General features: G+C 49.4%; 33 protein-coding genes, 1 other RNA gene and 12 pseudogenes (1 of these 46 only partly in view). 24 read left to right on the top strand and 22 right to left on the bottom strand.

The features are described from left to right. Positions 1–1,650: Tn3 family transposase (locus tag Q3H59_RS21130; protein WP_309837030.1), on the bottom strand; the 1,650-nt coding region annotated here is incomplete at its 3' end. A 163-nt stretch (positions 1,651–1,813) separates the two neighbouring features. Here Q3H59_RS21130 and Q3H59_RS21125 point away from each other — a divergent pair. Further along, complete coding sequence (locus tag Q3H59_RS21125) at positions 1,814–2,365, top strand: recombinase family protein (RefSeq protein ID WP_309837028.1); 552 nt, start codon at positions 1,814–1,816, stop codon at positions 2,363–2,365. Positions 2,366–2,437: 72 nt separating this feature from the next. On the opposite strand, the gene Q3H59_RS21120 is transcribed toward Q3H59_RS21125, so the two are convergent. Together Q3H59_RS21120 and Q3H59_RS21115 are read right to left on the bottom strand one after the other, a co-directional pair. Continuing rightward, the gene (locus Q3H59_RS21120; RefSeq protein WP_309837026.1) at positions 2,438–2,989 is read right to left on the bottom strand and encodes a hypothetical protein; all 552 of its coding nucleotides are present in this window, start codon (positions 2,987–2,989) and stop codon (positions 2,438–2,440) included. Between the two features lie 523 nt (positions 2,990–3,512). After that, positions 3,513–4,469: a hypothetical protein gene (locus tag Q3H59_RS21115; RefSeq protein WP_309837024.1), complete on the bottom strand. Its 957-nt coding sequence runs from the start codon at positions 4,467–4,469 to the stop codon at positions 3,513–3,515. Between the two features lie 286 nt (positions 4,470–4,755). Here Q3H59_RS21115 and Q3H59_RS21110 point away from each other — a divergent pair. Beyond that, positions 4,756–5,038, top strand: a pseudogene (locus Q3H59_RS21110) (IS3 family transposase); the annotation flags it as partial. Positions 5,039–5,146: 108 nt separating this feature from the next. On the opposite strand, the gene Q3H59_RS21105 reads toward Q3H59_RS21110, so the two are convergent. Continuing rightward, positions 5,147–6,364, bottom strand: a complete 1,218-nt coding sequence (locus Q3H59_RS21105) for a hypothetical protein (RefSeq protein ID WP_309837021.1) — start codon at positions 6,362–6,364, stop codon at positions 5,147–5,149. 232 nt (positions 6,365–6,596) lie between these two features. On the opposite strand from Q3H59_RS21105, the pseudogene Q3H59_RS21100 reads away from it, so the two are divergent. Together Q3H59_RS21100 and Q3H59_RS21095 are read left to right on the top strand one after the other, a co-directional pair. Next, positions 6,597–7,070 (top strand): annotated as a pseudogene (locus tag Q3H59_RS21100) (ATP-dependent endonuclease); the annotation flags it as partial. Further along, a pseudogene (locus Q3H59_RS21095) lies at positions 7,016–8,019 on the top strand (DNA helicase UvrD). The pseudogenes Q3H59_RS21100 and Q3H59_RS21095, both read left to right, overlap by 55 nt. 159 nt (positions 8,020–8,178) lie before the next feature. On the opposite strand, the gene Q3H59_RS21090 reads toward Q3H59_RS21095, so the two are convergent. After that, the gene (locus Q3H59_RS21090; RefSeq protein WP_309837019.1) at positions 8,179–8,448 is read right to left on the bottom strand and encodes a hypothetical protein; all 270 of its coding nucleotides are present in this window, start codon (positions 8,446–8,448) and stop codon (positions 8,179–8,181) included. 197 nt (positions 8,449–8,645) lie between these two features. On the opposite strand from Q3H59_RS21090, the gene Q3H59_RS21085 reads away from it, so the two are divergent. Beyond that, entirely contained in the window at positions 8,646–9,368 is a 723-nt protein-coding gene (locus Q3H59_RS21085; protein WP_309837017.1) for a replication initiation protein, read from the top strand. A 983-nt stretch (positions 9,369–10,351) separates the two neighbouring features. Here Q3H59_RS21085 and Q3H59_RS21080 read toward each other — a convergent pair. Together Q3H59_RS21080 and ssrA are read right to left on the bottom strand one after the other, a co-directional pair. Continuing rightward, entirely contained in the window at positions 10,352–11,221 is an 870-nt protein-coding gene (locus Q3H59_RS21080) for a tyrosine-type recombinase/integrase (RefSeq protein ID WP_309837015.1), read from the bottom strand. 402 nt (positions 11,222–11,623) lie between these two features. Continuing rightward, positions 11,624–12,004: a transfer-messenger RNA gene (gene ssrA, locus Q3H59_RS21075) on the bottom strand. Between the two features lie 366 nt (positions 12,005–12,370). Between ssrA and Q3H59_RS21070 the strand changes: the two genes are divergently transcribed. From Q3H59_RS21070 to Q3H59_RS21060, 3 genes and pseudogenes are all read left to right on the top strand, one after another. Further along, positions 12,371–12,946, top strand: coding sequence for a recombinase family protein (locus Q3H59_RS21070; protein WP_309837013.1), 576 nt, complete (start codon positions 12,371–12,373; stop codon positions 12,944–12,946). Positions 12,947–12,950: 4 nt separating this feature from the next. Beyond that, positions 12,951–14,581 (top strand): annotated as a pseudogene (locus Q3H59_RS21065) (IS481 family transposase). Next, complete coding sequence (locus Q3H59_RS21060; RefSeq protein WP_309837011.1) at positions 14,571–15,542, top strand: AAA family ATPase; 972 nt, start codon at positions 14,571–14,573, stop codon at positions 15,540–15,542. The pseudogene Q3H59_RS21065 and the gene Q3H59_RS21060 overlap by 11 nt, the downstream one beginning before the upstream one ends. Positions 15,543–16,407: 865 nt before the next feature. Here the strand turns inward: Q3H59_RS21060 and Q3H59_RS21055 are convergent. Then, entirely contained in the window at positions 16,408–17,292 is an 885-nt protein-coding gene (locus tag Q3H59_RS21055; RefSeq protein WP_309837009.1) for a RepB family plasmid replication initiator protein, read from the bottom strand. Positions 17,293–18,315: 1,023 nt separating this feature from the next. Between Q3H59_RS21055 and Q3H59_RS21050 the strand changes: the two genes are divergently transcribed. The 4 genes and pseudogenes from Q3H59_RS21050 to Q3H59_RS21035 all read left to right on the top strand — a co-directional run. Beyond that, complete coding sequence (locus Q3H59_RS21050) at positions 18,316–18,516, top strand: hypothetical protein (protein ID WP_309837007.1); 201 nt, start codon at positions 18,316–18,318, stop codon at positions 18,514–18,516. Next, a complete protein-coding gene (locus tag Q3H59_RS21045) occupies positions 18,494–18,742 on the top strand; it encodes a hypothetical protein (RefSeq protein ID WP_309837005.1) in 249 nt (82 codons plus the stop codon). The genes Q3H59_RS21050 and Q3H59_RS21045 overlap by 23 nt, the downstream gene beginning before the upstream one ends. A gap of 12 nt (positions 18,743–18,754) precedes the next feature. Continuing rightward, positions 18,755–18,973 (top strand): hypothetical protein, encoded by a 219-nt coding sequence (locus Q3H59_RS21040; protein ID WP_309837003.1) that lies wholly within the window; start codon positions 18,755–18,757, stop codon positions 18,971–18,973. Positions 18,974–19,034: 61 nt separating this feature from the next. Further along, a pseudogene (locus Q3H59_RS21035) lies at positions 19,035–19,460 on the top strand (DDE-type integrase/transposase/recombinase); the annotation flags it as partial. 388 nt (positions 19,461–19,848) lie between these two features. Here the strand turns inward: Q3H59_RS21035 and Q3H59_RS21030 are convergent. The 3 genes and pseudogenes from Q3H59_RS21030 to tnpB form a co-directional block, all read right to left on the bottom strand. After that, positions 19,849–20,088, bottom strand: a pseudogene (locus Q3H59_RS21030) (ATP-binding protein); the annotation flags it as partial. 120 nt (positions 20,089–20,208) lie between these two features. Then, positions 20,209–20,409: a hypothetical protein gene (locus tag Q3H59_RS21025; protein WP_309837002.1), complete on the bottom strand. Its 201-nt coding sequence runs from the start codon at positions 20,407–20,409 to the stop codon at positions 20,209–20,211. A 39-nt stretch (positions 20,410–20,448) separates the two neighbouring features. Then, positions 20,449–20,685, bottom strand: coding sequence for an IS66 family insertion sequence element accessory protein TnpB (gene tnpB / locus Q3H59_RS21020; protein WP_309837041.1), 237 nt, complete (start codon positions 20,683–20,685; stop codon positions 20,449–20,451). A gap of 573 nt (positions 20,686–21,258) precedes the next feature. Here tnpB and Q3H59_RS21015 point away from each other — a divergent pair. Further along, on the top strand, positions 21,259–23,604 hold the full coding sequence (locus tag Q3H59_RS21015) for a carbohydrate-binding protein (protein ID WP_309837000.1): 2,346 nt from the start codon (positions 21,259–21,261) through the stop codon (positions 23,602–23,604). Between the two features lie 597 nt (positions 23,605–24,201). On the opposite strand, the gene Q3H59_RS21010 is transcribed toward Q3H59_RS21015, so the two are convergent. Together Q3H59_RS21010 and Q3H59_RS21005 are read right to left on the bottom strand one after the other, a co-directional pair. Further along, positions 24,202–24,516, bottom strand: a complete 315-nt coding sequence (locus Q3H59_RS21010; RefSeq protein WP_309837039.1) for a helix-turn-helix transcriptional regulator — start codon at positions 24,514–24,516, stop codon at positions 24,202–24,204. An 86-nt stretch (positions 24,517–24,602) separates the two neighbouring features. Beyond that, entirely contained in the window at positions 24,603–24,935 is a 333-nt protein-coding gene (locus Q3H59_RS21005) for a hypothetical protein (protein WP_309836998.1), read from the bottom strand. Between the two features lie 368 nt (positions 24,936–25,303). On the opposite strand from Q3H59_RS21005, the pseudogene Q3H59_RS24775 reads away from it, so the two are divergent. After that, positions 25,304–25,498 (top strand): annotated as a pseudogene (locus Q3H59_RS24775) (transposase); the annotation flags it as partial. Between the two features lie 63 nt (positions 25,499–25,561). Here Q3H59_RS24775 and Q3H59_RS21000 read toward each other — a convergent pair. The 4 genes from Q3H59_RS21000 to Q3H59_RS20990 form a co-directional block, all read right to left on the bottom strand. Then, positions 25,562–26,986: a PepSY-associated TM helix domain-containing protein gene (locus Q3H59_RS21000; RefSeq protein ID WP_309836997.1), complete on the bottom strand. Its 1,425-nt coding sequence runs from the start codon at positions 26,984–26,986 to the stop codon at positions 25,562–25,564. Then, complete coding sequence (locus Q3H59_RS24770; RefSeq protein ID WP_405042290.1) at positions 26,949–27,482, bottom strand: DUF2946 domain-containing protein; 534 nt, start codon at positions 27,480–27,482, stop codon at positions 26,949–26,951. Before Q3H59_RS24770 ends, Q3H59_RS21000 begins: the two co-directional genes overlap by 38 nt. 831 nt (positions 27,483–28,313) lie before the next feature. Beyond that, positions 28,314–28,457 (bottom strand): helix-turn-helix domain-containing protein, encoded by a 144-nt coding sequence (locus tag Q3H59_RS20995; protein WP_309836994.1) that lies wholly within the window; start codon positions 28,455–28,457, stop codon positions 28,314–28,316. Between the two features lie 257 nt (positions 28,458–28,714). After that, a complete protein-coding gene (locus Q3H59_RS20990; protein ID WP_309836992.1) occupies positions 28,715–29,299 on the bottom strand; it encodes a hypothetical protein in 585 nt (194 codons plus the stop codon). A gap of 667 nt (positions 29,300–29,966) precedes the next feature. Here Q3H59_RS20990 and Q3H59_RS20985 point away from each other — a divergent pair. From Q3H59_RS20985 to Q3H59_RS20965, 5 genes and pseudogenes are all read left to right on the top strand, one after another. After that, positions 29,967–31,106 (top strand): hypothetical protein, encoded by a 1,140-nt coding sequence (locus tag Q3H59_RS20985; RefSeq protein ID WP_309836990.1) that lies wholly within the window; start codon positions 29,967–29,969, stop codon positions 31,104–31,106. A gap of 511 nt (positions 31,107–31,617) precedes the next feature. Continuing rightward, positions 31,618–32,677: pseudogene (locus tag Q3H59_RS20980) on the top strand (IS3 family transposase). A gap of 274 nt (positions 32,678–32,951) precedes the next feature. Beyond that, positions 32,952–33,197 (top strand): annotated as a pseudogene (locus Q3H59_RS20975) (helix-turn-helix domain-containing protein); the annotation flags it as partial. A gap of 458 nt (positions 33,198–33,655) precedes the next feature. Beyond that, complete coding sequence (locus Q3H59_RS20970; protein ID WP_309836988.1) at positions 33,656–34,906, top strand: ElyC/SanA/YdcF family protein; 1,251 nt, start codon at positions 33,656–33,658, stop codon at positions 34,904–34,906. 63 nt (positions 34,907–34,969) lie between these two features. Continuing rightward, positions 34,970–35,151, top strand: a pseudogene (locus Q3H59_RS20965) (hypothetical protein); the annotation flags it as partial. A gap of 258 nt (positions 35,152–35,409) precedes the next feature. On the opposite strand, the pseudogene Q3H59_RS20960 reads toward Q3H59_RS20965, so the two are convergent. Both Q3H59_RS20960 and Q3H59_RS20955 read right to left on the bottom strand, forming a co-directional pair. Next, positions 35,410–35,994, bottom strand: a pseudogene (locus Q3H59_RS20960) (DUF4113 domain-containing protein); the annotation flags it as partial. A gap of 31 nt (positions 35,995–36,025) precedes the next feature. Continuing rightward, positions 36,026–36,589, bottom strand: coding sequence for a TetR/AcrR family transcriptional regulator (locus tag Q3H59_RS20955; protein ID WP_309836986.1), 564 nt, complete (start codon positions 36,587–36,589; stop codon positions 36,026–36,028). 127 nt (positions 36,590–36,716) lie between these two features. Here Q3H59_RS20955 and Q3H59_RS20950 point away from each other — a divergent pair, with 127 nt between their 5' ends. Beyond that, the gene (locus tag Q3H59_RS20950; RefSeq protein ID WP_309836984.1) at positions 36,717–38,126 is read left to right on the top strand and encodes an amidase; all 1,410 of its coding nucleotides are present in this window, start codon (positions 36,717–36,719) and stop codon (positions 38,124–38,126) included. A gap of 180 nt (positions 38,127–38,306) precedes the next feature. On the opposite strand, the gene Q3H59_RS20945 is transcribed toward Q3H59_RS20950, so the two are convergent. Further along, a complete protein-coding gene (locus tag Q3H59_RS20945; RefSeq protein ID WP_309836982.1) occupies positions 38,307–38,561 on the bottom strand; it encodes an XRE family transcriptional regulator in 255 nt (84 codons plus the stop codon). Between the two features lie 389 nt (positions 38,562–38,950). Here Q3H59_RS20945 and Q3H59_RS20940 point away from each other — a divergent pair. Then, positions 38,951–39,214: pseudogene (locus Q3H59_RS20940) on the top strand (DUF1281 domain-containing protein); the annotation flags it as partial. Positions 39,215–39,903: 689 nt separating this feature from the next. Then, positions 39,904–40,110, top strand: a complete 207-nt coding sequence (locus Q3H59_RS20935) for a hypothetical protein (protein ID WP_309836980.1) — start codon at positions 39,904–39,906, stop codon at positions 40,108–40,110. Between the two features lie 215 nt (positions 40,111–40,325). Here the strand turns inward: Q3H59_RS20935 and Q3H59_RS20930 are convergent, their stop codons facing one another. Continuing rightward, positions 40,326–41,006, bottom strand: coding sequence for an SOS response-associated peptidase family protein (locus Q3H59_RS20930; protein WP_309836978.1), 681 nt, complete (start codon positions 41,004–41,006; stop codon positions 40,326–40,328). Between the two features lie 190 nt (positions 41,007–41,196). On the opposite strand from Q3H59_RS20930, the gene Q3H59_RS20925 reads away from it, so the two are divergent. Both Q3H59_RS20925 and Q3H59_RS20920 read left to right on the top strand, forming a co-directional pair. Next, entirely contained in the window at positions 41,197–41,442 is a 246-nt protein-coding gene (locus tag Q3H59_RS20925) for a type II toxin-antitoxin system Phd/YefM family antitoxin (protein WP_309836976.1), read from the top strand. Next, complete coding sequence (locus Q3H59_RS20920) at positions 41,423–41,698, top strand: Txe/YoeB family addiction module toxin (protein WP_309836974.1); 276 nt, start codon at positions 41,423–41,425, stop codon at positions 41,696–41,698. The genes Q3H59_RS20925 and Q3H59_RS20920 overlap by 20 nt, the downstream gene beginning before the upstream one ends. Before the next feature lie 446 nt (positions 41,699–42,144). Here the strand turns inward: Q3H59_RS20920 and Q3H59_RS20915 are convergent, their stop codons facing one another. Further along, a protein-coding gene (locus Q3H59_RS20915) for a nucleotidyltransferase domain-containing protein (protein WP_309836973.1) crosses the window boundary here: on the bottom strand, positions 42,145–42,566 show its 3' portion. Its footprint extends 352 nt past the window's final position; only the last 422 of its 774 coding nucleotides appear in the window; its start codon lies off the right edge, out of view — the gene reads right to left on this strand; the stop codon is at positions 42,145–42,147.

The following is a 42,566-nucleotide window of genomic DNA, read 5'->3' as shown; positions in this document are numbered from 1 at the left end:
TGGGCCTGAAATATCCAGCTGAACCGCTTCATTTTCGCTAAGGCGAGCGGCAACCTGCCTGTAACGGGTGTCCAGTTGAAGACCAAGAGATTTTATTGCGTCCTGTGGATTTGTCGGATGCCCCAGAGAACGATAAACTTTTATCCTGTTTGCCTGCCAGTCTGCGCCCTGTAATAATTTTTCGCGGGGATCTCCCCACCGGTTACTGCCGGTAACGTAGACATCCCGCCGTCTCAGGCTGTCCTGCAGTTTACTGAGAAAGCACAGCGTGTATCCCCTTCGGGTTATATGTTTTTCCTTATTAATCACCAGTCGTTTCCATGGCCGGCTGATGATTTCCGTTGGTGCGTCGTCAAAATACTGCCGTCGTGAACTGAACTCGCGGCTGAGGTAATCACAGGCATTCAGAGTGGTGCTCCCTGCGGGAGCTGCTGAAAATTTGACGGTATTCAGTAGATGGGGCAGGAAACGACGAACCCGCCCGTACTGCTCCACCATTTCATCATGAAAGTTATCGTCTGAGGGGCGGGCAATTTCACGGACAAGCGCGATGATATCGGCCAGTTTTTGCCTGGGGATGTGGCTGAATACCTCAGTCCGGATTAATTCGTCCGGCGTTTCTTCTTTCAGCAGATACGAACACGCGCTGGCTAGCGCCAGTGCTGATTTATCCAGATCCTTCAGAGATCGGAGCCGTTTTTTCTGCCCAATCTTTCTGGCGTCACGGATAATGACAGCCAGCATGGCATCCAGAACGTCCAGTGCATCATCCAGCGCCAGCGTTTCCCATGCAAGGACAAAGGCAACCAGTATCGCTGTCCTTTTCTGCGGAGCCATTCTGGCGATATTGAACACCGAAGTCATTCCCGCATAACGAGCAAGATTTTTCAGACGTACAGCCGGGATCGCACTCAGATTATCAGTATGAAGTCCAAAATCGCTCAGCATTTTCCAGCGTTCAATTGCCTCATTAAACGCCGGGCCGCTGATGGTCACCGGGCCTTTTTTCAGTGATTCCAGCAAAGACAGGCGGCCGGAATCAGCGGGGCCCAGCAGCGTCTCCAGTTGTGAAAGCTGCATGGCAGACGGTATCATTGCCAGCCTGTTCCACAGGCGCAGCGTTGCCTTTTCCCTTACCTCTGAAATCAGTCGGGTCAGCGTGGTGGCTCCGGGGAGAATAATTCTGTGCTGCATCAGCCACCCTGTCGCCAGGTCGAAAAGCAGGCCGGGACGTTCGTTGCTTATCCAGCTCCGGGTATATAAAAGACGGGTAAGACGAAAAGTCCAGGGCCAGGCAAATTCGCGATAATCATAATGCTGACGTATCAGTGCGGCGTGCTCACGACGGGTATTTTCTCTTTGGCCGTATTCTGCCAGCACGGTGATATCATGGATGGCGAGCTGTCTGGCAATAAAATGCCGGACATCGGAAGGAATATGATTCATATCGGTGAGAAAGGTGCCCAGAAAACGGACGCATCCAATTTGCAGGGCAATGCCCAGACGGTTGTGATCACCTCTACTTTTTCCGATAAATTCCTTGTCTGCTTCATCAAGGTGAAAATATCGTGCCAGCTGAAGCTCATCCGGTTCACCGGTGAATCGGCCATAGCTTTCAGTCTGTTCAGTGGTCAGAAAATCGACGGGCATACCAGCCTCCCTGCCTGAGGGTTATAAGTTAACAACTCTGCAACCGTCCGAAATATTATAAATTGTCGGACATGCGAAAATCGTCTCATTTGCATGTCCGTTAAATCGATTTTTTGTTATAACAGACACCACTTGTCCGATATTTGATTTAGGATACATTTTTATGCGACTTTTTGGTTACGCCCGGGTCTCAACCAGCCAGCAGTCTCTCGATATTCAAATCAAGGCTCTTAAAGAAGCAGGGGTAAAATCCAATCGCATCTTTACCGATAAGGCATCCGGCAGTTCTGACAGCAGGGAGGGGCTGGACCTGCTGCGCATGAAGGTGGAAGAAGGTGACGTGATTCTGGTGAAGAAGCTTGACCGCCTTGGTCGCGACACCGCCGATATGATCCAGCTGATAAAAGAGTTTGATGCCCAGGGCGTGGCCGTCAGGTTTATTGATGACGGGATCAGTACCGATGGTGAAATGGGGCAAATGGTGGTGACCATCCTGTCGGCTGTTGCGCAGGCCGAACGGCGCAGGATACTGGAGCGCACCAATGAAGGCAGACAGGAAGCAAAGCTGAAAGGCATCCGGTTTGGTCGCAGGAGAACTGTAGACAGGGACTATGTGCTGTCGTTGTATCGTCAGGGAATCGGAGCTACCGGGATTTCCCGGCAACTCCGTATTGCTCGTTCCACGGTTTATAAAATTTTGGAGGATGGGAATTAATGCCTTGTAACCAGATAACAAATCCTGTTTGTTACTGCGATATGAAATACATTGACTGGACACAGCTACTTTTTAAGTAGCCATGTTAAGCCGAATATTCCATGTTGAGTTGAACTGATTGATCATAATGGTATCTAATACAGTATTCTTTATATCAGAGCCAACTCTAAGTCCGATTGCATAGTTAGTAGAATCAAGAGGCGTTTCAGTATCAATGAATTGATTAATATATTCCGTCCCTCTCTTTGTTAAAGAAGGATCAAGATTTAATTCCATTAATTGATTTCTAGGGTTTTTATCGCATATATTAACTGATTTTTCTTTAGCTTTTCCATTTTCAACCATATTATATATAGCAGTAACTGCCATGCCTAAAGAGCTGAATCGGGCATTCAGGCTATAATGTGATTTAGTATCTGCAACAGATGCCAACATGGGATTATTTTTTACATCTCTGTAAAGAGATAGTTCTTTGCTAATAATCCGAAAATCACAACTGGTATTTTTTACATTAATTACAGAGCCAGTTATCTGATTTTTAAGTATTTTTTCTAGATGTGTGTTATTGTTATGATTAATGCAATTATTAGAGAAGCTAGGGGTGGTGTTGATTCTTCCTATCATATCAAGCCCTTTATTTTATCATCATTAATTAAATGATCATACCAGTACAATGCAATAAACATCTTTCAAAAAACGATTATTTTAGTTAATTATTCATAATAAAAGTGGGTGGGCGGGTGAGTGATTATTAAGACTCATTCAATTCCTTAGCGTGAGATTTCGTTCCACTGAGCATCAGACCCCTATTAAGTGTACTTCAAGGTGAGTTGTGAAAGAAGGGGGAAGCTCAGGCTGCATATCATCAGCGTATATACCCGTGGCGACGCGCATGATTCAGCACAGCCCCAGAAAAGAAGATAAGCTTCTTTGTTGTGATAGCCCACAATATCCAGGTAGTGAAAGCCATTAAATGAAAAGCCCGCTTTATCGGGCTTATCATATAAAATTTTCTAAGAACGCTTTATAGCCGCTCTTAGGCAGGTAACCGCTTTAAGCGGTCGGAGAAGTCGCCTGGCTGCAATGAAATGTCTGAGGATGGGAACCAGACATAACCTGTTTAAATATAGAAGAAAATAAAATTATTTTATATGACGACATGTCCCGGAGGACTAATCATCTCCAGAAAAGTCCTTGCCTGTTCCTCATCCCAGGTTCCGGAACCTGTGGAGGCAACTGGTGTAAAGTATTTATCCATGATAATACTTTGATCGTTAAACTTCTCGCCGTTTTCAATTAGTGCATGCACACTTTCTTTATGCCCTTCGACTCTTGCGGCCAATTCTCTCGACAAGTGAAGCGATCCCGCCGTTTGTGAAACCAGTCTGAAGTGCTCCTCAGGATTATCCGTTTGTGAGTTCACTTTATAGATCGTATCTTTGACTTCATTAAAATTACTTAAGCTTTTTTTATTTATTTCCTTCAAAAGATTATTGTCCTTGTGCGTTGCCAGAGTACTAGAATGAACGCCTTCTTCTTTTCCCCACTTCAAAAAAGTCACAGGTCCAGCAGTGAGTATTTGATTTTTATCAACGACTATAGTCTCAGGGAGAGAGCTGACTGGATTGTTGTCTACATCATTCCAAACCCCGCCTTCAGATGCCAGAAGTTCTGTTTTAATTATATCAGCGCCAGAGGCTAAATGAGGCCTTGGACCAAGCCGCGATGCATCAAACTGCACACATCTTTCAGATGCGCGAAAATTCTGGTACCAGCCTTCTTTCTCCATATCTAAAACTTTAACACCAATGAGATTATTATTAAATACAGATAAATCTTTTTTGTTTTCAGACAAAACATGCAATTGAACATCATATTTCGGATTCATTTTCGCTGTTTTATTGAGATTGCCTGCGTGCTTCAGGAATGCGTTTGGAGCACCCTGCCAGAAATGATGAATTACATTGGGGACACGGAGTTTTAATGGGCTATTAGAGACCCCGCGAATTTCATTCGGAAATGAACCATTTCCATTCGGATTGCTATTGACATCCTTTAAATAATGCGCAAATAACAACTTGTGACAAATATGGCCAGTCTTCATAACATTCACACCTCGTTTCAAATTATTTATTTTAGACTGAAGTGGGATGTAAATCCTGATTAGAAAATGATGATAGAAATGATTAATCTTAATGAAAAAATCCATTTCCCATTTATATAAAATAAACCCTTATTTGATAACTAATATCAATAATACATTTCACTAAGGAGTTGGTGCTCTTAATTCTGCCTCTAACGTGAATTTTATACATTACTAAATAATCAAAACACGTAGGTCAACAGCATCCCGATAATGCATTGACACTTAGAAGGGCGTCAAAGAGAGTCATTATCGGTGGCCAGGCTGGCTTGAACGTATCAATGCGCAGGGACTTATAAGGTCCATGTCGCGCAAAGGTTTCTCATCGGATAACGCTGCGTGCGAAGTCTTTTTCGGGCGGTTCGAAAATGAAATGTACTACGGCAGAAACTGGACAGGCACAACGCTGGAAGATTTTATGTGCTTCCTGAACAGGGTATATACGCTGATATAACGAGGAGCGTATTAAAATCTCAACAGGTGCAATCAGTCCGATGAAGTGCCGGCAGTATCTGAGGACCTCAAAATAAGCAGTCCAACAAAATATCCGCATCTCCGAGGCGGACATCTGAATTTAGACGTTAATTGTGAACGCAACACCCTGTAAGGTCGCTACGTTCACACATTTTTATTTTTAATTAATAGGGCAGGGGCTGCACCTTGTCATCCTTCGTGACTTCCTCTAACGTGACATGGTAAATATTCGACGCTACTTTGGATACGGTTGTAACTTTAAAATTCGCCAGCGGGGAATACAGCCTTTCGCCCTTATTATTTTCAAATGACAGGCCACCTGGGATGGATAACACGTTGCTACTATTGCCTTTCACCTTGAATATAACTTTTTCATCATCCGGGCTACAATTTGCAAAATAGCTGGCAACATTTATATCTATGGATGTGGAGAAGAATTGCCCAAGGTTGTAAACGGTTTCTGTTTTGTTCTGTTTATCGGCGTTAAATTGTGAAATTAACTTATTGATCCCACTCGGGGTAATTCCTTGCCCGCGGTAAGTTGTAATATTTTTTTTTGTCGGGGTATACCATGCTTTAGCGCCGGTTTTCACAAGTTCGCTCAGATTGCTACAGTTTGCTTTGATAGTGGATTCAAAAACCTTATTACCACGGGTAAAAATCTTATAACCATGAACCCTGCGGTATTCTTCAACGACTTTATTGCCGCTCGCTTTGCCCCCTGAGGGAGCGCCGCTAAACTGATGGCGAGCCTCAATATTGATCGCATTGCATCCCGCATTGCTTTGATATATAATTGAAAAATTATCTCGATTTTTTTGATTTATTTCATCAGCTTTTTTCGCATCGATTTCAATTTTAGCAAGTTTGTCTATTTTTTCCTCTATGCGATATTTTCTCTCCTCGATATTGTCAATTTTCTTATCATATCCAGCGACCTCTTTTTTTAGCTCATTAACCTTACTCATGGCGCTATCAATTTTTGACTGTAACTTATTTATCGCCATTCCGGCAGATACTGTACTCCCTTCAGCATTGACCTTTTTGACTGCGGCTTCGCGCTCTGCCTGATAACGATTACCGTGAAAAGTATTTTTTAAAAAATTACTGGCCTGACCGTATTTAAAGTGATCATTTTTCAGACGTACAGAGACATTTTCACCATGTTTTGCTGAGACTGACTGAAGACTTTTAAGTAATGACTCATTGCCAGAAATATTCTTTTTATGTGCGGCAATAGATTTGTTTAGTTCGGTTACGCAATTTTTAATGCCTGAGATTTTTTTCGATAGGTTGTTTCTAGACTTGCTTAATTCGATTCGCTTTTGCCGTATGTGATTCATAGGCACTACGGTATTACTTCTAATAGAATTTATAGGCATTTACTTCCCTCATTGTTGAGCACATAAATATTGTTAACAATTAAGTTTGCTAAAACTTAGCATTATTGTAAATTTCATGATTGATGGCTTTCAAGAAACGATTTTAGTCACAAATAACAGGCATCAGTAAGTAGCTGAGAGGATATATTGGATAAGCAGGTCATTCGAACAGCAACTTACAGTTTTTCCCTTTCGGTAGACTTAGTACCGTAAGGTTCCCCATCAACAAAATATAGAGGCCTTTTATCGCCGCTTATATGGAAGAGCGCCGGAGGATGATGGGGTTCACATCATCGCTATCGGCGGAACGAGCTTCCGTCGTTATCTTGAACTTGCTCGTCTTCTGGAAAATCGAGTTGCTGCGCTTCGCGACAATGACGGCAACTATCAGCAAAACTGCGCTGAATGCTATGCTGACGTGCTTTGTTCACGCACCCGTGTATTTGCTGACTGCGACAACATCCGGTCTACATTTGAAATCAGCCTGTATCAGGATAATACCGGCCTGTGTGATTCGCTTTTCCACGGGACCCGACGCACACTCACTGTGCAGGATTACATGCTAGCGATTAAGGCAGAAGCGGCATTCCGGCTGCTACAGCAACACGCCGAAGAACTGGCAGTACCTGATTATATTCAGGAGGCACTGGCATGGATAAGAGAGTGGTATTTGCGGTTGCCGGTTCCGGCAAAACCACGCTGCTGATACGGCGGTTAAGGGAGGACCGGCGGACACTAATCCGTAAATAATGAAGCTCATCTGAGAACGCAGATTATCAACCGCTTTGGCTTTCTCCCGGATGGGATCCGGGTGATGACCTGGTTTGAGTTCCTGCACGGTTTTTGTTTCCGGCCTTTTCTGCAGCAGCAGCTGACGTCTCGTGGCCTGAGTTTCGCCCAGCCCCCTCCCAGAGTTCCGCGCACGAATGCCCTGCATTATCAGGATCCCGCAGGGCGACTGTATCATCGGCGGCTCGCACATCTGCTAACCGCCAGGGGGCATCTTCCGGATATCCGAACCCGGCTTGCCCGTTATTACGATGAGCTGTTCGTCGATGAAGTCCAGGACTTTGCCGGACATGACTTTAATTTTCTACTGGAGCTCTGCCGCGCCGAGATATCAGTTTTATGTTGCGGCGATTTTTATCAACATACCTTTGACACAAGCCACGATGGAAACGTCAATTCAACGCTGCATGATGACATTACCCGGTACGAGGCTCGCTTCAGGACAGCGGGTATCATGGTGGATCGTGAGACTCTCAGCCGGACATGGCGTTGTTCGGCTACCGTGTGCGAATTCATCACCGGACAACTGAACATCCGTATCGCTGCCCACGGGACACATACCACCCTGATTGAAACGATCACGGATGCAGAGCGCGCAGTCGGCCTGCACGCGGACAACACGGTGATAAAGCTCTTCTATCGGGAACATCTCCGTTACGGCTGTCACTCTCTGAACTGGGGCGTCAGTAAAGGACTCGACCACTTTCATGATGTCTGCATCGTGATGAGACCAGACCACTGGAAGCGTCTCATACGCCAGGAACTCGCGGTACTTCCCCCGTCGTCCCGTAACAGGCTGTACGTGGCATGCTCACGGGAACATCTATTTTATTCCGGAAAGCCATCTGCGCAGGTTCAGAAAATGAATCAGCTGCTTCTCAGTAGGGCACAATCCAGTAAAAAAGCTATACGGTCAACGACGAAACTGCAGGTATGAAACGCGGCTCCGGTTTTGCCTTATTCCCGAACCGCGATAACCAAGGGGAGGTCGGTGAAAGTCACATTTAATCCTAACCTCATGCGCTTCAGCGGTGCATGGATTTACTGCGTATCCAATAACGCTCGCCGCAGGTCATGACCGAGCCTGCTCGCGAATGACCGAGGAAGCGAAACGTCACCCGCATCTGCATTTTCTGCTTACGCCCGGTTCTTACCCGCAGGAAGGTCTTATGCACACTGTCCACAGGGCTAAATTTTAAATGGTTTTTCAGTATTTTATGTTTTTTAGGCTTTTTAGCGCACGGCCGGGCCTTGGTGTGCGCGGCCTGAACCGGATCCGTAATGGGATCCTGCATAACTCTGCATGGGGGACTGGGCAACTTTCCGTGGGATCGGAAGCATCTTCAGATGGGAAATGCATCAACACGCTGTGGGAATGACATCAAGTTAAATAATTATTTATTCACATGTTGATAAGTGCGGGATGAGGAGTTGCAATTTTCTCTCCTGATGCGAATATGGGTAATTATTTTTTTACCCACAAAGGCTTTGGATGAGCACTATCTCACTGAAAAGTTTTAAAAAAAAGGTAAGCATCAAGCAATCCAATGAGCTTACGGAAGCAGCCTATTACCTTCCTCTTCAGGCAAAGCGCGTACTGTGGCTGTGCCTGATGCAGGCCTATTTCAGCGAGGCTTCCGAAGACCTTGAGTCTGATGTATTGCCCCTCTTCAGCGTAAGCGTCTCCAACTACGTAAAGTATTTTAACGTGGCTACCGCGGTGGCCAGCCGGGATGTGAAGGCCGGCGTGAAGGCGCTGGGTGAGTCCACCGTGACGTTTTATCCGCGGGACGGGGAGTTTGAGCAGGTTACACGTCCGTGGCTTTCTGAGGCGGGCATGAAGCGTGGCAGGGGCTCATGGCAGATCGAGTTTAACTACAAGGTGATGCCTTTCCTGGTGGGCCTGTCCTCTCAGTTCACTACGTATTCCCTCTATGACTGTGGCCAGCTCAACAGCGTGAAGGTCATCCGCCTTTATGAAAGCCTGTGCCAGTTCCGCAGCACCGGTACGTGGGTAACGGATCATGAGTGGCTCTGTGAGCGTTTTATGCTCCCGGACTCGCAGCGGTCGAATAAAGCGGAGATGAAGCGAACCTTCCTTGAGCCTGCTATCAAAAAAATCAACGAGAAGACACCGTTACGGGTCAGCTACCGCACCCAGGACGACGGCCGGCTGCTGTTCAGCGTAATGGATAAGCCGCTGGCCATCAGCTGACGGGCTGCGGCATCGCAAAGTTGACCTTTTTCCCATACGGTTCTGAAGTTGATGTGTTTCCCACAGTGGCTCTGCCCAGAACTTGATGTGTTTCCCATACGGGCCTGACGCTCCCCCCTGAAAACATGACCTTTTTCCCACAGGTTGCTGACTCCGGACAGGATTTCCTGCGTACGCACGACTAAACCTGACCTGTTTCCCACACCGCCAGTCCGCGTCTTCGCACCTGCAGCGAAACAAAGTTGATGTATTTCCCACAATCAGCAACCCACACAGCACGCTCCGGAACAACCGTGATGTCTTTCCCACATGCTTACCGGGCGGGATTTAAGGCCACGGTTGATCGCCGGCAACATGATGTCTTTCCCATAACACCCTCACTGAAACATGACCTGTTTCCCATACGGGGTGCCAGAACACCCTGCCGGCAACCTGATTTCACCGCGTCTTCTGTGGGCCGCGCCGTGATGTGCCGCGCGGCCGGCAGCGTTACTGTGGCGTTAAGCGTGTGGCCGGTCGGGCAGCACCTTCTCTCCGGCGGTACAGATTAAGGACCGGCAGTCTGAATTCACTGCGTGCCCCTGCGCGGTATCATCACGGTAGGTGGCCGCCCCCACTGTACGTTAACCAAAAGGCATCCACGACCTGGATGCTCCCCGGGTGCAGGAGAGGATGCCGTCGCGCCGCATTGCCTCAGGTACCGCCATGACGTCCTCTGGTGGCCACGCCTTGGGGAACCAGCATATGGAACAGATTTTATTCGCGTACCGCGTGGCAAGCACTTCCCGACAGCGTGCCAGAATAGCCGACCGGAGTTCAGAATGATCCATCATCTCGTCCATTAAAATTACAAAAATGGTCAGACAGGTATGCCGACCCCGTGGAGTGATCATTCTGCGGAAAGTACCTTAGCCTGAGGGAACGATTTTTCTTTTCTCCGGGACAGAGGCCGTGAAGAGCCCATACGGCATTACGGGGAGCGCTCACTTCTGCTCACGAAACGCGGGCAGAAGAAGCCGTGAGGCCTCGCCCGAATCCATCGAGAACCGCACGCCAAGCTGGCGGGTCACGTCCAGCGCGAACACCCGCGTGTACCACTCCGTCGACTTGGCGTCCTTGTGGCCCATCAGCGTCTGGATCACCTTCTGCGGCACCTGGTGCTGCACTAAATGCATCGCAAACGAGTCCCTGAACGTCTTCGGCGTCACCGGGCGGATGGAGAAGGTGACGCCGTCACGCGCCGCCGCCGCCACGGCCTTGCTTATCCAGCTGCGCGCCGTGTCCTCGCTGCTGATCTCCCACAGCCGGCTGGCGGCCGGCAGCTGCGCCGTCGCAAACCACTCCCTCAGGCGCTGCACGAACCCCGGATCGGTGAGCGGCACCGCGCGCGGCGGGTTCTCCTGAATTTCTTTCTCCGCGTCGCGCTCCGCCTGCTGCTCCTCCTTCGTCGGGCGGCCGCGTCGGCGACTGCGGTTTCTTGCGGCCTCTTCCAGCCCGCGCTGCTTCAGCGTGCGCAGCACCACGAACGGTGACGATAGCGGGGCGCCGTTCAGCGGGTCATCGAGCGCGAAGTCGCCGCGGGTCAGCGGCAGGATCTCGTTGAGCCGCCCGCCGGTGTTCCACAGCGCGTCGATGAACAGCCGCTTGCGGAGATCGGTCACCTTTGACAGCAGCACGGCCACCTCGGGCGCCAGCAGGTAGCGGGGCATGTCGGTGCCGTACGCGGCGGCGAGGTTGCGCAGCGCCACGGCGCTTTCGTAGTCAAAGTAGCGCGCGGCGCCGGCATCGCCTGAAAAGTGACCGGCGGCGTCGCTGCGTGAAATCTGCGTCAGTTCACGGGGTAAAGTGCCCAAACTTTCAGTCTCCGTTGTCTGGCGGTGTGGAGCGTATTTTCTCCTGTCTGTCCAGCGAAAACCACGGGAATAAATCGATCCTCTGTGGATCCGTTCCGGATCGGTTTTCCGGCTTTTTTCCCGTATAGGTGTAGCGACCTGCGTTTATAAATTCACAAACCTGCATTTACCCCTGATTCTCAGCCCACATTAGCTGCAACCAGCGTGGGCCCCAAACCCACAATACCTGCAAATGAACCTGCATTTATCCGCACCGACCTGCATTTCATTTTGGCGAACCCACAATCACTGAAAATGAAAACCAGATGCGATGGTTGCGCATATATGCAAAAAGCCCGCAATTTTCATCGCGGGCTTTTTGCAGTTATTGCCGGGTCTATCTGGTATCACCGTCAATATGTTTGGTGGAGCTGGCGGGAGTTGAACCCGCGTCCGAAATTAATACACCGTTGGCACTACATGCTTAGTCCTGTCTTTACATTCGCCTGCCAGCTGCGGACGGACACGCCACTGACAAACTAGCCTGATTGGATTTAACGCTTCAACCCCAGGCAGGATATCCACGCGATCTCTTTTGGGTTTGACCTCTCTTTATCCCCGTCCTAAGAGCGGAGGCTGGGGAGAGAGGACACCTTCAGTTTCTTAGGCTGATTAAGCTGCGAAAGCAGCAGGTGCTAATTGGTCGTCGTTTGCGACTATTTTTTTTGCGGCTTTTTACGAGGCAAACCGCCCCTCGGCATGCTCCTAAGGCTTCATAATCCCGTCGAATCCAGAATCAGCCCCCTGAGATCCCACACTGACGCAGTGGGTTCGGATGTTCCGGTAATCAGACTCATCACAGTCCGGTCGATTAGGATTCGGGGACGACACACACCCTACAGTTCGCTTAACTGTTCTGGCTTTATGAAACAAAGCACGACAGAAGCGGCAACTGACGAAAACTACTTCCCCTATAAAATACCATAACAATGCAACTGAAAACAATCGGAGAAACCAGTCGTGCCCCGTTCCAGTAAACGACCGTTTTATGGGCACTATCCTGTGACGTTCACTATCGGTCTGCAATCCGCATGGCTGGATTACACTTTCTCATTCCACCTATCATTTTCCATCTATACTCAAATTTCGTGACTTACTGGAAGACATATCATGCTTATCGGATACGCGCGGGTCTCCACTGACGATCAACACCTCGATCTGCAGCGTGATGCGCTGACGCAGGTCGGGTGCGAGCGTATTTATGAAGACACGGTGAGTGGAGCCCAGGCTGAACGTGAAGGGTTGGCCAGGCTGATTAATGCTCTGCGTCCCGGTGATACTGTGGTCGTCTGGCGGCTGGATCGTCTGGGACGTTCATTGAAAAATTTATTGCAACTGGTTGAGCGGCTGGACGGATTGTGTGTCGGGCTACGCAGTCTGCAGGAAAGCATTGATACCACCTCCAGCGGTGGTCGTCTGGTCTTCCATCTCTTTGGGGCGCTGGCCGAGTTTGAACGCAACCTGGTGCGTGAACGTACACAGGCGGGATTATCAGCGGCTCGTCAGCGTGGTCGTCAGGGAGGGAGAACCGCGCTGCTCAGTCCGACAAAAAAAGCGCTGGCGCTGAAGTTACATCAGGAACGCAATCATACCATTGAGGAAATCTGCAACATGATGGGGATCTCCAAATCAACGTTATATAACTATCTGAGCAAGGCCGGTAAAGATGCCACCGGGATGGCGTAAGAGCATTCCTGCTGAAGCATTATTACAGTTGCGCCAGCGACTGGAGCGTTTGTCGCCTAAAAACCCGGAGCGGGCATTACAGATTGCGGCGATGTCACAACTATATGGCGTGTCAGCCACCTCGGTATATCGGGCGCTTAATGACCTGCTGAAGCCCCATACCATTCACCGGATTGATCATGGTCAACCACGAATACTCCCACGTCAGGAGATGGAGCGGTACTGTGAGCTGGTTGCTGCGCTCAAGTTTCGCACTACCAACAAAAAGGGTCGTCACCTCTCGACCCGTCGGGCTATTGAGTTGCTGGAAGACTATGGTGTTGATACCGAACAGGGGCATATTCAGGCACCTAAAGGGGTTTTAACCCGCAGTACTGTTAATCGCTATCTCTCCGGCTGGCATCTGGATCAACCCCGGTTACATCGCCCACCACCGGCCGTACGCTTCCAGGCTGAATGCAGCAATGACTGCTGGCAGTTTGATATGTCGCCGTCCGATCTGAAGCACATTGATGTACCAGAATGGATCGATCCAGAAAAGGGCGAACCCACCCTGATGCTGTTCAGCGTTGTTGATGACCGCAGTGGCGTCGCCTACCAGGAGTACCACTGTGTCTATGGTGAGGATGCCGGGGCGGCTCTGCGTTTTCTCTATGCCGCAATGGCGCCTAAACCTGATCCCGGGCTCCCGCTACAGGGAAGACCTAAAATGCTTTACCTCGACAACGGCCCGGTGGCCAAAAGCCGGGTTTTCCAGGACGTCATGCTGGCGCTGGGTGTGGACTGGTTGACTCATCTGCCCGCCGGGAAAGATGGCGAACGGGTGACAGCTCGCTCGAAAGGTAAGGTGGAGCGTCCTTTTCGAACCGTCAAAGAAGCACACGAAACATTGTACCATTTTCACAAACCGAAACCGAACAGCAGGCCAATGAGTGGCTGTTACGCTATCTGCTTCACTACAATGACCAGCCACACCGTTCACAGCCGCATTCACGTCTGGAAGACTGGCTGACCCGCCTCCCTCCGGAGGGGATACGTGAAATGTGCAGCTGGGAACATTTCTGCCGCTTTGCCCGGGAGCCTGAGCGCCGCAAGGTGGGCATTGATGCCCGAATAACGGTGGAGGGAACGGCTTATGAAGTCGATCCTGATCTGGCGGGTGAGAGCGTACTGTTGCTGTGGGGGTTGTTTGATAACGAACTGCATATTGAATTTGAAGGCGAACGAACTGGTCCATATTACCCGATATCTGGCCCGATCCCCCTGAACCGATATCGCGCCTTCAGAAAAGGGGCTATCAGCCAGAAGGCAGAGCGGATCAGGAACCTGGCACAACAGCTCAGTCTGCCCATCGCTGCGCTGACGGGCGAGAATATCGCATTAATTTCTCAGCCCGTCCCTCACGATATCCCCAGACAGTCATTTCCGGCGACGGCTGAAGACAGCTATGCCAGCATCATTGCGGCCAAACTGGCGATTGCCGGAGAACTGGCCACACCGCTGGCAAAGCTGCAACTGGCGGACAGGCAGTTTATCGACCAGTTACTTGGGGAAACGCTCATACGTCGGATAGTGCTGGACCGCGTACGGGAGTATTTTCGTAAACAAAAAAAGGAAGGCGATCATGCGAGTTGAGGTCATGCAATATTACGGTCTGACAAATCCACTGGCTCAGGCCGGATACTACGAGACTGAAACCCATAAACAGCTGACGAAAGATATCAGGGCAGCCGTTCTGGAAGGACGACTGATTGCCCTTTGTGGGGTTGTCGGTTGCGGGAAAACAGTGACGCTACGACGACTTCAGCAAATTTTACGGGAAGAAAACCGCGTCACCGTTGCCAAATCGCTGTCGGTGGAGAAAAGCAGCATCAAACTGGCCACGCTGATTTCTGCATTGTTTTACGATCTGGTGCAGGATAAGGCGGTCCAGATCCCGAAACAAGGCGAGCGGCGTGAGCGTGAATTACAGGAACTGGTGAAAAAAGGAAAAAGACCGGTTGCGTTATTTGTGGATGAAGCCCATGACCTCAACGGCCATACGCTTATCGGGCTGAAGCGTCTGATGGAGGTGGTGGAAGACGGCGGTGGCAGGTTATCAGTGATACTGGCTGGTCATCCGAAACTACGCAACGATCTGCGCAGGCCAACAATGGAGGAAATCGGTTACCGCACAGAAATTTTTACCCTTGACGGCATTGCCGGCAGTCAGCGGGAATATATTCAGTGGCTGCTTACGGTCTGTTCAGCACAGGAGGAAGGGGACACGCCCATTCTGACGGAAGAAGCCATCGACCTTCTGGCGACAAAACTACGCACGCCATTGCAGGTACAACAACATATTACCCTGGCCCTTGAAGCAGGCTATCTTACCGGAGAGCGCCCAATCACTGCCGAGCTTGTTGACAGCATACTGTCACGTAAACTTGATGACCTGGAGCCAACACTCACGCGTCATGGCTATCGTCTGAAAGATATGGTCGAGCAGTTTGATGCCAAACCGACAGAAATCAGGGCGCTGTTCAATCACCAGTTGGACCCGACGCGTACAGCCGAACTACGGGATCGTATTTTGGCCGCGGGTTTACCTATTTAATCCTTTATTTTCAGAATCATGAGTCTCCTACTATGGAGGCTGTGGCTCCGTTTTTTCATTTTCAGCTAATGTGGGCCGGAGAAAATGAAATGCAGGTCGGTGCGGATAAATGCAGGTTCATTTGCAGGTATTGTGGGTTTGGGGGCCACGCTGGTTGCAGCTAATGTGGGCTGAGAATCAGGGGTAAATGCAGGTTTGTGAATTTATAAACGCAGGTCGCTACACATACCCCTCTATAACAGCCACAGCACTTTAAAAAATCAAATGTCCACACTATGTCAGTCGGCCTCAGTAAACATGACATGCCCTCATCAATCTTAAATCCGTTATGTTGGCAACCGGTATACCAGGTGACGATTCGATGATTTAATCTTAACAACAGTGGTATGTTCCAGGAGGATAAGAAAGATGCAGTTCTATATCCAACCATTGACGGATTATCATACGACCGTTAATGGCCTCTCTGTTGTCCACCCACTCACTTAAGGAGATAATAAGATCACTTTAAGGAAGTAAATGACAAAGCACCAACATATCATCCATATCAATAAATCGTAAAATCAATGACATAAGAACATCATCCTGACAAGACAGGCGATGACAATAACAAAATAAAAAAAGGTATTCACTTTCATGTAAGGCTGACTATAGTCTTTCAGAGCCGCTGACTAAGGTTAACACTTTCATGAATCTCCCCATTAAAGTCACCATAAAGGGAGAAAAGGTATTTACTTTCATGCGCAAACAGGCCGCCCCCTCTCAATCTTCATGAAAGCAGATACCTTTTACTACCTCCTCCATGTGAGTAACGTACCTCAGCAGAAAATTGACCTAGCAGAGCCGCTACTTCATGAAAGTAGATAACTTACTCAGCAGTCAATGCCTGAAGTTTTGGTGAACGACCGTGCATAATAAACATAATCTCACGCCCTTTTTTTATCTCGGTGTAATCGAGATAGCCAATCTTTGCCAAATCAGCCAATGCACGCCGGATGATGGAGTTCTGCAATTTAATCGGAGACTCCATAGCAAGCCGTTCACGCAGACGTTTCATCGAGATATAGAGTGTGCCGGCAGGCATGCTTTCTAAGTAAATATACAGCGACTGAGCCGTTTCTTTACGGGATAGTTCAGACAAGGCTTTCAGTCCCAGCAGAACTTTGTGATCGTAGCGGTAGAGCTCCCACAGGCTAGGATCCCCCACAATCTCAACGGTATCGGTATGCATATTCATAGCTGCACGCTGCACCAGATGGGTCACCATTGATTTTTTACCGTCTTTACTGGTAAAGGCAAGGGTAACGCTTGCAACGTTAAACAGAGAGTCGTGCAGGCGCTTACGAGAGCGATTATTGAGATCCGCAGATTTGATCCCGCACATTTTTGCAAACTCAGTAAACGGAAGCGTGATTTTTTCGCTGCCATAACCGTAATTTGAGAAAGCTGAGATGATCCCCACCCATGTTTTAAAATCCGTAGACATACTCAGCTTTGCCCCATGGATCTTAATGTTTGTATAGCCTTCCTGTCTTGCGACCTCAAGGCTTGATAGCTCTTCTGTTGCATCAATAAGAAAATCACGCTTGCCCTTGTCTTTAGGTGCAACAGGGGTAAATACGCTCAAACGGAGTAAAGCGACGGGTTGAACCGTTTTATTGCCATTAGGGATCAGTTGATAAGCTGTGCCATTATCTCGTCTGATGACAGAAAATGGATGATCCAACTCATTGCTTTCGATGTTTTTTTCCACTTATCCACACCCTGTGCTGATATTTTTCAAATTTCATGAAAGTGAATACCTATGGTACATGAAAGTGGATACCTTTTCCATGCATGTAAATACCTTTCTCATGAAAGTAAATACCGTATTCATGAAAGTGGATACCCAAAGTGCCTTTTTAACCATAAGGATCATTGGCTTGCAAGCAGGGTGATCTTTATTGATCTTATATTGATCTTCAATGAACTAAAAGAATTGAACTGTCTTGTGGATATGTGGATATCCTGATATCACTCACTTGAACCTAACAATGATCCAGTAGCACCTTTACAACATATGCGGTGAACAGCGTTATTAAGGATAGTGCACTGATCATCATGAATGATTTCACTACATTGCAGCTACGCGAATACAATGAGATCTTTTCAAAGCACACCCGATCCCTTTTACGTTACTCACTGTCAGAACGCCGTTATCACAATTCTTCGTCAAAAGGCTGCTAAGGAGAGGGAACGTCCAACAACCTTTTATTATCGCAGCTTAAATATGCCACTCTGAAGAGCGTCAAAGGACGATTGAACACACCACATATCAGGAATACATCAGACAGCGAGCACTGATTCAGAAGTAATCCGATCATATTTTCCGATTTAATCCGCCCAGTTTTGGCCGTCCGTCGAAATCAACGATCGGATTGTTGGAATCCGTGATCCTGTTATCAGAATCCCGCGCTTTTCACATCGAAAACAACGGATAACATTTTCTCCTGTAACGCATCTTCCGGAGGAGTGTCACCATGACAAGACTGAGAATGCGGATAAGTAAAATCAAAGAAGTGCTTCGTCTTAAATTTGACTGCCGCCTGCCTGAATATGGGATGCAGCACTATCTCTGACATCATCATACGCTTCAGGGGCAGCCAGCTCGCATGGCCTCTCCCGGAAGGGAGACGGAGAGTCGGCTGAGTCGCTGCTTTACTCAGTAAGATCCGCAGATACCGGCAGATGCATGCCTGACTTCCCCCATTTTCATCGGGAGCTTAAGCGTAAGGGAATGACCAAAATCCTGCTCTGGTATGAATATCAGCAGGCCGCAGGCGACAACTACCCTGGCATAGAGAAGCGCAGCATGCGCCAGCACCACGTCGCCGGTGAAAAGCTGTTCCTGTACCTCTGCGGGCCCACTCTGCCCGTGGTGAATCGCGATACCGGCGAGATCAGCCACCCTGGGCGTGTCAAACTACACCTACGTTGAAGCCTGTGGAAACCAGCGTCAGGAAAGCTGGCTGATGGCGCACGTGCGGGCGTTCGGGTTCTTCGGCGGCGTGCCGATGATACCGGTGCCCGATAATCGGAAAGCCGCCGTCACCCGGGCTAATCACTACGAACCGGTGCTGAACGAGAACTATCAGAAGCTGGCTCGTCATTACAATACGGTCATTATCCCGGCGAGACTCCGCAAGCTCCGGGATAAACCCTAAGAGGAGAAAGCCGTGCAGGTTGTTGAACGCTGGCTCCTGATGCGCCTGCGTCATGAGGTGTTCCACACGCTCGCCGCGCTTAATCTGGCGCTGCACGGGCTGCTCCGGGAACTGAACACACGCGCGTTACGACAGTTACCCGGCAGTCATCAGAGCCAGTTCGATACGCTGGATAAACCGGCGCTGAAGTCCCTGTCGCCGTATCGCTATGGATATGCGAACTTCCGTTAGGCTAAAGTCGGGCCTGACTATCACGTGCTGTACGGTCAGCACGGATACTGGGAAGAGCGTGCCTGACGGCGGGCGGGCTGTATTAAGCAGCTAGTTCTGGAGCTGCATAACATCAGCCATGTTCCTGCTGGCGCAAGAAATGTCGCCACCATGGCAACACTGAGAGACTTCAGCATGGGACGATGGCTTGCCAGCAGGCTCATGGAGGAGCTGGGTTGGGTGAGTTGTCAACAATCGCTCACCAATATAAATGCGGCGGTAATGAACACACCACGTTCCCGAATTAACCTGAGCGGCAATTTGCAGTAACAGAGCCTAATCAGGTGTGGTGCGGCGGCGCGACATATCTCTGGACAAGCAAGCGCTGGGCTTACCTCGCCGTAGTTCCCGATCTGTTTACAGTGAACCGGTGGGATGGGCAATGTCGTTCTCACCGGATAGCCGACTGACCATCAAGGCGCTGGATAAGGTGTGGGAAAGTCGCGGTGACATTGTATGGTGAGACACACCGAACTCCAGTGCAATTCCGTTGCAATGAAAGTTTGTAGGCTTACCGACTGTGGCAACGCAATCTACGGGACTGCAGGGTTCGTGCAGGCAAGCTACTGTATATTGAGGTTATTTATGTCAGTAAGAATGTAAACCTGACGTTAAATACCACTCTGATTGACGACACCTCATCACCTTTGAATCGGGAATGACACAGAACCTGATTACTTGTTGCGAGCCAGTGGCCTCGGTGGAAAAACAGTAAGCTGCATTGTGGTTATCTGCGACAGACTCATGAAAGTAAATACTTTGAAAGTTACGCTGTCTGCTATCCCACGGTTTGCGTATAATACTCCTGCATATACCGATAATTCCGGCGATTTCGATCACGCTTTCCACGCCGGTTTTTTTATTAAGTTTTTAATCCGTCTGATCGGTTTGCGCATCGACTCTTCATTCAGTTCTACACGATGTCCGTTGTGAAGAAGGCGATCCAGTAGCACATCCGCCACCCTCGGATTGCTCACCAATTTGTACCACTCACTCACCGGCAGCTGGCTGATGATCACCGTGCTTCCTCTCTGATAACGGTCTTCCATCACTTCCAGAAGATCGTATGCCTGCCGGGTGTTTAGCTTCTCAAGCCTCTAATCGTCCAGGATTAGCAGCGCCTTGGCTTACTACAACAGTAAACGACCCCATAGCACCCTGGTCTATAAATCCTCCCATGGAACAGATAAAACATATCAACGCGGCTTAGAAAGTGCCCTGTTGGGCTTGACCATTACAGGATGCCGCTGCTCAACCACCCTGCGTGTGAGGGCATTGATGCCGGGCGGCTGGCGCTCACGATCGTCCAGCTTCGCCTCAAGGGCGAGTATCTGCGCTACCTGTTCGGCCAGGCGTTGCCTGAGGAGTGCGGTGTCGTCGGGAAGATTATCGTTCATGGCGTGCATGCTACCTGGTTGCCCGGCAGGCTTACAGGACTACAGCATGGTCAGTTTAGTGACCAGCCGCTTTGGCTGCCGCCAGTCTATGCCCTCTGGCGGCATGGTGAGCAGGGCGGGCGTCAGAAACACTTTGCCGTCGCGAGCCGATGGCCTGGCGAAGCGGCCGCAGAAGATCAAGACGTGACCTGACATCGGATCGTCTTTCAGCGTGGTCTGGATTTTCGCCCCCAGCCCGTTGAAGCCATTGCGCATGTCGGTGATGCCGACGACCAGCTAGATTTTTGTGCCTGCAGGCAGGTTTATCACGGGCGACATCCGCGCATCAGGGCCTGTAACATCACGTTTTGCTGCTCAGAGGACGGGTTCCGGAGAGAGATTTTACCGCCGGTAAGACGGATGACACATGTTGCGACGTTATCCGGGTGCGGTTCACTCGCAGGTAATAAACGGGCGATCTCAACAGGCATCGATAGATGAGCCACAGCCGTGACGGATTTTCTGCGCCGGGGCATTGCGATGACGGCGCGACTGAAATAAGTCCTAAAAGCCGGGCAAAAAAAATGCTGAAGTGAACACGCGCCAGATGAGAGAATGATAAATAACATAACGATGGCAGCAGCACTCCGGCCAGACTTGCCCGCCTGAAAGAGGCATAATGGTTCACCTTATCAGGTAATAGGTGCAGCTTGCAGAGTTAACCACATCTTAATATGCCCTTTCTTCATATTGGTCCTTATTAAAAATCATGTAGTTTTCTTAATTAGCCGTTGTTTCCTTATGATGAGTTCAAACGATCCCCTTCTGCTGATAAAAAGAATTTTTCCTATTTTTAACTGAGAAAACATAATGCAGAAAAGGTCATTTTTATTTTCACATATTGCTATTGCAGTTGCACTGAGTGTGTCGACCATGGCGGTTCAGAGTGCTGAAGTGACTGTCCCGGAGCTTTTGCATCCGCAAAACATTACGTCTCCGGAAGATGAGCATACGTCAGTTGTGCCAGTTGAGCTCTTTGAGTTGCTGGGAGCAGACAATGTAGCAAATTATACGGTAGAAAACCCTCATCCTGAGAGACCTCTGGCGATCAGTTTTTCACGTGTCCATCTTCCAGAGGGTGCCTACCTTCAATTGATTAGCGCAAACGCAGAGGGCGAGCAATCTCACTATTATAATCAGCCTGTTTTTTATCAAAACGATGGCGGCCAGTTTGTAACCGATCATGTTCACGGAACGACGGCAGTTATACGGCTGGTTGTTCCCGCAGGCTTTACCTCAGGGGAATACAGAGCGGAAATCGATGGTTTTAGTCAGCCATCAGTAACATCGCAACGAGCTATTATTGGAGGCAATCAGCTGGTGCGGGCAGAGTGTCTGAAAGAGAGCGAGCCAGAAATTTATGCCCATAGCCTCGCCACCAATCAGATTAAAAACGGTTCTGGCTGGAACTTGACTGGCGGACCATATGTGGTCACCAACCATCACATCGCCGGCGGGGTTGGACCTGCCTCCTATCCTGTTAAATATAACTTCTTGTCTCCAGGATGCTCAGGTTCTGCTACGCCAACGGATGTGCTGTTACTCAGAACCTCCAGGGTTATTGCATCGGGCGGGGGTGGGGCTGAAAATGACTGGTCAGTATTGCAGATGGATGAACTCGCCTATGACGAGGCGGCTATTCCCGAGTTGTTTGGCACACTCTCTTTCGATACCACCTTTACGCCGACACAGCTGGTAAACCATTCTGCCTATATTTCCGGTCATCCACAGCTTCGCCCGCGCGAGATTTCCTATCTCAACGATGACGGAAAAAAGTGCCGTGTTCTCCGAACTGTTAGCGAGGGAAAAAGTGTCAGACATAACTGTGATACGGAAGGAGGCAACTCGGGGTCGCCATTGATCTCACAAATTACCCACGGTGTTATCGCTGAACACAGTGCCGGGGCAACAACGGAAAACCATGCAGCAGGCGCTTCGCAAATTTATAATAAGATTGAATCACTTATTCCTCAGGCGAACAATCTTGCTGCCAGTGTAACGGGGGTGGGTAACGTTGTCGTGCGTGAGGCTTCTCTGGGCCCCTGGTTGCCAGCGGTTGTTACCGTACCTGCCAAAAAAGGCTCCCTGCTCAGTGCCATCAAGACAGGCCGGTTAAAGCATGAGAATGGCTACGATCTGTTTCAGGCAAATGTACGTGATACCTCAGGTAAAATTCAGACACTGAAGACACGCCTCACCCCGCAAAATAACGCGGATGATAGCCAGTCGTCCTGGAAAATTGAGGTAAGACCTGAAGACAATCCCAACATTAGCTCATCATTATTCACGGGCTGGATGGCTCTGGCTGCAGGGAACGCGGATGCTCAAACCGCGTCGCTGAATATGGTTGTGCCATTTAGCTGGAGTAATTACGATCCTTTCACCTCACCGTTCCAGTCAGGGGCTAACGTGAAAAATTACACGCTGCGTGAAAATGCACCGGTTATAACGGAGTTTTTCCAGCATAACAGTAATATTGGTTTTGTGGCGATTCATTCAGGTCAGGGCCCCATGTCACTTATTACAAACTCTACCGGCTATACGCCGTTACAGGTCCAGGTAAAAGATGAGAAGAATCGGATCCGTATTCTTAAGCTCAGGGGCACGCGTAAAACCGTCTGTCAGCCAAACCTGCGTCAGATGAATGACTATACCGGCTGCGGTACGCCTAAACCAGCCAGTCTGGAAGTGACCTATCATGCTGAAGACAACAGTACGCTTGCGGGTGGTCATTACACCGGTATCCTGCCTGTCAAAGCAACACGTGATGCCTATAACCAACCAATCCTTATCAACATTGATATCCGGCATGAAGGAAAACCCGAAGCAGAGCGTTGTATGGCAGAGGATCCCATTGCCGCACAGACTGCTACATGGTCCGGAAATAAAATCTATTACGCCGGTGACATAGTGAGCTTTAAAGGACTGATTTACACAGCAAATTACTGGACTCAAAATAATGTACCAACGGATTCAGCTGCATGGAATATGGTTAGCAACATCACGCTGCCGTGGTCCACGGCCAGTGAATATGTTGCCGGCAAAGTAAGCTATCACAATGGTTTCAGCTGGAAAGCTAAATGGTGGAGTAAAGGTGATGAACCGGGAGCAGGCGAAGTATGGGAGCCGATTGCACCTCAAACATGCGAGCTTTGAATACTTTTTTCTGCTGATATGCCAGTCAGGCGTTGTCTGTAGCGGGGGCATTAATCTCCTACAAGTAACCTGAAGCACTGTTGCTGATTGTCCGGCGTTTTTTCACGGGCTTTGCGAATTAAGTATCATCCTGTCGTAAGAAGTGGTTATCAGCAAAATTTTTAAATCAGAGTGTCCGTTACTGATTCGGCGGACACCTTTTTCGTTGAACTCGCCACATTTGGCCAGACTCTGCGTATCCGCAGGGTGAACGCGTTTTATTGAACAGGGTTTAGTACTGGTATATTCACTGTACGTTTCCAGAACAAGTTTGATAGACCCCATTGAAGTAATGTCGTATATCTTAACTCCCTCATACTCAACGTAATACGCATATAGCGCATATCATCCCATCATGAGTATGTAGAACTGACACATCAGTTTGTATTAGTACGTTAAACAAAAGCGGAATAATCTGCTTGTGGTCAAAATCTGTTGTCTGATGACATGGGTCTGAATGCAAAAGGCCTGGGTCCGGCTGATTACTGAACACAGGCCTTGTATACCGCAAAATGCAGAATGTCTCGAGCGGCTTTATCGACTTCCGTTCAACACATCCTACCTGAGGTGCTCACTGCGCCTTTCATCAGTCGGCCTGCCCTGCTCAGCGGACACGGCTGTTCCGGTTTCCGGAGTGCACCGTTGACACAGTTTACCCGGATAACGCGACGGCCAGATTTCCCAGGGCGGAATGCCGAGGTGTAAGGCAATGATGTGCTCCGCGCGCGGCCATTTTCGGGCAAGTGCATTGGCGAGCGTGATGGAGGATAACCCGTTTTGACGGGAGAGTGCAGAGAGCGTGGTGCCGGTCTTTCTGATCGCAGCGATAATGTCCGCGCGGTGCCAGTCCTGTGATAAGGGTGGCGGCGGTATCACGTACGTTATTGACGTACGGGAATAGTCATTATCACATCCGGTCACAAACACCTGTTCAGACGCACGCAGGGGATCGTAATCATTCATTGATGACTCCTTACCTGATTGGGTGGCGGATCGAACAGGGTTTGCAATACCAGACTCAAACTACACTGGCGAACCTTACGGTTCCCCGGCCCGACCCGCCATTGAACAGGCGAGTCTGTGCCTGCCAGCTTTTCAGCTGACAAGATGTTGTTAAGGGCTGCAAATCCCTGCCACCGGTCCTTCCGGCGGCGAAAAAAGGTTAACGCAACGATTTCACGAAAACAATTAATATCATTATGAAAAGTTAGAGGGTGAGGTGCTGCCTTGCCCGTAAAATCGGCTGGCGGGTCCGGGATAAATGCAAGGATGATGTTTATATCGTCCTGCATGCTTCTGGCCGGTGAGCGCCCATTGCTACTCTGTCACAACGCATTTCTCTCTATTGCGATCGTCAATTACCACGGTTGAATATTACGGGCAAACATGTACAGCCTGGCGTGAACGTTATCATTCCCAGCTTAGGGCAAGGATTGATAACCTGAATTCGGAATCACTGTTCCGGATGCTTGTGTATTGTTCCTGGGGCTTTCGCACTCTGGATGAGGCAAGGGCACGGGTAAACGTTGTAAGCACAGCAGGAACAGGATTGTCACTCCGGAAGAGCCTCACCGGGCGTTGTGTTGACATACCGCTCACGCTATTCAGGGGGGTAACGGTTTGAAGATCAAGGTGGCATGACCGAAAGTCTTCTTACTTAAAGGATAGCCTCCAGAACTTCCGGTGCAATTCAGCCATTGCGGATGCGCTAAAGCGGAGGCCGTTGCTGCAGACGTATCTGGAAGATGGTCGGGTACCGCTGTATAACAACTGTGGCGAACGGGCGATGGGCCGTAAGGCTTGGCTTGTTGCGGCTTTGCGGCGTCGGCCCCGTAGATCTGATGAGTCTGGTTGAAACTACGCGGCTGAACGGCCTGAAGCCATGGTCGTAACCGCGTTCTATGCTGAGAAAAACGGCCTAGTCTTTAAATCTTTTTCGGGCTTTCATGCTCTTAAGCCGCCAGCAAACTACGTCAAAAGCGGCAAATATCAGCAAACTGCCGCCCATGACAGGCATCATATACCCCAGCAGACAAGAGGTAATGAGAAAGCCTGTTTTCCAATACAGTGACAGATCCAGCCAGCAATGATAAAGGCTGGTTACCGGACTGTTTATTGCAGCAACTGGCTTGCGTAGCCACCACATTCTGTAACCCAACACGGTCATTATGCAGAGCCCACTGCCAAAAAAGATCAGTATTAACTGGTTTGGCAGGCCAAATAATATACCCATATGGGCATCTACACCCCAACGGGTCAGTTTTGCCATCAGTGGAAAGTTATCGAAATTGACCCGGTCGATTACACTGAAGTCCTGAGGATTGAGCGCGACCACATCTGCTTGCGTTGGCCAGCGTCGCCCTAGCTCGGTGATGACCCAGGTTCTGCCTTCTTCTACAGGCTGTCGTAGCTCTAAGTTCTCAGCATCAATACCTGCCAGACGTGCAGCGAGCAGTGCTTTGCCCCAGTCTGCGTCTGGCTTGTTGACCTCAATATGGCAGTGCGGTGCGAGTTGTAGACCTGCTGGCATCATCTCGTGGCCCTCATGCCCGTGAGAATGATCTACAGAGTGTGAGGCCGTATCCTTAATGACATGCGTGTTGACCTGAGGAGTCATCCAGTTCATTTCACTGCGTAGCCGACTAATGTTGTCGCCTGCCCACTGCGACCAGGTAAGGCCGGTAACAGAGACAAAAAGCATGCCGCTTAAAAGAAGCAGCCCGAGTGAGGTGTGGGCACCGCGTGTCAGACTTCGTGGCCCACGTGCGCTGGATTTTGACGGGCGTGCTTTTTTTGTCGCCACCCATAGCGCTACTCCACCTAGCGCGGCAACCCACAACCACGAGGCAGCCAGTTCACTATAGATGCGTCCAAAAGACCCAAGTAACATACCGCTATGGAGCTGGTCCAGCCATATCCGAAAAGGCAGTATTCCGCTGGTACCATAGACAGGCAATTGACCTTTAACCCTCAGAGTGTAGGGATCGACAAAGACGGCATGTGAAGTGGAGGGACCCTCGTGATCATTACTAAACATTACCCGGGTTGTTGAAACGGCATTATGGGCTGGACGAACAGCATAAATTTTGGCGTTATCACCCTTAAAGGCGCGCGCCACGCTAATCTGCATCGATAGTGGGGCCATTTCCCCTTCAGGTTTAGCGGTTAACACATCCTTATACATAAGGTTTTCAATCTGTGGTGTCAGGATATATAGAGTTCCCGTAAGCGCAGCGAAAAAGATAAATGGCCCGGCAAAAAAGCCAATATATAAGTGCATACGGCGAAAAAATTGCAGCACGGGGCTAAGTGACGCGAGAGGGATACAGGTGGTTGTCGACATCATCATTCCGGTAAAAAATATTCAGGTGTGTGGTTTCTGCCGTAGATTGTGGACAGAAATGCGGAACATTAAACACGAGAAAAACCGGACTGAAAGGCGGGCCGCGGGGAGGGGGAGCAAAGTCTGAACAGATGATATAGGGAACATTTTCTCTCTTTGCTAACAGTGATCGGACAAAGATATGAGTATCTATTAGCGAAAGTGGCCATTGCATTACAATAAATGACAGATGAATCAATAAGTCACAGTATCCGCAAAGTATATTCAGCAGCGAAGGGGTATCTTGTTTTGCCGGGGCGGAGCTATGCCATGCTTTTGGCTTTGCAACGTAGTGCGCCGCGGCAGGATTGATCACAGCATAACAGTGAGCATTTATGCTTTGTGGAGGTGATGAAAACAGGGAGCCTGAAAGAACTGGGGCAATGAACAGGAGAAGCATCGCAAATATGGCAAGACTGGCAGTCCGGGTTCGCGGGAAATGTTGCGGAGAGCACATCTGGACATAGCTTAGTGGGTAAAAAAATGAATTTTATCTTCTCCTGCTTGTGGTGCTTTAAATTAAAGACCAAATAATTATGATGGCTGACTGAAAAGTGATGCCACTGATAAACTCTTCGTATTAATCTGGAGAAAAACACTTATTTACGATGATGGGACGGCATGAAATAACAATCCCCCCGGCTTGTACAGCTTTGCCTGCATCGTGAAGCTCTTCACCGGTCCGCCGTTGTCCGCGTGCTGTACCAGACGCTCACTGCGGTAGTTTTCCTTCCATACTGACCGCTGAAGCAGACTGGCCCGACTCCCGTTCATAGACTTCTGCGCCCACCACCTTGCGGCTGAACACGTCGGTTATCATGTACAGATAAAAGCGACGGCCCGTGACCTATGACGGCAGGTGCGTAATGTCCCAGGACCACAGCCGGTTCGGTGCCGTCGCGGTGTAACCCGTCGGTTTTGCATACGTGCCGTGCGCTTTTACCCGCCCGCGGTGCCGGGTGAGCCCCTTCGCCTTCAGCACCCGGTAAAAGCTGGACTCAGACGCGATACAGATACCCCGGTCAGCCAGCGCTGGGACGATATGGCACGGCGGAAGGTCGGCCTGGTCAGGCTCTGCGCACACCTGCAGGATCCGCAGAGCTCTTCATCAGTGAGCCGGTTTTAGGGAACCGGTCGCGTAGCGCCGGTCTGCCGGTCCTTACGGTCCTCACTGTCCTGCAGCCAGCTCGTGCTCAGACAGGGCTGCCGTTTACAGCAGGAGGCTGAAGATTTGCTCATGGGACCGGGTGCCGACCAGGTCGTGTTTCTGTGTGATAAGGCCCTCCATTTACAGCCGGTTGCGCCACTGCCAGACGGTGGACGTGCCAGCCCCGATATCATCGGCGACTTGGCGAAGCGTCCAGTTGTAGGGCGGCATCAGCAACATGATAGCCCGCTCTTTCAGCTCAGCGGCAACAGGATTTCTGGCCATAGTATAATCCCCCCAGGCCCTCCGTTTAAAAAAGTGAGGCGAATACTACTCTGACACAGAGGGAAGCGAGTGATCGCAATCAGCGAAATACGCAACCAGCAAGTTAATGTCAAATGTCAGAGCATGCATTTAATCAATATAATGAATGCCGAGTGAGGGTAAGGTAGAAGAGTCACTGGTGCTATAAAGCGTAAGCGTGATCCGTCTGTATCGAATAGCAGACGGGGCACGCAGGGAAGATGAATCGCAAATGAGTCTTATCCACGCGGGGCGATGCTTGTTTCCTCGCACATGCCATCGTTAATCCACTGCTCAGAAGATAATTGCCATGCTGACTGGAGCTGGCATAAATCTAGCCTCATCCTGAAAATCAATTTCATCAGCTTGCACCTGTCTTTGCGCGACCAGACAATCTGCTCTGAATCTTTGGATGGGTGTCGTCGCCCTATGCTGAAATACATAATTAACGTACACAATATTTCCTGAGTATTAAGCAGGAAGGTAAGCGGTTTTTCGATTTGCAGGCTGTTTTTCTCCAATGAAAGCAGAAGGCCAGAAATTTTAAGCAGTTGTTGCAGAGAAGTTATCTGCTTCAATACGTCCTCTTGCGTGCAGCCGCTCTTCTTGGAAAGTCGATCGATATCAACCGTGAGTTTGCGGCCTAACGAAATAATATGTTGACGGACACTTGTCAACGCAGCCTCGCAAAGAGGGAGTTCTATATGTAGACTGCGCCGCCTGGCGTCATAATGAAGAAAGTTTTTTTCAACGTCGTTCCACAGACAACCATACGTATCCAGCAGTGCTTCACGCATAATATCTTGTCTGATCTTCTTAATCATATCCCTCTCCTTATTATAATTAAAGAGTTAGCCGGTTGGGCTAATTTATCCGGTTATGGAACATAGGGTTATTATGGCCAATGCACAGATAGAATGACTATAAATGATAAAAAAATGACAAGATTGAATTGAAAGTCGATGTGTTCTCTTCTCTCAGCAGGCAGACAGTATAAATAACGGCTTTAGTGTACGAAGGCGAACATGATTACGCCGTTGGAGGGACGGCCCTGAAACATAATGTCATTCGCATAATTCTTTACACAAAAGTGTTTACCCAGCCTGGTGCCATAAATCTAAACAACTATAACGCACCGTGGAGCAACGACATCGAACAGTGGCGCGTATCATCTTCCCAATGATATTTATCGGAGAAATATTTGTCTGACAGTTATCCGTGCTGAGCTCTGGGGAAGTGGATGTGAGCCAGTTAAAAACGGTTAAAGAAGATGCATGGCAGGGAGGTAGAATATAACTGAAAAAGTCATTACACCCAAATTTAAATTATCTGTTAACAGTTCCATGATTAAATGAGTATGGGCTTTATTACGCGATTATTAATGGTGGGTGAAATATGATTGGCTTATATCATAAAAAAGTTTTTTTATGATATTCATTGTAATGCTTTATGGGCTATTTTTTTAGAGTTAAGTTGAAATATGAGGATATAATGAAAATTTCAAATGCCACGAACCGCCCAGTTTTTTTTGTCGCATCACCAAGCGCTGATCTTCTGACATTAAGTAATCATCAAAAATCAATTGAAAACATCGACAGGATTATAGAAATACTTCGTGTGAATGGGTTAGCTATACCTGATTGTATTGCGAATAAATTAAAGTATTCACCTGAGGTTGACGCGAATCATAAATTCAGGTTTGTAAGTGATAGTAACTGTTACAATATAAACAAACTCAGAAATGGTGATTATAAGTTTACGGATCGTAAAGACGGTACTGTTTACACCATAAGTATGCATAAAACTGATATCATAATTGAAATTTTAAAATCACAATCAATTACTAAGAGTTATGATTTTAAAATACCAGAAAAAACTGAATTCCATAATATGATTATCTCCCGATTATCAACAGATGAATATGCAGGTGGGCTCCCTTTTTTATTGAGTTGTGAAACGGGGCATTGTGACTTCATTGGCGGTGTGGGGGCCAATTATCCTTTGGCCGAGTACCTTTCCGGCGAAGGAGTATCCTGTAAAGTTGAAACGAGGTACCACGATAGTTATAGCTATTCAGGACATTTTAATCTATGGAAAACCGCCGATAAAAATATAGTAATCGGAACAATAGCTATAAAAAGGGAGGAGGTAAAAAGCATTGTGTTCAGGCAGCTAATCGAAAAATTTTCAGTTGCCCTTTTAAATGAAAATCCTGATGTATCTAATGTTTTATTGGGGATGGGTGGGCAAAATCTAAACACGCTTTTTCCAAATACCTTCAACAGCCCATCAAGCAGTAATTTTAAAGCACTCGGGGAGTGTCGTTACGCGGAGAACATCCATGATGAATATATAAGTGACCATTTAAAAACTATCACTGATATCACAAAGCTTGAAGCTTATGGTAAGGTTGAACTGAATGATCAGGAACGCATAGGTATGCTACCCGATCAACGTCCGGACATGAAAAATGCACTGGTTTTCATGGACAGGTCGGCCATGAGGGAAGTCGAAAAAAAAGAAAGAGAGCTACTTAAAAAAATAATTAGAGATTATCAACCAATTGAAGAAAAATTATCCCGTTCTTCGTTTTGGAAAAAAAAGACGAAAAAGGTCACGAATGGAGATTAGAGCAATTCGAGAAATTCAAAAAGTTACAAACTGAACATGGCGTTACAGATATCAATCTTATAAAAAGCCAACATCAGGATATTTTAGTTTCATCAACAATGCCATTTGTTTCTCAGAGCCAATTCCCTGTTCTGTTTAACAAAACATTGGACAATGGAAAGCATCTTATTAAGATTCGTGTGGGTGCCAATAAAAAATAATTTAATTTTAATTCCGCATTTATAACGCTTAAGTATTAGAAAATTTTTCACATAGGGTTGGCTAACATAATGGTTTCCTAATCAGGAATATGCTGTGTATAGTACCCTGCTAATCATATTGAGGAATATTGCAGCATAGTGGAAATTTTATCTTCCCTAACCTGGTCAGCACTGATTTAGATATTTCAACCCTATGACATTAAGAACATGTATTAATAAGATTTAATTTAATTATCGTACTAACCTGCTCCCCGTTGATTAATACACTGCGATGTTAGTAATGTCTTCATAAGTCACATGAGGACATTACCATGAAGAAGCGATTTTCTGACGAACAGATCATCAGTATTCTCCGCGAGGCCGAAGCCGTGGCTTCTGCCCGGGAACTCTGCCGCTAGCATGCTATTTCAGATGCTACCTTCTACACTTGGCGCAAGAGTTTGGCGGCATGGAAGTCCCCGAAGTGAAGCGGCTCAAGTCACTTGAAGAGGAGAATGCCCGCCTAAGGAAGCTGCTCGCTGAAGCCATGCTGGATAAGGAGACGCTTCAGGTGGCTCTGGGCCGAAAGTTTTGACGACAGACCAGAAGCGGGAAGCCGTGGAAGTCATGTGTGAGACAACGGGTCTGTCGCAACGCCGTGCCTGCAGGCTGGCTGGTCTGTCCCTTTCAACCTGCCGTTATTCGGCTCAGCGTCCGGCTGCTGACGCGCAACTATCTCTGCGTATTACAGAGCTGGTACTTGAACGTCGCCGATTTGGTTACCGGCGCATCTGGCAGTCGTCGCGCCGGGAGGGCTTTCACGTCAACCACAAGCGGGTTTACCGCATCTATCACCTTAACGGTCTGAGTGTAAAACGCAGGCGACGACGTAAGGGTCTGGCGACTGAGCGGCTTCCGCTTCTTCGCCCGGATGCGCCGAACCTGACATGGTCGATGGATTTTGTCATGGATGCACTTGCCAGCGGCCGCCGGATTAAGTGCCTGACCTGCGTGGATGATTTCACGAAGGAGTGTCTTACGATCACCGCCGCTTTCGGTATTTCAGGTGTTCAGGTCGCGCGTATTCTGGACAGCATTGCGTTGTTTCGTGGATATCCTGCGACGATAAGAACCGATCAGGGCCCGGAATTTACCTGCCGTGCGCTCGATCAGTGGGCTTTTGAGCATGGCGTAGAACTGCGACTTATCCAGACGGGTAAGCCAACACAGAACGGATTTATTGAGAGTTTTAACGGACGCTTTCGGAATGAATGCCTGAATGAGCACTGGTTCAGCGATATTCTTCATGCCCGGAAAATCATTAATGACTGCCGGCAGGACTATAACGAGTCCAGACCTCATCAAGCCAACGCATGGCCACGTTTGTCGTGATACGTTCCCCAAAAGAGCGATGGGATACAATCTGCTGTTTTACCAGCGGCAGTTTTTAAATCAAAATGCACTATTCGCCGAGGAGCTCACGCTGAAATTTTTGCGGATCTGGGGGGGGCGCGACAGCTACAGGGCGTTTTCAATTCCCTTCAGGTTGAGGCGCTTACCAATAAGGCGTCCCACTTCTCAGATTTCTACAGGCTGATTCAGTAAATGAGTTTGGATAAGTTTAGGTGTGTGATTCACAGGCATCGTTTCACTATAATACCTCACTATAAACAGGGAAATTCAGCAGCGGCTACAGTGGGTAAAACTCTATTAAACGTCTGGTGATGCGGGATTCGTATGCCGTCGTTGTGGCATTTCTCGTCCCACACTGCGTAATTGGTGGCGTAGATATTTGACTCAGGGCATCGCTGGTCTGGAAAGCCATAACCATCGCCCTCAACGCTCACCATCAATTAAAATTGGCGCGGGTGAAGTCGCGCTGATTCTTGAGTTATGTTCACTGCGAAACTTAAGGAACAGTTCGTTGAGCAGGGGGGCAATTGTTTTTAAAAAAGGGCCGGAGCAGGCGTGGCGTGCTTTTTCCTGAGCATGAATGTTGTTTGAGAAGTGCTATAGGGAATGCCACTAGGCCGCTTATAACGATAAAAAACGCTTTAATCTGAAATATGTTTTCCTGAGATACTGATCATGCAACCTGTGCCTGAAAAAGTCGTTTTATTGCAACACTCTCAACGTCAGTAATTTATATTACTGACGTTGTTTAACTGGATATAAAGGTTCATCATGACAGGCCACGTAACGCACGCCCTCCTCAGTAATTCTGCAATTTGCTCACGGACAGAGTCGCCCATAACTTCTCAAAACCCGGCCGCGGCCGGAAACAAATTTATCCGAAAAATGAAATGCGTCAGTAATTCTCCCGCATCGCCAGGAATTAGAAAAAGTGATTCTCCAGTAGAACGAAAAATAATGCGGATTAAAGATAAAAAAGCGCAATGTAATGAAAATGGTAGAGAGAAAAATGCAAAAGAGCTGGCGATGGCCCAGCATCCAGGAACCCGTTTTCTCAACACTGGAAAAACATTGCACCAATCCGTTAATGCCGGTAAGCATCTCGCTGATAATCAGACTGCAAAGGTAATGAAAAAACTTGTCGCGGAAGGCTACGATCTCCAGGCTCATCCTAAAGCCGTCACACCGCTTATTAACGAATTACAGCCGATGGAGTCAGCGTTTAAAATCTCTGCCAAGGGGAAACTGGATGTTCTGACACAGCCGGTGGCGTTACATATTAAGGCCGGTGATAACGGGAACGTTATTACTCTGAAGGCCGCAGCCAATTTAACCGAGCAGCAATGGTTGAGAGAAAACGACAAACCGGGGAACTTCCTGGTACTGAACGGCAATAATGATGAAACGTATGTCACTCATATCGCAAAATTAGCTGGCTCGACTCAGCACCTGCAATTTATTACCAGCGGATTTGGTGGTCATGGCACTACCGACCGGCATCCTATAGCAGTAAACCAAACCGAAGCGGGCCGATTTAAAGAGATTTTGATAAGTCATGGTGTTACGGCGGATAAAATCTACACTGATCACTTTTCAACCAATAGTGGGCAGAATTCCATTAACGTGGCGTATATTCTTGATAACATGATCCGGGAGAATAAACCGTGCAATAAAATTATTATAGCCGGAACGCCTGCGGCAGTATTCCGCCAGACCTATACCTATGCGCAGCAGCTGAACATTCCTGCCTATGCTAAAGGAGATGGTGATGAAACTGGCACTCCCCCCGCGCCGATTCGTGAGAGCGATAAGCAGTTTGATATTGAATCGTTTCCGTTTGCCGATTCAGCGCAGTACACCACCACTGCCGATGACTTAGCCGTGCTTCGCGAATTCAGCACAACCCTGAATTACATGGCTACGACGGCATTTCTGCCCGGGGATAAAACCCTTTTTCCGGATAGTTTCTTTCATAATGCCGTGGAAAGCATTCAGATGACCGCCCTGCAGTTGGAAAAAGATGCCGGTATTGTTGCTCGCCATGGCGATAATATCGCAGCTATGAAAGAAATTACTATGGATATGATGGCTCGTCTGAAGAATGACACCCTGACGGAAAGCGATATTAGTAACATCAAAAAGGTGGATAGCTTCTTCCGTAATATTTTCAATCGATTGGAGTTAACTTTTAAGCGTAGCAATCTCTAAATGTGGTTCAACGTTCAAAGGAGCTTAACAGGGAGCTACGTTCAATAAGCATAAGGAGCAGGGATGGCCAATAAAAATATGCTTCTCACTATAGAAAAAGAAGCACTGTATGGCCTCCCTGATTTCTCTGATGTACATAGGCTGAAGTTTCTGGCGTTGGATAAAGTTCCAAACTGGCGCTGGCCTATGATCGTCAGGGAATTCATTTTCAAATTTATTGCATCCTCCAGATAGCTTACTTCAAGGTAAGTATCCGGTGATCGCGCATTGTTGAATCCCGTTTCTCACGGCAGGCTGCTCTGTCTTCCTTTATATGCAGAGCAGGAACCTGATGAACACTTAAAACCGTTAATCCGCGTCGCTCAGGCGACACCTCCTCCGGGACTGTCAGCAAAGCGGGCTATCTAAACTAGCTTGCGCACGGCTGCACAACCTCAATATCAAAACCTCCGTATGGATACGCACAAGTCGCGGTCAGGTAGTTTTCTTCCGTTAATGAGAGACTAGCAGATTTTCGCTACAGGTATGTCTTTCCAGTTTGTTGTCCAGGCCTTACTCAGCATTTCCCGCTTCATCTTCCAGTCAGGATTAATGCCTTTTCCGGCAAACCCGATGTTGTAACGCCCTGAGCGATTCATTTTATCCATCAGGCTCATCAGCGCCTCACTGCCTGCACGCGGAGCTTGTTCATCAAACAGATTCAGCTGTGCCACCCCGTTAGGACGCAACTCGCTCAGCATAATGCCAGCCTTTGCATACCGGTATTCTGGTTGCCAGATGGTATCGAGCGATTTAACCGCCGCCTCTATGATATTGCGGGTGTCCTGCGTGCCGACATGGAGCTTAACGAATGCCGTGTTGCCGTAGCTGGGCTGGCCGATGTCATAAGGAGAGGTCCTGATGAATACTGACACGTGGTGACAGAACTGCCGGTCCTCACGCAGCTTCTCGCCTACGCGTTCGGCATAGGTGCAGATAGCCTGACGCATAGCGTCATAGGTCGTAATGCGCTCGCCGAAACTGCGACTGACCACGATCTGCTGCTTTGGCGGTGGTGCGTCTTCCATTTCAATGCAGGACTCACCGTGCGGGCAGCCGCCCATACCGGCCGCCTGATTTTTAGTGCGGTAGCAGACCCGCAAGCCTGTAGCCCTCAATGAGCTTATCAAACAGCTGAATGTTGTTACGGCTTCTGGCCATCAGCTGTGCGCCGGCAACGGCAGAAAAAATGGAGCCGGCACGGACCCGGTTCTCTCCAGGCGCTGCAATACCGGCCTCGAGTAGCCGCTCTGCCAGCCAGTCGATGTTGATGTCAGCAAACTTTTGCACTTCGTCCCTGACCGGTTCTGGCAGATCATCATATTCAGCCGACATAAAGCTCCCCATACAGAGCCGGTTTCCGCTTTCGAGGGAGCGGCGAAATATCTGCGGGTAGCGGCGTAGACTCTTCAGCGCATCACCTTCACTTTCCCTCAGCATTTCCAGGTCACGTGCGGTGTCCTCCCAGTAACGTTGGGCTACGGCTTCACCCAGCTCGGCCTTGCTGGGAAAATGATAGTAGATGCTGGCTGCCTTAATGCCCACCTCATCGGCCAGCGCGCGGATATTCAGGCCGGTGTAGCCGTGCGCCTGCGCCGCCAGCCGGGCGGCGTTAAGAATTTCGTCACGGGATGTTTTGCTCATAATTTCTCTGCTCCGGTAGCTCAGATAGTAATTCTAACATTTGTTAGGTAGGTATTGACAGCCTGATTTAACGGGTCTAGATTTTACCTACCAACTGTTAGTTAGTTTATCGCATTGAGGGTTTATCATGAGCAAAGAAATTTATTATTCAGACGCTACCGAACTGGCCAGCATGATACGTAACCGCGACGTTTCACCGGTTGAAGTAATGCAGGCGCATCTCGATCGCATCACAGCCACTAACCCGGACGTCAACGCGGTAGTCACAATCGCAGAGGACGCTCTGAAACAGGCCGAAGCGGCGGAGGCTGCCGTAATGAAGGGTGAAAAACTTGGCCCACTTCACGGCGTTCCCTTCACCGTAAAGGATTCCATCGATACTGCCGGCGTGATGACTCAGCGTGGTTCACCCATTTTCAAAGGCCGTCTGCCGGATGCAGATGCGACCAGCGTGGCGCGACTTAAAAAAGCGGGCGGGATCATGCTGGCAAAAACCAACCTGCCGGAATTTTCATACTGGATTGAAAGCGATAATCTGCTGTCTGGTCGCTCAAATAATCCCTGGGACCTTACCCGCACGCCCGGCGGTTCCAGTGGCGGCGAATCAGCTGCAATAGCTGCTGGCATGTCCCCGCTGGGGCTGGGAACTGACCTGGCCATTTCAGTGCGTGGACCCGCCGCGCAGACAGGCATCACCTCAATGAAAGCGACCCACGGTAGTGTGCCCATGACAGGCATCTGGCCGCGGGCACCGCGTCGCTTCTGGCATGTCGGTCCAATGGCCCGCTCAGTGCGCGACATTGCCCTGGCATTCTCTCAGCTTTCCGGACCTGATGGCCATGACGCGTTCTCCAGCGCCGCACCACTGCATTCCGGCGGCCTGCCGCCGGTGCCGTCACGTCCTTTGCGAATTGGCTGGATGACAGGCCCGGGTTTCGGACCGGTTGACCCGGAAGTCGCAGCCGTGGTTAAGGCGGCAGCGGACGCGCTGAAAGAACCAGGTGTTGCGGTGGAGCACGTCGGAATCCCCGCTCTGGAGCAGGATTTTGCACTGGACGTTTTCAACCGTCTGCACGTTATGGAGATGAAGCCAGCCTTTGCAGCGGCAACGGCCGGTCGCCGCCCCGACGAAATCTACAAAATGGCAAAAACCATGCTGTCACTGCCTGATACGTCTATGTCGGACTTCATAGATGCGGAGCAGGCCGCCGAGAGGTTGCGTGATGGATTTGCGGAATACTTTTCACGTTATGACGCGCTTATTACGCACGTACTCCCCATTCCGGCGCATAAACACGGTGTGGACAGGTTTGTTATCGACGGTCAGAGCGTTGATGCAACCTATCTGCAGGGTGCCACGGTTCCGCTGAACGTAACGGGCCTGCCGGGGATCGCGCTGCCATTTGGTAAGAGTCACGAGGGGTTGCCCATCAACGTGCAGATTGTAGGTAAATGGCATGATGAGCACGTTATCCTCCATATTGCTTCTCTGCTTGAAGCTGTGAGCCCCGTTAAAGGTTCTCATCCATCCCTCTGAATATGACCAGGCCCCACGGCCACTGTGGGGCTTTCAACTAGTTGGTCAGAGTGCACAGCGAGATTAACCAGCATGTCCGCTCTTAGCTCATAGCGGACATTCGCCTCACGTAAGTCAGCTTTACACCCTTAATCGAATCCGCATTGCTTAGCCACTCATCTGCCTGAATAGCGCCCACTTTTATTTTTCTGAGACGTCGGCCGTCATTTTCTGAAGCATCTGCATCAGAAGGTCCTTACTAAGCTGATCGGACTTCAGCGCCGGCATAACGTTGATAAGCGACAGCGTGACAGTGGCCATCGCCACGGATCGCTTTACGCGCTCTGCGTTCTCGTAGTCTTTGTAGGTACGAAGGCTTACCCCAAGTTCTGCGGCAGCCCTGTCCCGGCTCCAGAGCAGGCCCCGTCGCCACAGCCTCAGTTGCCAACCCGTCATATTCCTTCTCCTTGTCTGACAGCTTCACTTCATTATCTCAAAAAAAGTGCAGAAACTGCACTTTTTAATGATTTATTTAATCATCCGGAATTCACTCTCTTCTCCCATTCTCGCGACGCCAGAGCTCTGCAAAGGCCGGCGCCCGATCCTAAAAACGCTATGCAAGCTCCCTCTGTGCCATCGGGCCTGCACCGTGCCTTCACCTTAGCCGGGCCGCTGCGCCGGCAAGGGGTCTGTCGTCACCCGTTCCCCACCGTACGCGGGATATTCAGTCCGCTCCGGCGGCGCATGCGGCTTCCTCCCTCGCCCGTTGCCTGCTCCGCTTTGCGCCCGGCTTCCGTGGCGGCACGGTGCAGATGGTGCCGTGCAACCTTAACGGAGGAGTCAACATGCCAAACTGGTGTGCCAACAGGCTGCGGGTTTCAGGCCCGGAAAATCACGTAAAAAATGCGCGGTTGCTGATCGAAGGCGGGGAGAGAGTTCCACACTACGCGCGTGCGGCTGCAGAAGGGATCCAGCTCTTTCTGGCGGGCTGTGCCGGGCTGCTGCGCCCGGTGGAAGCGACGGACTATGCCCCGTATCCCGCTCTGGTGAAGGGGACGGGAAGCGTTACTCCGCAGAATCGCGCTTTTACGCAGTGGGTATCCGGACTTTTTACAAACCGCGATGATCCTTTTAAAAACCAGAACTACCTTCTTTTAAAGCTCCGTTATTACTTACCTTTAAAACTAAAACCTATACGGCTGCGCCCTGTGGACAATTTAATGCCCGCCCTTGCAGCGAACTCACGTTCGCGCCGGTTCGGTACCGCCGCTTCGCGTCAAGGGTAGCTCCCGCAAAATTGCGGGCAACAAACACTAGTTACAACATTCATCCGCAGTAAATCAGAAACCATGAAAATCGTGCTTATCTCAGTACCGAGAGAAACCCACCCTGAAAAGCGCCGCCGCCCCGGCCCAGAGGGCCGGAACAGAGTCGCTTTATAGATGGATGTTGTAACTTTAGATTTGGGTAGCGGTAAGGCTTAGCCCCGCGATACGTATCTTTCGTCTGCGACCATCAGGCTGATTCGCGCCTGAACGGCCGCTGCTTAAACGGCGTCTGGCAGGGAGGGGTTGGGCTTTCGCCACCATTGAGCCTGTAACCGGCTACGCCGGGCTGACGGCGCCAGCCAGCATCAGAAACAGTACTTTGCTATTTATGGCGCCTCCATGCCGCTTACGCGGCATTCAGAGGGCAGGCTGCGCACTGCTCGCCAGTCTTGTTTGCTTCAGGGAGTGGTGTACCGCCAAAAAAACAACGTAAGCTAACAACACTCACTTAAATAAGGAAACCCGGGCTGATGAGAGATGGGACTGTCACGCAATTAGTTGATGAGATTGTGCTGCTTGCAGCAAATGTTAACGCCACTCCCGCAGAACTCATGGCAGCGCTAAGTGTTGTTATTGTGGAAAACCTGAATGCGCATGAAAGTAATATCCTGAAAGTTGATGCCGGTGAGCAGCGCTTACTTATAACTCTTGAAGGGCCGCCCCCTGCGCGGCATTAAGGGGATTAAGCGCCGACCCCATTGTTATACCCAAAAATTTTTCGTTATCTATTTGCCGGTAATCTGACGGCAGACTAATCTGGTATGCGCTTCGTATTTTCCACGAAGGCTACACACAGCACGCACACGGTGCGAGAGACTTTCCATACTGTCCTGTTTATGTCCCCGCTCTGGCGGGGATATTTTTTTATGTCTGGTTTTGCATGCGACCTTTTTCAGTCGGTTGCCTCACGAAGTTGCTCAATCAGTTCTTTTCCCTGATTGTGTATGTTCCCCACGGCCTTACTTACCGGATGCCAGGTAAATTCTTTCTCCGGAATAGCTGCATCATGAGCAATTTCTTCTGCCCGCTCAGGTGGTGTACCAGCACTCAGCCATTCGCGGACGGCGTCAGCAGTGATCACTAATGGCCGGCGGTCGTGGATGTCAACCATGCCCTGGTTGCTTGATGAGGTAACAATTACAAACCCCTCTTTGCCGAGGTCCTGCCCGTATGGTTGCTTACCAATCGCGGCAAAAAACAGAGGCTGCTTTTTCCTGTGGTAGATGTAGAACGGCTGCTTTTTGCCGCCCTGGTTCTGCCATTCAAACCAGCCGTCGGCCGGCACGATGGCCCGCCCGTGATTCCACAACGGCTTGAACATGCGACCGCTCGCCGCCGTTTCTCCGCGTGCGTTAATGAGCGGCTGCTTATCCCACCACTCAGGGCCGTAACCCCAGAACACGGGGTCGAGGTGCAGCGCATCCTCACGCTCGCTGAGGAGGAGCACCTTTGTGCCGGGCGCCACGTTGAAACGGCCAACAGGCTCCGGGTCGAACGTGATTTCGTCCGGTTTCAGACCGAGGGAGTCAAAATACTCATCACGGCTGCTGTACTGCGTAAATCGTCCGCACATAGATACCTCCTGCTGTAAGGATAGCGGGGTATACTGACGTCATAAGGATTTCGTAGATCAGTCTTTCTCGCTTCCTTTTCTGACCTTTCTACAACAGGGGCGTCACCCTGAAATGAAATCGGGATAATTTAAATTGTACTTATTTGAGTACATGTTTCATAATGGTCATCAACTGATGGGAGTTAACAACATGCATTCAATCAATTTTACCGATGCCCGCAAGCATTTCGCAGATACGATGAAGCGGGTCACCGACGACGCCGAGCCTGTCCGCATTATGCGTCGCGACGCACCTGACGTGGTTATAATCGATGCGGAAGAGTATGAGGCACTGATAGAAACGGTGTATCTGTTCAGCAACCCTGCGAACGCAGCGCATATTAATGAGTCAATGAAACAGGCGGAGCGCGGCGAGTTTGTCGAAGTGGAATATTAAGTTCACGAAAAATGGCGCTAACGATCTTAATTACTGGCGTGATACAGACAAAAAGAAGTTTGAACGCGTCCGGCAGTTGCTTCACAGCATAGAGGCCGATCCGCTGACCGGCATTGGAAAACCTGAACGGTTGCGGCATCACAAAGATCCGGCGCTCTATTCGCGCCGTATCGATCAGAGCCACCGGCTGGTCTACTCAATCCAGAACGGTGAAATCATTATCTATGCAGCCCGCTATCACTACGGCGATAAATAGTGATAATCAGTCAGCCCGCCTATGCGGGCTTTTTCATGTCCGGTGGGTAAGCAGGGATAAGGTCGAATGACCGTTCAGCCTGGAATATGGGGTTTTCGGGCGGGTCACTCATCCATCGTAACGAGACAAGCAGGGCGGAATAAACGATTGTGCAGTCATCGACCACAACGCCCGGGATATCAACACGCTTAAAGCCGAGCAAGTCCTCTTAAGCCAAACGGCTGCACTTCGGGTGAGTGTGCAGATACAACTACTGCCGCGAAACTCTGACGATATGTCCAATCCTCTAGCCTCACGCGAGGTTCGGGCGCGTCAGAACGCCTTAAAATTTCCATCGTGCTATGGCGCTGTGGTTTTCTGAATCATATGCTGGCACTCCTCATCCGGAATGTCTTCCGCGGCTGTAGGGATGGTCTCTGCTGAAGCCTCTGCCGGCTTAATCGCGATTATCGGCTACGCGTGCTGAACTCGGCATTCAGCCAGTAGGAAAATGTTGAGACTCTGCCGGCAAAAGTCATAATGTCACCGCGCGGGCGGTAGCTGATGCTGAGCAGGTAATCCATTTCTTCCGCGAGGGCCGGATACCGATCATTAAATTTTTCACGATGCTCCTCCAGCGTTGACGGCCAGTCCGTATCGTTTTCATCTCTCAGGATGTTTGTCGACCGGATAGCTTTGCGAGCGGCCGCCCGCTGGAGGGCATGCCGCTGTGAAGGCGCAAGGGAGGGCTTCATACGTGAGATATAGGCGTTCAGCACAGTATGAAAATCACCGTTAACGGCAATAGCGATACTCCTTGAGGGTCTAAAAGGTTTAAAATGCTCTCGCAGATCTTCGCCATAAATGCAGATACAGTGATGCTTCAGCC

Source organism: Pantoea sp. SORGH_AS_0659, from assembly GCF_031453915.1.
GTDB lineage: Bacteria > Pseudomonadota > Gammaproteobacteria > Enterobacterales > Enterobacteriaceae > Pantoea > Pantoea leporis.
This window is presented reverse-complemented; position numbering and strand designations above follow the sequence as displayed.

Bases quoted from the DNA above. Each gene is read 5' to 3' on its own strand.
- Q3H59_RS21085 (WP_309837017.1), top strand. From the start codon at position 8,646: ATGAGCACTATCTCACTGAAAAGTTTTAAAAAAAAGGTAAGCATCAAG.
- Q3H59_RS21050 (WP_309837007.1), top strand. From the start codon at position 18,316: ATGACCAAAATCCTGCTCTGGTATGAATATCAGCAGGCCGCAGGCGAC.
- Q3H59_RS21005 (WP_309836998.1), bottom strand. From the start codon at position 24,935: ATGCAGGACGATATAAACATCATCCTTGCATTTATCCCGGACCCGCCA.
- Q3H59_RS20935 (WP_309836980.1), top strand. From the start codon at position 39,904: ATGAGAGATGGGACTGTCACGCAATTAGTTGATGAGATTGTGCTGCTT.
- Q3H59_RS20970 (WP_309836988.1), top strand. From the start codon at position 33,656: ATGCGGATTAAAGATAAAAAAGCGCAATGTAATGAAAATGGTAGAGAG.
- Q3H59_RS21125 (WP_309837028.1), top strand. From the start codon at position 1,814: ATGCGACTTTTTGGTTACGCCCGGGTCTCAACCAGCCAGCAGTCTCTC.
- Q3H59_RS20995 (WP_309836994.1), bottom strand. From the start codon at position 28,457: ATGGCCAGAAATCCTGTTGCCGCTGAGCTGAAAGAGCGGGCTATCATG.
- Q3H59_RS21070 (WP_309837013.1), top strand. From the start codon at position 12,371: ATGCTTATCGGATACGCGCGGGTCTCCACTGACGATCAACACCTCGAT.
- Q3H59_RS21120 (WP_309837026.1), bottom strand. From the start codon at position 2,989: ATGATAGGAAGAATCAACACCACCCCTAGCTTCTCTAATAATTGCATT.
- Q3H59_RS21015 (WP_309837000.1), top strand. From the start codon at position 21,259: ATGCAGAAAAGGTCATTTTTATTTTCACATATTGCTATTGCAGTTGCA.
- Q3H59_RS20925 (WP_309836976.1), top strand. From the start codon at position 41,197: ATGCATTCAATCAATTTTACCGATGCCCGCAAGCATTTCGCAGATACG.
- Q3H59_RS21000 (WP_309836997.1), bottom strand. From the start codon at position 26,986: ATGTCGACAACCACCTGTATCCCTCTCGCGTCACTTAGCCCCGTGCTG.
- Q3H59_RS20985 (WP_309836990.1), top strand. From the start codon at position 29,967: ATGAAAATTTCAAATGCCACGAACCGCCCAGTTTTTTTTGTCGCATCA.
- Q3H59_RS24770 (WP_405042290.1), bottom strand. From the start codon at position 27,482: ATGTGCTCTCCGCAACATTTCCCGCGAACCCGGACTGCCAGTCTTGCC.
- Q3H59_RS21025 (WP_309837002.1), bottom strand. From the start codon at position 20,409: ATGAACGATAATCTTCCCGACGACACCGCACTCCTCAGGCAACGCCTG.
- Q3H59_RS21105 (WP_309837021.1), bottom strand. From the start codon at position 6,364: ATGCCTATAAATTCTATTAGAAGTAATACCGTAGTGCCTATGAATCAC.
- Q3H59_RS20950 (WP_309836984.1), top strand. From the start codon at position 36,717: ATGAGCAAAGAAATTTATTATTCAGACGCTACCGAACTGGCCAGCATG.
- Q3H59_RS20930 (WP_309836978.1), bottom strand. From the start codon at position 41,006: ATGTGCGGACGATTTACGCAGTACAGCAGCCGTGATGAGTATTTTGAC.
- Q3H59_RS21060 (WP_309837011.1), top strand. From the start codon at position 14,571: ATGCGAGTTGAGGTCATGCAATATTACGGTCTGACAAATCCACTGGCT.
- Q3H59_RS20955 (WP_309836986.1), bottom strand. From the start codon at position 36,589: ATGAGCAAAACATCCCGTGACGAAATTCTTAACGCCGCCCGGCTGGCG.
- Q3H59_RS20945 (WP_309836982.1), bottom strand. From the start codon at position 38,561: ATGACGGGTTGGCAACTGAGGCTGTGGCGACGGGGCCTGCTCTGGAGC.
- Q3H59_RS20990 (WP_309836992.1), bottom strand. From the start codon at position 29,299: ATGATTAAGAAGATCAGACAAGATATTATGCGTGAAGCACTGCTGGAT.
- Q3H59_RS21115 (WP_309837024.1), bottom strand. From the start codon at position 4,469: ATGAAGACTGGCCATATTTGTCACAAGTTGTTATTTGCGCATTATTTA.
- Q3H59_RS21090 (WP_309837019.1), bottom strand. From the start codon at position 8,448: ATGCAGGATCCCATTACGGATCCGGTTCAGGCCGCGCACACCAAGGCC.